Annotated in this window: 45 protein-coding genes and 1 tRNA gene (2 of these 46 cut by a window edge); 28 read left to right on the top strand and 18 right to left on the bottom strand. The window is 43.2% G+C overall.

Annotation, left to right across the window (positions count from 1 at the left end; all coding sequences use genetic code 11):
* The 3 genes from CLV82_RS06220 to CLV82_RS06210 all read left to right on the top strand — a co-directional run.
* A protein-coding gene (locus CLV82_RS06220) for a ribonuclease HII (RefSeq protein WP_133643412.1) crosses the window boundary here: on the top strand, window positions 1–2016 show its 3' portion. 447 nt of this gene lie to the left of the window's left edge; only the last 2016 of its 2463 coding nucleotides appear in the window; the start codon falls outside the window, past its left edge; the stop codon is at window positions 2014–2016.
* A gap of 104 nt (window positions 2017–2120) precedes the next feature.
* Window positions 2121–3443 carry an OmpA family protein gene (locus CLV82_RS06215; protein WP_133643411.1) on the top strand — a complete coding sequence of 441 codons (1323 nt, stop codon included), beginning with the start codon at window positions 2121–2123 and terminating at the stop codon, window positions 3441–3443.
* Between the two features lie 11 nt (window positions 3444–3454).
* Window positions 3455–4144, top strand: a complete 690-nt coding sequence (locus tag CLV82_RS06210) for a TapB family protein (RefSeq protein ID WP_133643410.1) — start codon at window positions 3455–3457, stop codon at window positions 4142–4144.
* Between the two features lie 4 nt (window positions 4145–4148).
* Here CLV82_RS06210 and lipB read toward each other — a convergent pair whose 3' ends face one another.
* Together lipB and CLV82_RS06200 are read right to left on the bottom strand one after the other, a co-directional pair.
* On the bottom strand, window positions 4149–4865 hold the full coding sequence (gene lipB, locus CLV82_RS06205) for a lipoyl(octanoyl) transferase LipB (RefSeq protein WP_133643409.1): 717 nt from the start codon (window positions 4863–4865) through the stop codon (window positions 4149–4151).
* 33 nt (window positions 4866–4898) lie between these two features.
* Window positions 4899–5057, bottom strand: a complete 159-nt coding sequence (locus tag CLV82_RS06200; RefSeq protein ID WP_133643408.1) for a YqaE/Pmp3 family membrane protein — start codon at window positions 5055–5057, stop codon at window positions 4899–4901.
* A 173-nt stretch (window positions 5058–5230) separates the two neighbouring features.
* Here CLV82_RS06200 and lysS point away from each other — a divergent pair, with 173 nt between their 5' ends.
* The 3 genes from lysS to CLV82_RS06185 all read left to right on the top strand — a co-directional run bounded on the left by lysS (window position 5231) and on the right by CLV82_RS06185 (window position 9919).
* The gene (gene lysS / locus CLV82_RS06195; RefSeq protein WP_133643407.1) at window positions 5231–6919 is read left to right on the top strand and encodes a lysine--tRNA ligase; all 1689 of its coding nucleotides are present in this window, start codon (window positions 5231–5233) and stop codon (window positions 6917–6919) included.
* A gap of 107 nt (window positions 6920–7026) precedes the next feature.
* Entirely contained in the window at window positions 7027–8430 is a 1404-nt protein-coding gene (locus tag CLV82_RS06190; protein WP_133643406.1) for a PKD domain-containing protein, read from the top strand.
* Between the two features lie 58 nt (window positions 8431–8488).
* Complete coding sequence (locus tag CLV82_RS06185; protein ID WP_133643405.1) at window positions 8489–9919, top strand: SLC13 family permease; 1431 nt, start codon at window positions 8489–8491, stop codon at window positions 9917–9919.
* Window positions 9920–9987: 68 nt separating this feature from the next.
* Here CLV82_RS06185 and CLV82_RS06180 read toward each other — a convergent pair whose 3' ends face one another.
* Window positions 9988–10488, bottom strand: coding sequence for a hypothetical protein (locus tag CLV82_RS06180; RefSeq protein ID WP_133643404.1), 501 nt, complete (start codon window positions 10486–10488; stop codon window positions 9988–9990).
* 291 nt (window positions 10489–10779) lie between these two features.
* On the opposite strand from CLV82_RS06180, the gene CLV82_RS14700 reads away from it, so the two are divergent.
* Entirely contained in the window at window positions 10780–10956 is a 177-nt protein-coding gene (locus CLV82_RS14700; RefSeq protein WP_166636674.1) for a hypothetical protein, read from the top strand.
* Window positions 10957–11041: 85 nt separating this feature from the next.
* Here CLV82_RS14700 and hemL read toward each other — a convergent pair whose 3' ends face one another.
* The 4 genes from hemL to CLV82_RS06160 are packed head-to-tail and all read right to left on the bottom strand — an operon-like array spanning window position 11042 to window position 14411.
* A complete protein-coding gene (gene hemL, locus CLV82_RS06175) occupies window positions 11042–12328 on the bottom strand; it encodes a glutamate-1-semialdehyde 2,1-aminomutase (protein WP_133643403.1) in 1287 nt (428 codons plus the stop codon).
* Window position 12329: 1 nt separating this feature from the next.
* The gene (locus CLV82_RS06170) at window positions 12330–13169 is read right to left on the bottom strand and encodes a glucosaminidase domain-containing protein (RefSeq protein WP_133643402.1); all 840 of its coding nucleotides are present in this window, start codon (window positions 13167–13169) and stop codon (window positions 12330–12332) included.
* Window positions 13160–14083 carry a 1-aminocyclopropane-1-carboxylate deaminase/D-cysteine desulfhydrase gene (locus CLV82_RS06165; protein ID WP_133643401.1) on the bottom strand — a complete coding sequence of 308 codons (924 nt, stop codon included), beginning with the start codon at window positions 14081–14083 and terminating at the stop codon, window positions 13160–13162. Before CLV82_RS06165 ends, CLV82_RS06170 begins: the two co-directional genes overlap by 10 nt.
* A 4-nt stretch (window positions 14084–14087) precedes the next feature.
* Window positions 14088–14411 carry a hypothetical protein gene (locus CLV82_RS06160; RefSeq protein WP_133643400.1) on the bottom strand — a complete coding sequence of 108 codons (324 nt, stop codon included), beginning with the start codon at window positions 14409–14411 and terminating at the stop codon, window positions 14088–14090.
* Between the two features lie 180 nt (window positions 14412–14591).
* Between CLV82_RS06160 and CLV82_RS14695 the strand changes: the two genes are divergently transcribed.
* From CLV82_RS14695 to CLV82_RS06150, 3 genes are all read left to right on the top strand, one after another.
* Window positions 14592–14750 carry a DUF5522 domain-containing protein gene (locus CLV82_RS14695; RefSeq protein WP_166636673.1) on the top strand — a complete coding sequence of 53 codons (159 nt, stop codon included), beginning with the start codon at window positions 14592–14594 and terminating at the stop codon, window positions 14748–14750.
* 62 nt (window positions 14751–14812) lie between these two features.
* Window positions 14813–15400 (top strand): DUF4136 domain-containing protein, encoded by a 588-nt coding sequence (locus tag CLV82_RS06155; RefSeq protein WP_133643399.1) that lies wholly within the window; start codon window positions 14813–14815, stop codon window positions 15398–15400.
* A gap of 59 nt (window positions 15401–15459) precedes the next feature.
* Window positions 15460–17211 carry an aromatic amino acid hydroxylase gene (locus CLV82_RS06150; RefSeq protein ID WP_133643398.1) on the top strand — a complete coding sequence of 584 codons (1752 nt, stop codon included), beginning with the start codon at window positions 15460–15462 and terminating at the stop codon, window positions 17209–17211.
* Window positions 17212–17235: 24 nt separating this feature from the next.
* On the opposite strand, the gene CLV82_RS06145 is transcribed toward CLV82_RS06150, so the two are convergent.
* Together CLV82_RS06145 and alaS are read right to left on the bottom strand one after the other, a co-directional pair.
* Window positions 17236–18171 (bottom strand): GSCFA domain-containing protein, encoded by a 936-nt coding sequence (locus tag CLV82_RS06145; protein WP_133643397.1) that lies wholly within the window; start codon window positions 18169–18171, stop codon window positions 17236–17238.
* A gap of 1 nt (window position 18172) precedes the next feature.
* Window positions 18173–20788 (bottom strand): alanine--tRNA ligase, encoded by a 2616-nt coding sequence (alaS, locus tag CLV82_RS06140; protein ID WP_133643396.1) that lies wholly within the window; start codon window positions 20786–20788, stop codon window positions 18173–18175.
* Between the two features lie 103 nt (window positions 20789–20891).
* Here alaS and CLV82_RS06135 point away from each other — a divergent pair, with 103 nt between their 5' ends.
* The 6 genes from CLV82_RS06135 to CLV82_RS06110 all read left to right on the top strand — a co-directional run bounded on the left by CLV82_RS06135 (window position 20892) and on the right by CLV82_RS06110 (window position 24518).
* The gene (locus CLV82_RS06135) at window positions 20892–21869 is read left to right on the top strand and encodes a M23 family metallopeptidase (protein WP_133643395.1); all 978 of its coding nucleotides are present in this window, start codon (window positions 20892–20894) and stop codon (window positions 21867–21869) included.
* Window positions 21869–22198: a MerR family transcriptional regulator gene (locus CLV82_RS06130; protein WP_133643394.1), complete on the top strand. Its 330-nt coding sequence runs from the start codon at window positions 21869–21871 to the stop codon at window positions 22196–22198. Before CLV82_RS06135 ends, CLV82_RS06130 begins: the two co-directional genes overlap by 1 nt.
* A 10-nt stretch (window positions 22199–22208) precedes the next feature.
* Complete coding sequence (locus tag CLV82_RS06125) at window positions 22209–22808, top strand: LemA family protein (protein WP_133643393.1); 600 nt, start codon at window positions 22209–22211, stop codon at window positions 22806–22808.
* Window positions 22809–23249, top strand: coding sequence for a TPM domain-containing protein (locus CLV82_RS06120; protein ID WP_133643392.1), 441 nt, complete (start codon window positions 22809–22811; stop codon window positions 23247–23249).
* Window positions 23230–24027, top strand: a complete 798-nt coding sequence (locus CLV82_RS06115) for a TPM domain-containing protein (protein ID WP_133643391.1) — start codon at window positions 23230–23232, stop codon at window positions 24025–24027. The genes CLV82_RS06120 and CLV82_RS06115 overlap by 20 nt, the downstream gene beginning before the upstream one ends.
* A gap of 137 nt (window positions 24028–24164) precedes the next feature.
* Window positions 24165–24518, top strand: a complete 354-nt coding sequence (locus tag CLV82_RS06110) for a four helix bundle protein (protein WP_133643390.1) — start codon at window positions 24165–24167, stop codon at window positions 24516–24518.
* Window positions 24519–24627: 109 nt separating this feature from the next.
* Here the strand turns inward: CLV82_RS06110 and der are convergent, their stop codons facing one another.
* The 4 genes from der to CLV82_RS06090 form a co-directional block, all read right to left on the bottom strand.
* Entirely contained in the window at window positions 24628–25929 is a 1302-nt protein-coding gene (gene der, locus CLV82_RS06105; protein WP_133643389.1) for a ribosome biogenesis GTPase Der, read from the bottom strand.
* Between the two features lie 120 nt (window positions 25930–26049).
* Window positions 26050–26760, bottom strand: a complete 711-nt coding sequence (locus tag CLV82_RS06100) for an acetyltransferase (RefSeq protein ID WP_133643388.1) — start codon at window positions 26758–26760, stop codon at window positions 26050–26052.
* Window positions 26761–27017: 257 nt separating this feature from the next.
* The gene (gene era, locus CLV82_RS06095; protein ID WP_133643387.1) at window positions 27018–27905 is read right to left on the bottom strand and encodes a GTPase Era; all 888 of its coding nucleotides are present in this window, start codon (window positions 27903–27905) and stop codon (window positions 27018–27020) included.
* The gene (locus tag CLV82_RS06090; protein ID WP_133643386.1) at window positions 27877–29259 is read right to left on the bottom strand and encodes an alanine/glycine:cation symporter family protein; all 1383 of its coding nucleotides are present in this window, start codon (window positions 29257–29259) and stop codon (window positions 27877–27879) included. The genes era and CLV82_RS06090 overlap by 29 nt, the downstream gene beginning before the upstream one ends.
* A gap of 126 nt (window positions 29260–29385) precedes the next feature.
* Here CLV82_RS06090 and CLV82_RS06085 point away from each other — a divergent pair.
* The 12 genes from CLV82_RS06085 to CLV82_RS06030 all read left to right on the top strand — a co-directional run bounded on the left by CLV82_RS06085 (window position 29386) and on the right by CLV82_RS06030 (window position 44697).
* Window positions 29386–29458 (top strand) — tRNA-Met (locus CLV82_RS06085).
* A gap of 191 nt (window positions 29459–29649) precedes the next feature.
* Window positions 29650–31401 carry a tyrosine-type recombinase/integrase gene (locus CLV82_RS06080; RefSeq protein ID WP_166636672.1) on the top strand — a complete coding sequence of 584 codons (1752 nt, stop codon included), beginning with the start codon at window positions 29650–29652 and terminating at the stop codon, window positions 31399–31401.
* Entirely contained in the window at window positions 31398–32159 is a 762-nt protein-coding gene (locus CLV82_RS06075) for a hypothetical protein (RefSeq protein ID WP_133643384.1), read from the top strand. The genes CLV82_RS06080 and CLV82_RS06075 overlap by 4 nt, the downstream gene beginning before the upstream one ends.
* A 93-nt stretch (window positions 32160–32252) precedes the next feature.
* On the top strand, window positions 32253–33263 hold the full coding sequence (locus CLV82_RS06070) for a hypothetical protein (protein ID WP_133643383.1): 1011 nt from the start codon (window positions 32253–32255) through the stop codon (window positions 33261–33263).
* 159 nt (window positions 33264–33422) lie between these two features.
* The gene (locus tag CLV82_RS06065) at window positions 33423–34061 is read left to right on the top strand and encodes a hypothetical protein (protein WP_133643382.1); all 639 of its coding nucleotides are present in this window, start codon (window positions 33423–33425) and stop codon (window positions 34059–34061) included.
* Between the two features lie 155 nt (window positions 34062–34216).
* Window positions 34217–34891 carry a DUF2441 domain-containing protein gene (locus CLV82_RS06060; RefSeq protein ID WP_133643381.1) on the top strand — a complete coding sequence of 225 codons (675 nt, stop codon included), beginning with the start codon at window positions 34217–34219 and terminating at the stop codon, window positions 34889–34891.
* Between the two features lie 166 nt (window positions 34892–35057).
* Window positions 35058–35285, top strand: coding sequence for an HTH-like domain-containing protein (locus CLV82_RS06055; RefSeq protein ID WP_166636671.1), 228 nt, complete (start codon window positions 35058–35060; stop codon window positions 35283–35285).
* 537 nt (window positions 35286–35822) lie between these two features.
* Complete coding sequence (locus tag CLV82_RS06050) at window positions 35823–36848, top strand: HNH endonuclease domain-containing protein (RefSeq protein WP_133643380.1); 1026 nt, start codon at window positions 35823–35825, stop codon at window positions 36846–36848.
* Window positions 36848–37213: an HIT family protein gene (locus CLV82_RS06045; RefSeq protein WP_133643379.1), complete on the top strand. Its 366-nt coding sequence runs from the start codon at window positions 36848–36850 to the stop codon at window positions 37211–37213. The genes CLV82_RS06050 and CLV82_RS06045 overlap by 1 nt, the downstream gene beginning before the upstream one ends.
* A gap of 76 nt (window positions 37214–37289) precedes the next feature.
* Window positions 37290–37883, top strand: coding sequence for a hypothetical protein (locus CLV82_RS06040; protein ID WP_133643378.1), 594 nt, complete (start codon window positions 37290–37292; stop codon window positions 37881–37883).
* Between the two features lie 202 nt (window positions 37884–38085).
* Window positions 38086–40458: a DNA/RNA helicase domain-containing protein gene (locus tag CLV82_RS06035; RefSeq protein WP_133643377.1), complete on the top strand. Its 2373-nt coding sequence runs from the start codon at window positions 38086–38088 to the stop codon at window positions 40456–40458.
* Window positions 40459–40869: 411 nt separating this feature from the next.
* Window positions 40870–44697, top strand: coding sequence for an ATP-dependent DNA helicase (locus CLV82_RS06030; protein ID WP_133643376.1), 3828 nt, complete (start codon window positions 40870–40872; stop codon window positions 44695–44697).
* Between the two features lie 6 nt (window positions 44698–44703).
* On the opposite strand, the gene CLV82_RS06025 is transcribed toward CLV82_RS06030, so the two are convergent.
* From CLV82_RS06025 to CLV82_RS06005, 5 genes are all read right to left on the bottom strand, one after another.
* Window positions 44704–45396, bottom strand: coding sequence for a macro domain-containing protein (locus CLV82_RS06025; protein WP_133643375.1), 693 nt, complete (start codon window positions 45394–45396; stop codon window positions 44704–44706).
* On the bottom strand, window positions 45386–50083 hold the full coding sequence (locus CLV82_RS06020; protein ID WP_133643374.1) for a DarT ssDNA thymidine ADP-ribosyltransferase family protein: 4698 nt from the start codon (window positions 50081–50083) through the stop codon (window positions 45386–45388). Before CLV82_RS06020 ends, CLV82_RS06025 begins: the two co-directional genes overlap by 11 nt.
* Entirely contained in the window at window positions 50070–53603 is a 3534-nt protein-coding gene (locus tag CLV82_RS06015; protein ID WP_133643373.1) for a DEAD/DEAH box helicase, read from the bottom strand. The genes CLV82_RS06020 and CLV82_RS06015 overlap by 14 nt, the downstream gene beginning before the upstream one ends.
* Window positions 53604–53641: 38 nt before the next feature.
* On the bottom strand, window positions 53642–55723 hold the full coding sequence (locus tag CLV82_RS06010) for a 3'-5' exonuclease (RefSeq protein ID WP_133643372.1): 2082 nt from the start codon (window positions 55721–55723) through the stop codon (window positions 53642–53644).
* A 221-nt stretch (window positions 55724–55944) separates the two neighbouring features.
* Window positions 55945–57671: the final stretch of an Eco57I restriction-modification methylase domain-containing protein gene (locus tag CLV82_RS06005; RefSeq protein ID WP_166636670.1), read on the bottom strand. Its footprint extends 2197 nt past the window's final position; only the last 1727 of its 3924 coding nucleotides appear in the window; its start codon lies beyond the right edge, outside the window; its stop codon occupies window positions 55945–55947.

Below are 57671 nucleotides of genomic sequence, written 5' to 3'. Positions count from 1 at the left end.
TTTAAAATGAGTAATTCGATCGCTCTATTAAAGCAAAATGTTGAAACCGAAGGTCCCGGAGTCTCAGAAACACTTCGCACCCTGTATGAAACCGCCAATCCCGGAAAGAGTGCGAATATTTTCCTGAACCTGGACCCCGAAATCTCATTATTTCAAAATACCTCTTTTAAAGCCCAGGGGGCAGACTTAGCTTACTTCTCAGACTGGATAGCCCTGGATGCCGAGATCACCAGTCATGGCCTGCGGCTCAACGGGGTGGGGATCATGCCCGATTCGACCAATACCCTGGTCCCTCTTTTTCGGAATACAGGCACCCTGGCCACCAGGACCCCTGATATCGCTCCTGAAAACAGCCTCGCCATGGTCAGCTATATATTCCGGAATATAAAGGTGTTTGATAAAAACCTTGTTGTTGTTCAGGATTCGACCGCTGCTGATAAATCGGTGTTCGAAACCGTGGAAGAATTGGGGATCGTATATATGGAAGGATCCAAAGCTGTGATGCTCCACACCTACGGCCCCCAGGATCTGAACGAGCTGTTGGGAACAATAGGCGGCACAGCGGAAAACAGTATGGGCAGCGAGATCTTTGCACTGCAGGAAAACGATATACTGACCGAAGCTTTTAGTCCGCTGCTCGAAAATTTCAAACCCGGTTTTTACACTGTTTTAGAGAATACCTTCGTTTTTGCCAGGGATCGCAGTACTATCCAGGATATCATAGCCTCTTTTACCCGCAAGGCCACCTACAGGAATAGCCCCGGCTACCAAACGGTACGAACTTCTCTTGCCGATGAAAGCAACATCCTGCTGATAGCTTCACAGCAAGGCTTAGAAATTCTTTCTGAAGATGGCTTCAGGATTCCGTCGCCTATGTTATCACTAAATACAGGAAAGGAAGATTATATTTTCGCGATGCAGGTGATCGCAGAAAACAATTTCTTCCACACCACCCTGCTTGCGCAACAGGAACAGGGTGTTGGCGTGGCAGACAATACATGGAAAAAAACAAAATACAGCCTGCAGTCCAAAGCACTGACCGCCCCTCAATTTGTGACCAACCATCGCAGCGGGAAGAAAGAGGTCGTGATCCAGGATGAAGCTTTTCGCCTGTACCTCATCGATCCGAACAAAGGGATCCTCTGGACCAAACAGCTCGATGGGCCCATACAGGGAGAGATCCACCAGGTAGACCTTTATAAGAACGGCCGACTACAGCTGGCCTTTACCACTGACCACCAGTTCATCATCCTGGACAGGAATGGTAAAGAAGTTGCCCCCTTCACCTTTTCGTACCCGGGTGGCAACCTGAACCCACTGGCGGTATTTGACTATAACCGCAACCGGAATTACAGGTTCGTGGTCACGCAGGGAGAGACTGTGAAAATGTATAATTCCAAAGGGAAGATCGTCAAAGGTTTTACCTATACCAAGGCGGAAAGTCCCGTTCTGCAAGCACCTAAGCATTTCCGGATCTCAGGGAAGGATTACCTGGTCTTTCTCCTGGAGAACGGGCAGCTGAAGATCCTTAACCGGGTAGGTAAAACAAGGGTACCCGTTAAGAGGAAAATCGACTTCTCGGATAACGAAGTGTTTGTATACAGGAATAATTTCGCGGTGACCGAAAAGAACGGGAACCTGGTCCTCATCGATGGGAATGGGAAGATCAGCCAGAGAAACCTGAACCTTCCTGCCGATCACGGTTGGGCTGCACGGGAAAATATCCTTACTTATACCAATGAAAACCTCATCCAGATAGGTGGAAAAGAGATTCCGCTAGACTACGGGGTCTATACCAAACCGAGGATATTCCGATTTGGAAAACAGAACTTTATTGCCCTGGCCGACCTGCAATCCAGGCAGGTATTCCTGATGGATGACCAGGGGAATTACATTCCCGGTTTCCCGGTCTACGGGAACACGGTCCCGGATATGGCAGACTGGGATAACAATGGCAGACCGGACCTGGTGACTATTGAAGAAGACCTGGATGTCACCATATTCAGCCAGGGTTGATAACGGTAAGCCATCAGGATATAATTGCAGGAATGCAAAACAAACAATAACTTAAAATAAACAGGACTTTTTAAGTATCTTTAATAGACTTAAAAATTAATGCCATGAATGCCAGAAGCCGCTTACCTATGATGGCGCTTCTGCTGATGGTGTTTCTATGTATCCCCCGGCTGGAAGCCCAGTTGCTTAAAAAATTAGGCAAGAAAGCAGAACGAGCTGCCGAACGAACTGTTGAAAGGCGTGTAGAACGCGAAACAGAAAAGAAAACCGATGCTGCACTAGACAGTATCCTTGAACCCGGCTCAGGCCGTAACGCACCTTCCAAGGAAAATGTGCCCGTAGCGGGTAACGACCCACCCCCTCCCCGGCAAACAGGAACGGGAAATGAAAACCCGGGAATGAATAATCCAGAAAATTCGGGGGCCATCGAGATCTACAGCAAATTCGACTTCGTCCCAGGGGATACCCCGATCTTTTATGATGATTTTTCCAAAGATTTTATCGGGGACTTCCCTTCCAAATGGAACACCAACGGCAGCGGGGAGGTTGTCACCTTATCCAATGCTACCGGGAAATGGCTCGCCATGGTCCCCGGCTATTCTACCTATTACATTCCCGATGTTCCTGCACTGCCTGAAGAATATACTATAGAATTCGACGTCATGGCAACAGGTCTCGATCAGAAAACATCTTCAACGGCCATTATGCGAGTGATGCTGTCCGACGATCCTCTCTTCAAATCCGGGAACTATGCCGCTGCGGACATCCCCTTCTGCCAGTACCATCCAGTAGGATTTCATGTAAGAAATTCCAGGGGGGACATCAATAATAACATCCAGGGTGATATCCGTAAGGCTGTGATGAACCAACCCCACATTTCTATTGCCGTGAATAAGGAAAGGTTCCGGCTGTGGGTCAATGAAAGTAAATATATCGACATTCCGAGGATGATCCCTGTTGATCAGAACCTGAGCACCTTAAAATTCGAAGTCATCAATTTCAAGGATGGCAAGGAACGTATTTTTATCAAGGATCTGAAAGTAGCTGAGGGAGGTGTTGACCTCAGGAGGAAACTCCTTTCAGAGGGTGCTGTATCCACAAATGGCATCATGTTCGTTTCGGGCTCTGCGGAAATACAGCCACAATCCATGGGTATCATACGGCAGGTCTCACAGGTATTGCAGGAGGATAATACCATGAACCTGCTCATCATCGGGCATACCGATTCTGACGGGGCTGACGCTGCTAACCTGGCCTTATCCAAGCAACGTGCAGATGCCGTCAGGGATATACTCGTGGAAGTCTACGGTGTAGCTCCAGCCCGCCTGGCCACGGAAGGAAAAGGAGAATCGGAGCCGGTCGCCTCTAATGATACCCCGGACGGGAAGGCACAGAACAGGCGAGTTGAATTTAAAAAACAATCATAAAATAATGTAATATGAAAAACTTACTCTTAATGCTTATTGCCCTGGCAGTGACCAGTGTTCACAGCTATTCACAGGATTGCAGCAAATACTACCCTCTGCAGGAAGGTTCCCGACTGGAATACACCAATTACGATAAAAAAGATAAGCCGGACGGCACAGTGACCTACGAGGTCATCAGTTCAGAAAACACTTCTGATGGTACCACCGCCTTAATGCAGATGTCTCTCAGGGACCAGGATGGAGAAGAGGTAATGCAGTCCGAGTACGAGATACGCTGTAAGGACGACATAGTGCAGATCGACTTCAAATCTCTTATGAACCAGCAGATGATGGAACAATTCAAGGAGATGGAAGTTGAACTCAGCGGTACTGATATTGAATTACCGAATAACCTCAGCGTTGGTCAATCCCTGGATGACGCGGACCTGAACATGAAAATGAATATGGGTGCCATGAATATGAATATGAACGTGCAGACCATCAACCGGAAGGTGGAGAAGAAAGAAACCGTTACCACCCCTGCAGGTACCTTTGATTGTTTCGTGATCTACAGTGAGACCAAGACCAAAATGATGATGGCCAACCAGACATTCCCCTCGCGGACCTGGTTTGCCGAAGGGGTTGGCATGATCAAACAGGAAAGTTACAATAAGAAAGGAAATACTATCGGGAAGATGGAGTTAACCGCATATTCCAATTAAAAATTCAGGTTGCAGGCTGATCCTGGACTAATTCTGCCTCGAACAGCGCCTTGAAATGGAAGAGTAGTTTTTCTTTGACTTCCTCCAGCGGCACTTCGGCCCGACCGAGTTCTGCGTTCAGCGAAGTGACGGCTTTATCCTTGATCCCGCAGGGAATCATCAGGTCAAAATATCCCAGGTTGGCATTCACGTTCAGGGCGAAGCCGTGCATGGTGACCCACCTGCTGGCCCTTACCCCCATGGCACAGATCTTCCGGGCAAAGGGAGTGCCTACATCCAGCCAGACCCCGGTTTCTCCCTCTGACCGAGTGGCCTTTAAACCGTATTCTGCAAGGGTCCTGATCACCATTTCTTCCAGGTAACGCAGGTACTTATGGATGTCGGTAAAAAAATTGTCGAGGTCGAGGATAGGATAGCCAACGATCTGCCCCGGGCCATGATACGTGATATCTCCCCCGCGGTTGATCTTGTAGAATTTGGCATTATGCTGTTGCAGTTGCTCTTCATCGACCAGGAGGTTAGACATATCCCCGCTTTTCCCCAGCGTAAAGACGTGAGGATGTTCTACGAGAAGAAAATAGTTAGGGGTGGGGTGGGTTGTATTATTCCGCCTGTTTGAAATTTTAAGATCAACGATCTTTTTAAACAGCAGCTCCTGGTAGTCCCAGGTCTCTTTATAATCTTTTTGGCCTAACTCTTCAACTGTAATACGCTTGTTCATACCGGCTTTTCTTCAGCTGGCGCAAAGGTACAATTATCCGTTGGGATTATTGAGGATGACCAAGGCAGCGATCACCCCGGGTACCCAGCCACAAAGCGTAAGCAGAAAAACGATAAGGATAGATCCACACCCCCGGCCTATTACGGATAGCGGTGGAAAAAGGATAGCGAGCAGTACGCGCCAGAAACTCATAAGTAGTGATTTAATTCTCCGTGGAGAGATTGATTGATGACAGCTATTTGACGAACAAACCCGGCATTTGTTACACCGGGGATCAAATCTTTCTGTCTATGGCATAAACATTACAACTGTAGCGTTGAAAGATTTGGGCTAAGTCCCTATATTTGCACACTTAATTCGCGTTTATGCAATTGTCCGAACAAGAAGTAATCAGGAGGGAAAAATTATCCAAATTAAGGGAGGCCGGGATCAACCCATACCCTGCAGCCTTATACCCGGTAGACCATACGTCTGAAAGCATCCGGAAGCAGTACGAAGAAGGGAAACATGTAACCGTCGCGGGCAGGTTGATGTCCAGGCGGATACAGGGAAAAGCTTCCTTTGCCGAACTGCAGGATAGTACGGGCCGGATACAGGTATATTTTAACCGGGACGAGATCTGTACCGGGGAGGACAAGAGCAAGTACAACGACATTTACAAGAAACTACTCGATATCGGTGATATCATCGGGGTGGAAGGAGAATTATTCACCACCCAGGTCGGTGAAAAAACTATTCTTGTCAAAGATTTTACTTTGCTGAGCAAGGCCCTGCGACCCCTTCCCCTGCCAAAGAAAGATGCAGAGGGCAATGTGTACGATAAGTTCAACGACCCGGAACAACGCTATCGCCAGCGGTATGTAGACCTGGCGGTCAACCCTTCCGTGAAGGATACTTTTATCAAGAGGACGAAGATCACCAACAGTATACGCGACTTCTTTAACCAACGAGGCTACCTGGAGGTAGAAACTCCGATTCTACAGCCTATCCCGGGGGGTGCAGCGGCCAGGCCTTTCCTGACACACCACAATGCGCTGAACATCCCATTATACCTGAGGATCGCCAACGAATTATACCTGAAGAGGCTGATCGTCGGTGGTTTTGACGGAGTCTATGAATTCTCCAAGGATTTCCGGAATGAAGGGATGGACAGGACCCATAACCCCGAATTCACGGTAATGGAACTGTATGTAGCCTATAAGGATTACCTGTGGATGATGGAAACCACGGAACAACTGCTGGAGAAAGTCGCCACCGATGCCACTGGAGGTACCAGGATCACCGTGGGTGATAAAGAGATCGAATTTAAAGCGCCTTATCCTAGGGTTCCTATCCTGGAAGCCATCAAGCAACACACCGGGTACGATGTGGCCGGGTTGGACGAGGTGGCTCTCCGCGAGGTCGCTGAAAAACTGGGTGTGGAAGTAGATGACAGCATGGGGATCGGGAAGCTTATTGACGAGATCTTCGGGGAACACTGCGAAAAACATTACATCCAGCCCACCTTTATTACCGATTACCCTAAAGAGATGAGTCCGCTCACCAAGGAACACCGGGATAATCCTGCCCTAACCGAGCGCTTTGAACTGATGGTTAACGGAAAGGAGCTGGCCAACGCTTATTCCGAGCTGAATGATCCTATAGACCAGCGTAAGCGGTTCGAGGAGCAGTTAAAGCTGTCAGAAAAAGGAGATGATGAAGCAATGTTCATAGACCAGGACTTCCTGCGTGCCCTGGAATACGGGATGCCTCCTACTTCCGGGATCGGGATCGGGATCGACCGACTTGTGATGTTGCTGACCAATAATGCTTCCATTCAGGAAGTGTTGTTCTTCCCGCAAATGCGCCCTGAGAAAAAGCCTGTAGAGCTCAGTGACAATGAAAAAGCTATCCTGGATATCCTTAAACCCGAGGGCAGAATGGCCCTGGACGCTTTAAAGGAAAAAGCCGGACTTAGCAATAAGGCATGGGACAAGGGACTTAAAGGCCTTAATAAGCATGGTCTCACCAAGGTTTCCAAGGAAGAGGATACCCTGGTGGTCAGCCTGCAGTAGGGAGTTACCGGAGTTGCCGGGTTTCATGTTTACCACTTGTCGAAAATCTGAAATATAATCATGGGCTTTAGCGTTTTATAGTAATAGATCCCAAATCTACTACTGTTATGAAACGCTACTCATTGCTCCTGGCAACGGTTCTGCTGTTGTTTTCCTGCAGCATGGACAATAAGCCGGAACTGCTTCCCGAGACCCTCGACGCAGGGGATACTGTGGTTCGCGCCTGTTTCCAGGTTTCACAAAACAGTGTCATGGCTGGCGCCTCCCTCACGATCACTAACTGTTCCGAGGGCGCTAAATCCTACCTGTATGATTTTGGCAACGGTAATACCAGCTCCGATGATCAACCCACTATTTATTACGAGGAAGCCGGTACTTACGAATTAAGCCTTACCGTATCCGGTGAGGGTGACACATCAGACACTTTCAGTATCACCATACAGGTGATAGGTCCGAATTTCATTTACCCGGAGATACCACAGGGATATACTGCTAACCCGGTAGACCTTGGACTGGATGCTCACAGCGGGGAACTATACGCAATTACGGTGCTCAAGGACGAAAGCGGCCTGGAAGGACGGAAATTCTTCTACCATTCCCTAGGTGCCAGCATGATGGAAGGCGCCAAATACCTGGGTGACCAGACCTATGACGGGAATAATGCTTTCAGCTGGTTCCTCCCGGGCGGCGCTCGTGGGTTTCACTTTTCCCGCACCCTTAACGGCTTCTATGGTTCCAGGGAAGTCAGTTTTGATGGGGAATGGAACGTATCCGGCCAACTGAATTCTGCAGAGCAGATAAGTTACGGCTACCTGCAGGATAATGGGAACCTTTTATTCTACGGATCTATAAAGGAGGGAGTCACTAATAAGGCTGCCATAGACATGAGAAACGGCATGGGCGATTCTTTTAAACAGGTATTGCACCAGGTTGGGGAACACGACTCGCACATAGGAAGTATGATCAAGACAGAAAATGGGTATGCTGCGTTTGGAGGCAGTTTTATTAAAAATGACAACAAGCCCTATATAACCGAATACAGACCAACCCTGATCTTCCTTGATGAAGCTTTAGAAATGATCAGTTACAAGATCTTTGATAATTCCATGCTTACGGGGAGGATATACAGTACAGCAGACCTCAACGGGTCCTTCAACATGCTGCATTTACCCAATGGCAATTTCGTACTCTACGGCCTGGGCGAACTCCTGGTTACAGACAATTCGGGCACCATTATCCGCTCGCATTTCTATGAGAACACTCTTAATAACCAAGGGCTGATTGGTTTCAGGGATTCCTTCGTGATCTCCAGCGACCGTTTCCTGCGAAAGTTCAATGCCATGGGGGAGCAGCTATCCGCCTTGCAGTACCCGGGCAAACAGGTACCGGCCTTCATAGCAAAGGATGAAAAATTGTATATGATCGCTAAGTATGCCACTCCCGAGGGTGAAAAGTTGCTGTACGGCGCCCTGGACCAGGAGTTGAATGTTATCGCATGGGAACCGGGCTAGGTCAATATTAATTTTATTAACTAAGGGAAAAAAACTAGTTTAGGACCAAACTTTGGTTATGGCCCTCAGCAAAAAAATAGGTCTCCTGTTGGGGCCTGCCCTTTTCTTCCTGATCCTCATGCTTCCTTTTGACCTGGTCTCTGAATCCGGGGACAGGGTAATCGCGGTAGCGATCTGGATGATCACCTGGTGGATAACGGAATCGGTTTCCATCTCGGTCACTGCCTTACTGCCCCTCTTCCTTTTTCCATTACTCAAGATCATGCCGATCGGGGAAGTCGGCGCTAATTACGGCAGCCCTATCATTTTCTTATTCTTCGGGGGATTTGTCCTGGCACTGGCACTGGAAAAAGTGAACCTGCACAAACGTATTGCCTTAAACATTATCAGGATCACCGGCACCACACCCAACAGGGTGGTTCTCGGATTTATGATCGCAACCGCAGCCCTGAGTATGTGGATCAGTAACACTGCCAGTACGGTGGTCATGTTGCCCATTGCCCTGTCTGTTATAAAACTCCTGATCAATGATGCCGACGGTTTTACCAAGGATGACCAGAATTTTGCCTTGAGCGTTATGTTGGGGATCGCCTTTTCTGCAAATGCCGGCGGAATTGCCACGGTTATAGGCACCCCGCCCAATTCGGTCCTGATCGGGCTACTGGAAAACGAATACAATATCGAGATATCCTTCCTGAAATGGATGACCCTGGGGCTGCCCTTCTCCCTGGTACTACTGACCATTTGCTACCTGGTACTGGTTAAATGGATGTTCCCGAACAAGCAGCTGAAATTTGATGCTTCCCGGGAAGTTATACAGGTGGAATTGGAAAAATTGGGCCGAACCAGCGGGAGAGAGAAAATGGTGCTGACTATTTTTGGCGTCACGGTCTTTCTGTGGATCTTCCGGACTGTCATCAATGGAATCTTCCCCTGGCTCGACCTTTCAGATACCCTGATCAGTATGCTGGGTGCCATCTCGCTATTTGCCATTCCCTACAACTATAAAAAAGGAGATTTTATACTGGGGTGGCAGGATACTGAAAAACTGGCGTGGGGAATCCTGATCCTCTTTGGCGGGGGTCTTGCCCTGGCCAACGGGATGTCTGTCAGCGGGATCGTGGATATGGTATCAGCCGCAATTGCCACCAGCAACGTCAGTATCCTGGTGACCGCGGCCATGTTAATATTCCTGATGCTTTTTATGACCGAGCTGATGAGCAACGTCGCCCTGGTAGCCGTACTGGCCCCGGTTGTGGCAGGTATTGCCATAGGTCTGAATATCCCTATGTTACACCTGTTGATACCCGTAACTATAGCCAGTAGCTGTGCCTTTATGCTGCCTATGGCCACCCCGCCGAACGCTATCGTATTTGCCAGCGGTTATATACAGGTACACCAGATGGCCCGGGTGGGTATCATCCTCAACCTGATCGCGGTAGTTTTACTGATCATGCTGTTTGAATGGGTACTCCCCATCATGTTCTGATATAAAAAAACCTCCCAGGGGGAGGTTTGCTAATTCAAGTTGAGAACAATTTGGGGTTGTTATTTTAATCAGAGCGAAGACAATTTTTTCTCCGCTGCTTCACCTGACAGGCATTTTATTCCCCTGACAGTGATCTTTATCGGTTCGTTGTAGGCTGCGTAAGGATCGAAACCTGTTGGCAGGAACAGGCTGGTGTCAATTTCCGGGTCCAGGTCTGACTCTTCATCCTCTATATAAGATACACTCATAGGATCTACAGGGGCACTGTAGGGGTCAAAGTTTTCGGGAAGGTATTCCCTGGTATCAAAACCCAGGTCAATTTCGTTTTCTTCTTCAATAAAATTGATCTCGCTCAGATCCGGCTCAAGGAATTCTGCTACAGAAAGTCCCCTTTCCAGCCCCCATGGGTTCTCGTTGTCCCTCCCGTTATCCACGAGGGCCTGGTTTGTAATAAGGAAAGAGGTTGTTTCGACAAGATCATCAGTTTCTGATGTGTGATTGATCGGGTGATGCGGTGTGGTATCACTGCCCAGCAGTAAAAGGCCACTGAATAATAGGATGAGGTTCATTTTTTGATTGTTTAATGATGAATGGTTTTTATATTTAATAAGACTGGAAAGAAACAGGATTGTTACAATTTTAGGTTTAGTTTAACAACCTAAGTACTCTAGTATCAACACATAACACCTCGGAACAGCCGATTTTACCGATGAATTGCAACTCCTGGACCACCGGAAAATTACTGCTTCGACTTTCACCACAACTTTACGGGAATTGACAGCAAAATACCCGGAGTTCACAACATCCTGCCAGGGTATGTGACTTAAGAGCCTATCTTAGTTATATTAAAACCCCAAATTATGTCCTACAAAATCAAAAGCCTGCTCTACTTTGTTTGCTTTTTAGCAGCCATTGGCATCTATGAACTGACATCTCCTGAACCTACTCGGGAAGACGTTGTTGTGGATGCGGTAAAAGATGGTAAATCTAAAGAACTCACACCAGAGGCAGTAGTCCAACTGGAATTTGTACAATGATTTAAGGAACTCCAATTTGGTTCTTAAAGGCAAGGGCGCGGAAATTCCGCGCCCTTGTTATTTATAGGTAAAAGAGGTTTGACTCCTAGAGACTCTTTATAGTCTCTGAAAATGCCGTGAGCACCCGGTCCATGTCATCCATAGTTAGTGCATCATTAAGAAAATAGCTTTCAAAGGCACTGGGTGGAAGATAAACTCCCCTATCCAGCATGCCGTGAAAATATTTATTGAACATGTCGTGATCACCTGCCGCCGAACTGGCAAAATCGGTCACTTCCTGTTCAGAAAAATGCAGGGAGATCATAGAACCAAAGCGGTTAACCTGGTAAGGTATTCCCTTCTGCTCAAGAACAGGGATCATTCCTTCGTGGAGATAAGCAGTTTTCTTTTCAAGGCTATCAAATATTCCGGGGTTGTCGTTCAAGGCTGTGAGCATAGCATAACCTGCACTCATCGCCAATGGGTTCCCACTTAAGGTCCCGGCCTGGTATACCGGTCCTTCCGGCGCAAGGTGACTCATGATCTCTTCCCTGGCGGCAAAGGCACCTACCGGCAGCCCGCCCCCGATGACCTTCCCGAAGGTCGCGATGTCTGCCCGAACACCAAGTACTTCCTGGGCACCACCTTTAGCAAGACGGAATCCCGTCATCACCTCGTCAAATATCAGCAGTATCCCCTCCTTGTCACAGAGGGTGCGAAGGCCCTGGATAAAATCCTCTTTGGGAGGGATACAACCCATATTCCCGGCCACCGGCTCCAGGATGATCGCTGCAATCTCGCCCGGGTTTGCATCCACCAGCTGCTTAACCTGGTCCAGGTTGTTATAAGCGGCTAACAGGGTGTCTTTGGCAGTCCCCTGGGTGACCCCGGGACTGTTAGGTGTACCAAAGGTTACCGCACCACTCCCCGCCTGTATAAGGAAAGCATCAGCATGGCCGTGGTAACAGCCTGCAAACTTTATGATCTTCTCTCTCTTTGTAAAACCCCGGGCAAGGCGGACAGCACTCATACATGCTTCTGTCCCACTGTTTACAAAACGGATCTTATCTATCCCCGGAACCATGGAGACCGCAAGTTTTGCGATCCTGGTTTCCAGTTCTGTCGGCATCCCGAAGGAAGTACCTTTTTTAGCACTCTCGATCACGGCATCAAGGACAGGTTGGTAGGCATGGCCAAGGATAAGTGGCCCCCAGGAAGCGATAAAATCAATATACTCATTCCCATCTTCGTCATAGAAATAAGCCCCTTTGGCCTCTTTCACAAAGACCGGGGTTCCGCCAACTGCCTTAAATGCTCTTACCGGTGAATTCACACCACCGGGTATATACTGCTGTGCCTCTTTAAAGAGCGCACTGCTTCTTTGGTATCTCATATTACTGTCTGCTGTTTTCAGTCCGGATCTTGAGTACCTGTCCAATAGCCAGGTTGTGATCCTTCAGGTTGTTAAGTTCCATCAGGTCTAGAACCGATATAAAATATTTCCTGGAAAGCGAGTACAGGGTATCTCCTTTCTGCACGGTGTGCTGGGTGTAGAATACGGCCTTTGGCTCGCGCTTTACACTATACCCTTCCTGCAACACCTCCCGGTCATACTTGTACAACTGGTATCTTTCAATGAAGTCGATCAGTTTCTGGGGATAGCGCCTGTCTGTAGCGTAACCAGCGGCCCGAAGTCCGTGAGCCCATCCTTTATAGTCATCCCGCCGAAGGTCGAACAGGGAAGCGTAGCGGGCACGGGTTGACAGGAATATACTGTGATCCCTGAAGGAATACATAGGATGGTTGTATTTCCGGAAACACTCTCCTTTCTCATCGTCATCATGCGACTCATAGGCCCCGTTCCAGCCGGTATGGCATTTAATCCCGAAATGGTTATTCGTTTTACGGGTGAGTTCTCCCTGTCCATAACCACTTTCCAAAATTCCTTGGGCCAGGGTAATACTGGCCGGGATCCCGTAGGCTTTCATCTCGAACTGTGCAATCTCGGAGAAAGTGTCTATATAATCCTGTATATCGGTAATCTGTATGGTCACAAACTTACCATCATCCTCCGGCATAGGGTATATATCCTTCTCCCCGGGAGGGGTATTCTCAGCCCTGGTATGCTCCACGACAGTCCTTTCGGGTTTCTTATAGGTCGTACGCTTTTTGCTGCCACAGCCGGCCAAAAAGACAAGTAAAACCACGGCTGTCACCAATGATCTTATAGGCATAGTGTTGGTAGATTCTTTTTCATCAATTTTTCATTCATCCCTGCAATTCCCTGCAATCCTCCTGTATGTATGGCCAGTATCCTGCTGCCCGGGGAGAAATGCCCCCGCCTGGCCTTGTCGAGAATTCCGTATATCATTTTCCCGGTATAAACCGGGTCTAACGGAATTCCTGTCTTTTCCCTGAAGTCATTGATAAAATGGATAAGCTCTTCAGTTACTTTAGCATACCCGCCAAAGTGGTAATTTTCTTCCAGGGACCAGTTTTGATTCCGGGCAAAGTTACAAATATCTTTCTTCAAAAAAGAACCTTTAAGTGCGGGAAAGCCTATGACCTGCTGGTGTTTATGTGCACTGTTGATCAGTCCTGCGAGGGTACCTCCTGTCCCGGCACTGCAGCAGATATAATTGTATTCCCGGTCAGATCCTGCCAGTATTTCTTCACAACCCTTTACGGCCAGGATATTCGTTCCCCCTTCGGGAAGCATGTAAAAATCCCCAAAGTGTTGTTGTAAGGATGCCAGGAATCCGGGTTCGTCCTTCTGTCGGTATTCCTTCCTGCTAATGAAGTGCAGGGTCATCCCGTTCCCGGATGCTATTGAAAGTGTAGGATTAAGGGCTTCCTGCCCGGCAAGTTCCTCACCCCTGATGACCCCCACCGTTTTGAAGTTCTGTTCTTTGCCCACCCGTGCCGTAGCGGCAATATGGTTAGAATAGGCTCCGCCGAAGGTCAGGAGGGTATCACATCCCCTGCTCCTCGCCTCCAGCAGGTTGTATTTTAATTTGCGGTATTTATTGCCGGAGATAATGGGATGGATCAGATCTTCCCTCCGGATATCGAGGATCACCCCGGCATCCGCCAATACAGGAAGTTCTACCCGTTGTGTAGTGACCTGGATAGGAAGGTTAAGGCTCATGGCCTCAAAGATATTTAATAAATGCGAAGGGTTTACGGTTCTGAAGGTAGTCCAGCTTGCTTTCCTGTTCGTATGCTTCCCTTTCAAAACTCAGGTTCTTATAGGCTTTGTATGCATCCCTGTATATGAGCATCCTGACCAGCCATTCAGTGAAGTATAAAATATAGAAGGGAAGAATCAGTAATTCCTGCTGCTGTCTCAGGTGGATCCTTTCATGGTTGATCAGCACCGCATCTTTCCGCAAGGCATCGGCCTTGAGGATGATCAGTGGCCATAAGGACAGGCCAACATAATTCTTAAGAAAGATTGGGCGGAAAACCACTATCATAAACGGAGTCTTATTTTATAAAACTAAAGTTACAGGTATAATTCCAAAACCACTGCATATCCGTGTTTTAGAGCAAAAAATTACGTTAAATCGTTAATTCTGACCTACCTTCACGCTAATTGGGACACGTATCTTCAAATTATTAATTCATTAATTTTGTAAAAACAAAACGGATCCCCCATGAAGAAATTTATTCCTGCCGAGGAAGGAGATTACTACCTGACCAAGGAAGGATACAGGGTTTTCACTGCACAGTATCTTCTCAAGAGAGGCTATTGTTGTGAAAGCGGCTGCAGGCACTGTCCTTATGGCTATGACGCTAAAACCAACAGTTACTGAAACTGGGGCTTTCGGCATGGTATTTGTGACTTTTTCAATTACGTTGTTCTAAAAAAAATACTATGAAAAGATTCAAACTACTTGGGCTACCGGTACTGCTATTACTTGTGGCCAGCGCATGTGTCTCGGTTCGTGTCGCTACCGATTACGATACCCGGGCCGATTTTAATACTTACAAAAGTTATGCCTTTTATAAAACAGGGATAGACCAGGCAGAGATCTCCGACCTTGATAAGAAGCGTATTCTCAGGGCGATTGAAGCCGAGATGGATTCCCGCGGGTTTGTCAAATCCCAGGATCCCGATCTCCTGGTAAGCATTTTCACCCGGGAAAAAGAACGGGTAGATGTCTACAACAACCGCTTTGGCGCAGGCTGGGGCTGGGGTTGGGGCTGGGGTTGGGGCTGGAACGCCTGGAACCCTTATGGCTTCGGATGGCCGGGCTGGGGAGGCTATAACGTTTCCACCACGACAGAAGGTTCTCTCTTTATAGACCTGATCGATGCCAGGACCAAAGACCTGGTATGGCAGGGCCGCGGTGCAGGTTCCCTGAACTATTCAGGAAATATTGAAAAGAAAGAAGCACGGATCAAAGAATTCGTACGTGAAATACTGGCTGAGTACCCGCCAAACAGGGCAGGTGCCAAATAAACTTCGACCGCCCTTTTCGGGCGGTTTTTTGTATATTTACGGTAGAAAATTTTGAACGAATGTCTTACGAGAGTAATCCTATACTGGACAAGTTACCCAAGCATTTAAAGCAATATATAAAGCCACAGCATTACGATTCCTATACAGCTATAGACCAGGCGGTCTGGCGGTATGTTATGCGTAAGAACGTGGACTACCTCAGCAAGGTTGCTCATTCCTCGTATCTCGAAGGCCTGAAGAAAACTGGTATCAGCATTGATCATATTCCCAATATGTACGGGATGAACCGTATCCTGAAGGAAATAGGCTGGGCTGCCGTTGCAGTAGATGGCTTTATACCGCCCTCGGCCTTCATGGAATTCCAGGCTTACAACGTGCTGGTGATTGCCTCGGATATCAGGCAGCTCAACCACATAGAATACACCCCTGCCCCGGACATTATCCACGAAGGAGCCGGGCATGCCCCTATCATTGCAAACCCGGAGTACTCGGAATACCTCAGGCGTTTCGGGGAAATAGGCAGTAAGGCCATCTCCAGTGCAAGGGATTATGAACTCTACGAGGCTGTCCGCCATTTATCCATCATCAAGGAGGCTGAAGACACCCCCGAGGACGAAATAGAAAAAGCCGAGAAACATATAGAATACCTGCAGGAGAATATGGGCGAACCCAGCGAAATGGCCCTTATCCGTAACCTCCACTGGTGGACCGTAGAATACGGCCTGATCGGCAGCCTGGATCAGCCTAAGATCTATGGCGCAGGATTACTCTCCTCTATCGGTGAAAGCGCTTGGTGCATGACTGATAAGGTGAAAAAGATCCCCTATTCCATCGAAGCCGCACAGACATCGTTCGATATTACCAAACCCCAGCCACAGTTGTTCGTAACGCCCGACTTTGCGTACCTCAGCCAGGTGCTGGAGGAATTTGCCAATACCATGGCCCTCAGGAAAGGCGGACTGGAAGGCGTTGAGAAGCTCATCCATTCCGATGCCCTGGGCACCATTGAACTAAGTACCGGGTTACAGATATCCGGGGTATTCAAGGAGGTGATCGCCCATGAAGGAAAGCCGGTATATGTACAAGCCGTGGGTCCTGCCGCACTGGCATTCCGGGATCGCGAACTGGTGGGGCACAGTACCCGTCATCACAGTACCGGATTCGGAACCCCCATCGGCAAATTAAAAGGGATCAACCTGCCCATAGAAGATATGAGCCCGGTAGACCTGAAAGCCTATAATATATACGAAGGAGAGACGGTGAATCTCGAATTCGAAGGAGGAGTGACCATTGAGGGTGAGATCGTGACAGGCACCAGGAACCTGAAGGGTGAGATCATCCTGATCACCTTCCGAAATTGTAAGGTTACCCACGAAGACAAAGTGATCTTCGCTTCTAATGAAAACCTGTACAGCATGGCAGTTGGAGAGCGAATCATTTCTGCTTACAACGGTCCGGCAGACCTGCAGAGTTTTGATCTCATCACCCACGAGATCTCCCAGACCCCGCCTAAGGACAACCGTTCCCCCGAACGCAAGAGGCTCGCATCCTTCTACGAGCAGATCCGTCATTTCCGGGAAGGGAAGAACACTACAGTATCAAGGAATAAGGTTTTCAAGGAAATAGTTAAGCACTATCCTAACGACTGGTTACTGTCTGTGGAACTATACGAACTGGCCGTTGAGAGCAACAACCACGAGTTTGCGCAGGAAATTGCAGCACACCTGAACCGGGTCAAGGAAGAGAATCCCCACCTGGGGCACCTGATCGATGACGGCCTGGCATTGGTAGACCAGACCCTGGTCCCCTGAGCACAGGGAATCTGCCATAATGATCTAGAATTCCATAAAGGGATATGATCTCTTAAGATCGGTAATCTTCTGTTCCAGGGATTGCAGGAAACTGCGATGTGCCTGGGAATTGGGATTATACGGTCTGTGTGCCTTTCCTCTCCGGACGGCTTCTACCTGCTCCATTACGGGGTAAGCCCCGGCAGCAACTGATGAGGCTTTAAAACGTTCCCAGATGTAATTGATCGCGATCTCGTTGGGATGTACCATATCAGGCCCGTAGAAACGGTAATCCCTCAATTCATCCATCATCAGTTCATAAGAAGGGAAGTAAGTCGCTCCTTTCAAGGTATGTACCGCAGCGATCAAATGAGCTTTACTGCGTTGGTTCTCGGTGAACCCGTCCCTGAGGTGCCTTACAGGGGAAACCGTGTATACGATTTGCAACCCCGGATTCACCTTGCGCACCAGTTGGGCCAGTTGCTCCAGGTAACCAGCGATCACGGGCTGAGTCAATAGTTCTTTCCGGAATTCGCGCTGAGGCACCTTATGGCAGTTCGCTACCAGTTTCCCCGTTCTTTTATAGCGGTAGACCCATGCCGTGCCAAGGGTGATCAGTAAATGCGTGGCTTTCTTTATGTAGGCGGCTGTCTCGTCCAGGGCACCGTTCAGGTTGCGCAACAGCGTATCCTTGTCGGTATGACTGAGGTCTGAATGCACCGCGAAACAATGCCAGCGTTCGTTAAGAAAAAAAAGATCATCCCCGGTGAAATGATCCTTCTCCAGGGATCGCCTGACAATTTCGTAAATGGCCTGGGGCTGGTAGATGATACCAAACGGGTTCAGCAGGGACCGGAATTGGTAATACCCGAGTTTACCCCCTATATGCTCGGCAAAACAGGATCCGAGGACCAGTACCTTTGAGCTGTAATCTATAGGATGGGCCGAATTGCTTATCGGTACCCTGGTAAGAAGTTCCATATCAGTCTATATACTGCTTAGCCGCTTCCAGGGCCTCAGCAATTCCATCGGGATTCTTCCCCCCGGCAGTGGCAAAGAAAGGCTGCCCGCCTCCTCCACCCTGGATATATTTACCCAGTTCCCGGACAATAGTACCCGCATTCAGCTCTTTGCTCGCCACCAGTGGCTTGGAAATATAGCAGGAGAGTACTGCCTTCCCATTCTGCTCAGAAGCGAGCAGGAGAAACAGGTCGTCATACTGCTGACCCATCTCGAAGGCCAGGTCTTTGATCGCCCCCGCATCCAGGTCCACCTTACGGGCCAGGAAATGGGTGCCGTTTACCTCGGCCAGCTCCCCGAGTAATTCGGATCGCAATTGTTTGGCCTTATCCTTCTGCAGGCCTTCCAGTTCTTTTTTCAGGCGCGAATTCTCATCCTGTAAGGAGACTACAGCCTTCACAGGATCTTTGGCATTCTTAAGCGCTTCTTTGACCGCCTGCAGCTCCTCGCCGGTTTTCCTGTAATATTCTTTTACGGCTTGGGAGGTGATTGCCTCTATTCGCCGGATACCTGCCGCGATACCACCTTCCGAGGTGATCTTGAACTGCCAAATCTCGGCCGTGTTCTGTACGTGGGTACCTCCACAGAGTTCCATGGAATCCCCGAAGCGCACTGTTCTTACCGCATCCCCGTATTTTTCACCAAAAAGCGCTATGGCTCCTTCTTGCAGGGCCTTTTCCATAGGGATGGCACGCTGCTCCTTTAACGGCAGTTGCTCCTCTATTCTTTCGTTCACAAAGGCTTCTACTCGGGCGATCTCTTCTTCGGTCATTTTCGCGAAATGGGAGAAATCAAATCGCAGGCCTTTGGCGTGTACTGCCGAGCCTTTCTGCTCCACGTGGCTACCCAGCACCTCTCGCAATGCCTGGTGCAGCAAGTGGGTGGCGGTATGGTTCCTCGCCGTCAGCCTGCGCTTCTGCAGGTCTACGCTGGCATGGTAAGTGGCTTGCAGGTCTGCCGGCAGTTCACTGGCAATATGCACGATCTCGTTGTTCTCTTTGCGGGTATCGGCGATCCGTATCTTATCACCTTTAGCACTTGTCAGCACCCCCTGGTCCCCCACCTGTCCTCCACCTTCGGCATAGAACGGGGTCAGGTTAAAGACCATCTGGTAATGGTCTCCTTCCTTCTTGGAACTCAGTTTACGGTATTTTACCAGCTTAACGTCGGCCTCGAGGGTATCGTACCCCACAAATTCCTGTTCCTTATCATCACTGAGGACGGTCCAGTCCCCTTTTGTAACTACAGAAGCTTTCTTAGACCTGCTCTTCTGTTCCTGCATGGCTTCATCAAATCCTTCCGCATCGAGGGAATACCCTTTTTCTTCCAGGATAAGCGCGGTAAGGTCGATGGGGAAACCGAAGGTATCGTAAAGTTCAAAAGCTTTCCGGCCATCCATGACCTTCCCCTTCATTCCGGCGATCATATTATCCAGCAACTGCAACCCTTGCTCCAGCGTCCTGAGGAAGGCATGTTCCTCTTCCTTTACCACGTTGGTCACCAGCTGTTCCTGTTCTTTCAGTTCGGGGTAGGCCTCGCCCATCTGGGAGGTAAGTTTGCCTACCAGTTTGTACATGAATGCCTCCTGGGTATCCAGGTAGGTAAAGCCGTAACGGATGGCACGGCGGAGTATCCTGCGGATGACGTACCCGGCACCGGTATTGCTGGGCAATTGCCCATCGGCAATGGCGAATGATACCGCGCGGATGTGGTCTGCAATAACCCTGATGGCGATATCTACCTGCTCATCTTTCCCGTAGGTCTTGTTGGTGATCTTACTGATCTCGGCGATCAGTGGAGTAAAGACATCCGTATCGTAGTTGGATTGTTTCCCCTGGAGCACCATACATAGACGCTCAAAGCCCATCCCGGTGTCCACGTGTTTCTCGGGCAATGGTTCCAGCCTGCCATCTGCTTTCCGGTTGTACTGTATAAATACGAGGTTCCAGATCTCTACCACCAGCGGGTGATCCTGGTTCACCAGTGATGCCCCGGACACCTTCTGTCTTTCTTCGTCACTCCTGAGATCCACATGGATCTCCGAGCAAGGACCGCAGGGTCCCTGGTCTCCCATTTCCCAGAAATTGTCCTTCTTATCCCCCATCAGGATACGGTCTTCGGGGACAATAGTTTTCCACAGGTCAAAAGCCTCCTGGTCCAGGGTAAGTTTATCGTCATCGTCGCTTCCTTCGAACACGGAGATATAGAGCCTGTCCTTATCTATCTTGTACACCTCGGTCAGTAATTCCCAGGCCCACTCGATCGCTTCCTTCTTGAAGTAATCCCCAAAGCTCCAGTTGCCAAGCATCTCGAACATGGTGTGGTGGTAGGTATCCTTCCCCACCTCTTCCAGGTCGTTGTGCTTTCCACTCACCCTGAGGCATTTCTGCGTATCCGTCACCCTCCTGTCCGCAGGGGTATTTATCCCCAGGAAAAACTCCTTGAACTGGTTCATCCCGGCGTTGGTAAACATCAGTGTGGGATCGTCCTTGATGACCATCGGGGCCGATGGAACGATCTTATGTTTTTTGTCCCGGAAAAAATTTAAAAAGGTAGAACGGATATCCTTAGAGTTCATATAAAAAGGCAAGGTTTTACTAATTTTAGCGCTTTGTGCGAAACAATTTTTATATTTGTTAGACGCACCCCGCAGAGGCACAAAAATAGGATAAAATCCATACATGTCTAAGGTTAAATATTATTACGATCCCGATACGCTTTCCTATCGGAAGATAGAACCCAAAAAATCCAGAAAATACCGGAATATCTTCCTGTTTTTACTCGCTTCCGCGATCTTCGGATTCCTGGGACTGATGATCCTGCTCAACACTGACCTGTTCAACACGCCGAGGGAACTGTCGCTGGCCAGGGAAGTGAAGAATTACGAGCTGCAGTTTGAGCTCATCAACAGGAAGCTGGAGCAGATGGAGCAAGTACTCGCCAACATCGAGGACAGGGATAATAATATCTACAGGCTTTATTTTGAAGCCAACCCCATTCCGCCGGAACAACGCAGGGCAGGTTTTGGTGGAGTGAACCGGTACAAATCCCTCGAGGGATTCAATAATTCGGAAATGATCATTGCCACGGCCAAGCGGGTGGATATCATCCAGAAACAGATGGCCATCCAATCCAAGTCTTTGGACGAGGTCACCAAGCTGGCAGCAGAAAAAGAAAAGTTACTGGCCGCTATCCCGGCCATACAGCCCATACGGAACGAGGAGCTAACCCGGATGGCTTCAGGTTACGGGTGGCGCTCTGACCCGTTTACAAAGGCAAGGAAAATGCACTGGGGGATGGACTTTACAGCACCCAAGGGTACGCCCATCTACGCTTCCGGCGACGGCAAAGTGATCAGGGCAGACAATAATTCCTCGGGATATGGTAAACATATCCGGATAGATCACGGCTATGGCTATATGACCCTCTATGGGCACCTCAGCCGTTATAACGTAAAAAAGTGGCAACGCGTTAAGCGGGGCGACCTGATCGGGTTTGTCGGCAGTACCGGGAGGTCCGAAGCCCCCCACCTTCATTACGAGGTATGGAAGGATGATGAGCGGATCAACCCCATCAACTTCTATTACGGCAGTTTAACCGCCGAGGAGTTCGAGAACATGTTGAAATTTGCCAACCAAGAAAACCAATCCCTGGATTAATGCACATAGAACTGCCTGAAAAACGATATTACGGCATAGGCGAAGTTGCAAAGGCCTTTGACGTGAACACTTCCCTGATCCGATTCTGGGAGAAGGAGTTTGACGTGCTTAAACCAAAGAAGAATGCCAAGGGGAACCGGAAATTCACTCCCCAGGACATCAAGAACCTGCAGCTGATCTACCACCTGGTCAAGGAGCGGGGATTTACGCTGGAAGGCGCTAAGACCCATTTAAGGGAAGAACGAAAAAAAACCTTGTCCAATTTCGAGATCATACAGAAACTGGAACGGATCAAGGCCGAATTAGAAAAAATTAAAAACCAACTTTAATATACCAACCATGAAAAAATGGATCATCCCGGTAATTATCATTGCCGTAATCGCTATAGGGCTCTACCAGTGGGCCGTCGGGTTCAACAACACCGCAGTAAAATACGAAGAGAATGCAAAGACCAAATGGTCTAACGTTGAGAGTGCTTACCAGCGCAGGAACGACCTCATCGGGAATTTGGTTAAGACCGTACAGGGTGCTGCCGACTTTGAAAGAGGAACGCTGACCGACGTGATTGAGGCCAGGGCAAAAGCCACCTCCACCACCATCGACGCAGACAACCTGACCCCGGAGAAACTGGCGGCTTTCCAACAGGCACAGACCGGCTTATCATCTGCCTTATCACGACTCCTGGTAACCGTGGAGCGCTATCCCGAACTGAAGGCGAACCAGAATTTCCTGGAACTGCAATCACAGCTGGAGGGAACTGAAAACCGCATCAATGTCGCTCGCGACCGTTTTAACGAGGAAGTAAACGTATACAATATCCACATCCGGAAATTCCCGAATTCGATCCTGGCCGGTATATTCGACTTTGACAAGATGGCGCGCTACCAGGCCGATCCCGGTTCTGAAAACGCACCGGATGTAGACTTTGATTTTGAATAGATGAAAGACGAGGTAGAGGAGTTTCTTAGCACAGAAGACGAGGAAGCCATTGTACAGGCTATCCTGGAGGCAGAACAGAACACCTCCGGCGAGATCCGGGTGCACCTGGAACCTCATACCTCGAAAGATCATTTTGAGCGGGCAAAGGAAGTTTTCCACTACCTGAAAATGGACAATACCCGGGAGAGGAACGGGGTACTGATCTATGTAGCCATCAGGGACCACAAGTTCGTGATCCTGGGCGATAAAGGCATAGACGACAAAGTGCCCAAGGGTTTCTGGGACAGCACCCGCGACATATTGCAGGCTCATTTTAAAAATAAAGAATTCCGACAAGGTCTTGTACAAGGCATACTGCGCGCCGGGCAGGAATTAAAAACCCATTTTCCGTGGCGACCGGAAAACCGAAACGAACTATCCAATGAGGTTTCCAAAGGTTAGCCTGTTAATACTTATTCTTTGCAGCTGGTTCACGACATCAGCCCAGTTCAAGATCCCGGAAAAGCCGGACAAGGAGACCAGTGTCTATGATTACGTAGACCTGCTGAACCCGGGGCAGGAAAAAGCCCTGGAGGAAAAGCTCATCCGTTATTCGGATACCACTTCTACCCAGATCGTGATAGCCATCATCGGCAGTACCGAAGGCGAGAACATCAATTACCTCGGCGCCCAATGGGGCCAGGCCTGGGGAATCGGGCAGGCCGATGAGGATAACGGGGTTTTGGTACTCCTGGCGAGGGATGACCGCCGGATCGCCATCAATACAGGGTACGGCACGGAAGCCACGCTTACCGATGCCCTCTCCAAAAGGATCATAGAGAACATCATTATCCCCGAGTTTAAACGAGGCGACTACTACGCCGGGCTGGACAGGGGATCTGACGCAATTTTCGCAGTCTTACAGGGCGAATTCACAGGTACTCCACAACCCCGTGGCGGCAAAGGTTTCCCGCTGGGCAGCATACTGCCATTCCTCATTTTTGTAGTCATTATCATCATCCTCGCCAACCGCAAGAACCGTGGCGGCGGCCCCGGAAGCAAAGGCCGATCCGGCTTCGACATCTGGGATATGATTATCCTGAGCAATATGGGCCGGGGTGGTTACCGTGGTGGCAGTTCCGGCGGAGGATTCGGCAGCGGAGGAGGTTTTGGCGGCGGCTTCGGAGGAGGCTTCGGCGGCGGTGGCTTTGGGGGTGGAGGTGCAAGCGGCGGCTGGTAGCCGCCGCTTGCCGTCACGCGGTCACACCGTCATACCGTCATACCGTCATACCGTCTCACTGAAATTTTGTTATTTAGAAAGCGGAGTGCAAATTAAAGGTAATGAGTCGGATTATCTTATCATGAAATTTAATATTCATGATACATACACAACTGGATGTCTGGAAAAAGAGTATAGAGCTGGTAAAAGAAGTATACCTGTGTAGTAAGCGATTACCGAAGGAAGAGCAATTTGAATTAGCATCGCAGATGCGGAGAGCTGCTATTTCTATACCTGCAAATATTGCCGAAGGAGCCACCAGAAGATCTACAAAAGACTATCTGCGATTTATAAGAATATCTTACTCCTCCTTAGCCGAACTAGACACTTATTTTGTTTTAGTGCAAGAACTTAATTACATCAGGAAAGAGGATCTCCCCATTCAGTTACTCATTTCGGTCAGGAAAATGCTATACCGATTGCAAGATAGCCTAAGTAAGCAACTAGTGTAATTGGGACGATAGCTTCAAGTATTGACTCATTTATAGAGACGTCGCTTGCTACAGGTTTTCCGGTGTGACGGCGTGACGGTGTGACGGCATCCCGGAAAAAATAGCCACGCTATTTTTTCCTCATAAATATAGTAACCGGCACTCCCGTAAAATCGAACTGCTCTCTGAGTTTATTCTCCAGGAAGCGTTTGTATGGTTCCCGAACATATTGCGGGAGGTTACAGAAGAACGCGAACTGCGGGTAATGGGTGGGTAACTGGGTGCAGAATTTAATTTTCACGTATTTACCCTTGTAGGCCGGTGGTGGAGTGCGCTCGATGATGGGCAGCATCACATCGTTCAGTTTACGGGTAGGGATACGTTTGCTGCGGTTTTTAAATACTTCGACCGCGGTTTCCATCGCCTTGTAGAGACGTTGCTTGGTAAGCGCAGAAATGAAGAGGATAGGTACATCGGTAAAAGGCTCTATCCGTTGTTTGATCATCTTGGTATATTCCTTTACGGAGTGGGTGTCCTTATCCACCAGGTCCCATTTATTCACCAGGATGACTATCCCTTTGTTATTGCGTTGGGCCAGCCAGAAGATGTTCTCTACCTGTCCGTCAAAACCACGGGTGGCATCCAGGAGCAGGAGGCAGACATCACTGTATTCTATAGAGCGTACCGCCCTCATGACCGAATAGAATTCGAGGTCTTCCCTTACTTTAGCCTTTCGGCGGATCCCGGCGGTATCCACCAGGTAGAAATCGAACCCGAACTGGTTGTACTTGGTATCAATACTATCGCGGGTAGTACCGGCGATATCGGTTACAATATTGCGCTCCTCCCCTATCAGGGCGTTGACGAAGCTCGACTTCCCTGCGTTAGGTCTTCCGACCACCGCGAAGCGGGGCAGGTCGTCTGCAGGAAGTTCCCCTTCGGGCAGTACCTCTACCAGGGCATCAAGTAGTTCCCCGGTACCGCTTCCATTGATACTGGAGATGGTATAGTATTCACCGAGTCCAAGGGAATAGAACTCCACCGCGTCCTCACTTCGCTTGGCATTATCAACTTTGTTGACCACCAGGAATACGGGCTTGTCTACCTTGCGCAGTAACTTGGCCACATCTTCATCCATCCCGGTAACCCCGGTTTCAACATCCACCATAAAGAGAATGGCATCAGCCTCGTCGATAGCCAGGTTCACCTGCTGGTCAATGGCTTCCTCGAAGACATCATCACTACCAACCACGTACCCACCGGTATCGATCAGCGAGAACTCCTTCCCGTTCCAGTCGCTTTTCCCATAGTGGCGATCACGGGTCACCCCACTGGTCGCATCTACGATAGCTTCCCTGCGCTGCAGCATGCGGTTAAAGAAAGTCGACTTCCCTACATTAGGTCGTCCTACAATGGCAACAATGGCACCCATATTATTCAATTAGGCTGCAAAGGTAGTATTTAAGAAGGAGAAAAATGGGAGAAATAGCACTCTTAAGGTGTCCGATAGCATTTTCGAGGCCTGGCAACCAGCGCAAAAGGAAGAGGGGTATCAGTAATCGTTAAAGAACAAGGGATAGGAATTCGATTTCTTGCTTCCTGCCAGGTAAGGCTCCCCGATGACCCTGCCGCGGATGATCCTTGCAGGCGAGCCATAGGCCACCACCTGGCCCGGCATACTGTGCACAAGCAGTGAACCTGCACCTATAACGGTGTGGTCCCCTATGCTGATACTTTCGATCACGTTGGTCCCCAGCCCGATGACCGAGAATTGCCCCAGTTCCAGGTTTCCACCGGTACAGACCATAGGAGCCAGGCTGGAATACTCTTTCATATGACCGTCGTGATCCAGGGATGAATTGGTGTTCAGGATACAGAAATCCCCGATAATGGAATTTGCGTTGACCGTAGTACCGGGCATGATCACGGTTCCGCGACCGATAACCACTCCCCGGCCGATGATCGTCCTGGGGTGAATGGCTGTAATGAAATTGAAACCCGGTAAAATAGCGGTTATCTTATCCACCATGATCTTCCGGATCCAGTTGTCCCCGATAGCTACTATCCCGCCTTTAATATTGAACTTGTCTTTTAGATAAGGAAGATCGTTCTCAGAACCCAGGATCTCGTACCCATTGAATTTCCTGCCCTTCTTCTTGAAGGAATCAACAAACCCCACGACATTGTATTTGCCCTGTTGTTCAATGCAGTCCAGCACTACACTGCCATGGCCGGATGCTCCGAAAATGACGACATTTTTCATGGGTTCGGGGGAATTTAAAACCATTCACCGATAAAATTCGCACTTTATCGATACCCAAATGTACTACAATCCTTTCATCTCAACTGCCAAAAACCGGCGCTTTATCAGGAGAAAAGGTGTCTCGATTAGGGGGAGAAGGTGTAATAAAACCGGGGTTAGCAGAGCCAGGAAGAAGATAAAATATTCAGGCAGAGAAGCTTATTGAAACCAGCAAAAACTGATCGCACACCCCCCGGGGAAGAAAAAAAAATTAAAAATTATTTTTTGTTGTACCCAAAGCGGCGCAACTGTCTCGGATCGCTCCGCCAGTTCTTGTTCACCTTTACATAGAGTTCTATGTGTACTTGTTTATCGAAGAATTTTTCCAGGTCTTTACGGGCATCGATACCTACACCTTTCAGGGCATTCCCTTTGTGGCCGATAATGATCCCCTTCTGGGATTCGCGCTCCACCATGATCACGGAGCGGATGCGGATAATATTTTCTTCCTCGAAGAACTCTTCGGTCTCGATCTCCACCGCGTAGGGGATCTCTTTCTTGTATTGCTGCAGTATCTTTTCCCGGATGATCTCGTTTACGAAGAAGCGCTCGGGCTTATCGGTCAGCTGGTCTTTCGGGTAGTAAGGCGGGGCTTCAGGTAGGAGCTCAATGATCCGGTTGAACACCTCGGCCACGTTAAAGCCACGCAGGGCAGAGATCGGGATGATCTCGGCATTGGGCAATTGCTCTTTCCAGTGGTCGACCTGGGCTTCCAGGGTTTCCTGGTTAGATTTGTCGATCTTGTTGATCAGCAGCAGGATAGGGATATCGGTATTCTGCAGTTTCTCGAAGAACTTTTCATCTTTCAGAGATTGTTCCCCGATCTCCACGATATATAGGAGGACGTCGGCATCTTCAAAAGCGCTTTTAACGAAATCCATCATGGACTGCTGCAGTTCGTAGGCCGGTTTGATGATCCCGGGGGTATCGGAAAGGATCACCTGGAAATCATCCCCGTTGACAATCCCGAGGATACGGTGCCGTGTGGTCTGGGCTTTGGAAGTGATGATAGACAGTTTCTCGCCTACAAAGGCATTCATCAGAGTTGATTTCCCCACGTTGGGGTTTCCTATGATATTAACGAATCCTGCTTTGTGCTCTGCCATCTTTGAGATTTTTAAAATAACGGTTCATTTCCTTGTTTACACGGGGCGCCAGGTAGAGCACCGCGATCATGTTGGGGATACACATCAGGGCGTAGGCCAGGTCGATCAGGTTGATCACCAGGTCTACAGATGCGACCGCCGCAAAGGTAATGGTAGCTATATAATATACGTTAAAATACTTGCCGATCTTTGCATTGGTAAGGAAAGACAGGCATTTGGTACCATAATACGAATAAGTGAACAAGGTAGAGAGCGCAAAAGCGGCAACTATTAACATTAATAATACATCCCCGTAGCCGAAGAGCGATTTTTCGAAAGCGATAAGGGTCATCAGTATGCCATTGCTTTCAGCTTCCAGGTAGGCCCCGCTCAGGATAATGACGACGGCCGTCAGTGTACAAACTACGATAGTATCGATGAATGGGCCCAGCATAGCAACCAGACCTTCTTGAATGGGCTCCTTGGTGCGCGACTGCCCGTGGTACATGGGAGCACTACCCAGCCCGGCTTCATTGGAGAACACCGCCCGTCTTACCCCCAGGATCACCATCCCCCAAAAGCCACCGGCCACCATGGTCTTAAAGTTAAAAGCTTCAGAGACGATCAGTTCCAGGGACGGAAGGATCTGCCCGGCATTAAAGAACATCACCACGAAGACCGAGATAAAGTAGAGCACCACCATAAAGGGCACGATGGCGGTGGCCACTTTTGCGATCTTTTTGAGACCGCCGAAGATCACTAAAGATGTAATGATCGAGAGTACGATCCCGATGGTGAGTTTCCAGTTGAATTCGCCCATGGTGAACAGGTTGGCATCCGGCTCCACCACGTTCATAAAGGTCTGGGTGAACTGGTTCACTGTAAAGACTCCAAGGAAACCCACCAATCCTGCCACGCAGAAGAACTGCGCCAGGGGTTTGGCTTTGGGTCCGATCCCTTTGGTGATATAGTACATGGGGCCACCCTGCAGGTTCCCGGCGCTGTCCTGGTCCCGGTACATGATAGCCAGGGAGCAGGAATAGAATTTGATACACATCCCGACCACCGCGGTCACCCAGATCCAGAAGATCACCCCGGGTCCGCCCATATAGATAGCGATGGCCACCCCGGAGATATTCCCCAGTCCCACGGTTGCCGCCACGGCCGAGGACAGGGCCTGGTAGTGGCTCACTTCGCCCGGATCATTGGGATCGTCGTACTTCCCTGCGGTGATGCTGATGGCATGGCGGAAGTAGCGGTAGGGCATGGCGCGGGAGTAGATAACGAGAAAAAGACCTCCCCCGATCACGAGGAAGAGCATGATCCATTCAGCATAGGGAATCAGGCCTGATAAAAAGTTATTGATGGTCTCCATAGGTACGGTTTGGCAAGTTCCGAAGGTATGGATTTTATGTTTTTTTTGAAGGAAACGGGCTTCTAAAAATATTTATCCAAAGGCTTTGATTAGTCTAAAAAACCATTGTATATTTGCAGTCCACATCGCGGGGTAGAGCAGTAGGTAGCTCGTCGGGCTCATAACCCGAAGGTCGCTGGTTCGAGTCCAGTCCCCGCTACTAAGAAAACCGGTTACGAAAGTATCCGGTTTTTTTGTGGGATAAACTTAAAAAATCAGCATTTAAATAATTGTCTTACAGTTATTTATATCAAAATTACAGACATTCGAGGCGCTGAGAAAAAAGTTGAAAACCTGTTCATAAGAGGGTAGAAAATTGCCTAAATGTGTGCTCATAATTCTTTTTTGAAGATGACACTTACCGTACTTTTACAGGCAGTACACGAAAATGGACACGTTTTTAACATGAAAAAGGCTTACAGCGAACCCAAAATCTACACCGGGGGAGTGAAATTAGAAGACTGGGATATGCTCCCCGATGAGATCCGCAAGAAGGCCTTGGAGAAATACTGGCATGTCTACTTCTCCTTCCGGCATCCGGAAACCGGAAAAATGGTACGCCAGAAAAATCAGAAAGCCCACGCCAACACCTTTAAAACTAAGGAAGAGCGGATGGCTGTGCTGGAACCGCTCAAACGAAATCTACTGTTCTTACTCAAAAATGGTTTTGATCCCTACCAGGATAACACCCATTTAATACGAAAGATACTGGGCGAGGACTACCTGCCGAAATCCATCGCAAATCGTGTCCCACAACCCTACTTTTCGGGCCACTACCCCGAAGGTAGAAAAGCAGCGAAAAAAGTTGACAAGGCTCCGGAGCCTGTTGTTTTACAGACCCTCCCGGCCAACAACTTTTGGAACAGCACATCAACTACAGATTCGATCGCTGAAGAATCCGTCTCTGAAAACGTGCACTCGGAAGAACGATCTGTCGCCCTGGATCAACGAAAAATCAACGAAATATCAACGCCAAATCAACAAAATCAGGGCGATCAACAAAAAATCAACGAGAAATCAACAAACGCGACCGGATCAACAAAAAATCAACAACAAATCAACAAACCGGATACTGAGGTTCAACCAGGCGGGAAAAACCCAACAGATAGTCTTGTCAACGGCCATACCGACATCAACATTATCAGCAACAACGAGCAACAGTATGCTGTTGGGCGATCAGAACCGGAAGATGGAGTAGTCACTATTGAAGAGGCAATAAGCCTGGCAATGTCGTTAAAAGAAAAGATGTTGGGGGCCGATTCCTTTGTAAAATTTAAAAACAGGATTCGGAAGTTTGAATACTGGCTGGGTGAGAATGGTTATGCCTGGCAACCTGTTACAGCAATTAATAAAAAGGTGGTGGTAAAATACCTGAACCAGGTATTAATGGACACCAGTCCCCGGAGTCGCAACAACGCCAGAACTGATCTTAGTACTGTTTTCCAGACCATGGTGGACAATGATCTTATCGAATACAACTTTATTCAGGACATCAATAAACTGAAAGCGCTTCCAACCCGGAATAAGACTTACACCCCGGAGCAGGAACAACAGCTGTTGAAATACATAAAGGAGAATGAGCCCACTTTATATGTATTGGTGTTATTCATTATCTATCCCCTACTTCGCCCTATTGAAGTTTGCCGCTTAAAAATTGAGGACATTGATATAAAGCACAAGCGGGTTCAGCTAAAGGCAAAAAATAAAAAAGTGAAAATTAAGATCCTGCCAGACATTCTTCTGGAAGAACTTCCGGATCTCTCAAAATATCCAAAAGACTCCTATCTGATTACTCCCTGGGGTATTGGCCATGCCTGGGGGACCAAAGAGAGTGATAAGCGCAATTACTTTACAGGCAAATACAAAAAGGTAAAAGATCATTTTGGTTTAGGACCCGAGTACGGTTTGTATTCCTGGCGGCATACAAGCATTACCAATTTATATAAGGAAATGGCCAAGACCATGACTCCGTTTGAAGTAAAAAGTAAACTCCTGCTGATTACCGGTCATAGCAGCATGCAGGCGCTGGAATCCTACCTGCGTAGTATTGATGCCCAACTGCCACAGGACTATTCTCATCTCTTTAAAAAACCAGGTATATGAAGTATTTTGGAGTGCTAAGCAGAAAAGAATACTACCGCCGCTCCCCTGCCCGGCAAAAAACGTTGTTGGTAAAGCAACATTTGTTTGAAACCAGATTTCGGATCCGCCTTCAACGAAATGGGACCATTCCGCTTGTAAAAGAACAAGCGGAAGAAATTTTGGTACCTAGGCAAGAAGTGGTGCTCGACTTTTACAACTTCCTGCAACAACAGTATGCAACAGAAATTGATCATACCTACCTGGAGTTCTTTCACCAGTTTAATGAGGAGATCTTTGGACTAGACCAAGAATCTCAAAAATTGCAGGCCTTGATCCATTACAAGCAGCTATTCAGGGCCATCAACAACGGCGATTTTCAGTTTTTTAGAGAAAGTGCTGGACCATGTGGTATCCCCCAGGTGGAAAACAGCAGCAAGCTGGAGACGTTGCAACAGCAACAACAGGCGTTGCAACAGAACCTATCTAATTCGGATTTGTTCCTCTGGTATCTATTTGGAGACAAGGAAGTATTTTCTATTGAAAAAATAAATGAAAGCCCTGATTTACATGAATTTGTAGAATTTGAAAGGCATCTGAAGGTGATAATAATGCTGAATTTTAACTATAATTTCGAGCCACACCTGTCCTTTGATAACACTGCAACACTTACAACAACAACGCAACAAGAATTGTTGCAGACGCAACAGACTGAAGACAAAGGAAAGTTTACGGATGAGATGGCGAGAAGGTATTTGGTGGAGAGGGTGTTTGGAAAATAATTACGTATTGTAGTATTTATCCATAGTAGGTGTAGGATAAAATTACTATTTTGTTTCTCGGATATATGCAGTTGCCAAACATAAAATAGAACTATGGGACAAGAGATTAGTCTGTTTAATGATTATCGTACTAAAGAAAACATTCTATCAAATCATTGTGGTGTAGTTCTAAAGCTACTTTACGAAGAAAATCCAAGAAGTTTTGAAGAAGCGATATCAAACCTGACTTCTCAAGATTTTATGATAAGTCCTTCTTTTAAACAACAGATTAAGAAAAAAGATAGTACGCCTGATATTGTTATAGAACAGAAATCGTTTACTATTTTTTTTGAAACTAAAACGTTTGATTGGTTCTACAAAAATCAAATTGATAGACACTTAAAAGGTTTCAAAAATGACACTACATACAATGTACTTTTCCTCTTATGTAATTTTGAGATTGACAACCCTGAAGAAAAATTTCAGAGCCAAATAAGTGAAGCATATGATCGTTATGGGATCACACTTTGCCCGATTTCTTTTGAAACATTGATTGGAGTACTTGAAACAGTCGAGACCACTGAAAATTTCAAAGCATTTTTAGATGAGTTTAGGTCCTTTCTAGAACGCAACAATTATCTGCCTACGTGGAAATACATGTTAGACATAGTTAACTGCGCTAGCACAATTCATGAAGTCCATAATCATGATGTCTACATGTGTCCTGACACTGGTGGTAAGTATAAACATAGAAGAGCCCTATTTTTTGGAGGTTATAAATCTAAAAATGTAAAATTCATTCATGAGATTAAAGCATTGGTTGTTATTGAGCAAGGTGGACGAACGGGAAGGGTTGTTTGGAAAAACTTTAATGACGCTCCAAGTGAAGATTTAATACAAGAAGCAAAAAATAGATTGAATCAATTTGACTACCGAAAATCAGAAATACAAGAAAGAGACCTACAAGTCTTTTTATTACAGAATCCGGTAGAAGTAAATTTTAGAAAAAGTTCTGATGGCGGACTTTATTCAAGCAAAAAATACTTTCGCTTTATAGCAAAAGAGCATGGTGCAAAAAACTCAATGGAGTTGGCAGAAAAATTAGCAGGTGAAACATGGAAATAAAAAATACGTTTGGCAACATTGGCTACGGAAAATGCGTATTGACTGCTTAAAAACGAAGACATCATAATCAATCAAACCTACGGTAGACAAACAAGAAAATGGCTTTCCCGTCGAGCACTAACCATAGCCAGGGCCGTTGGCATTAATATTAAGCCGAGAATGAAAAAGAAAACAAAAAATGAATTAAAGATTATCATTTTAACAGCAATAATAACTTCTATTCTGACTGTGTTAGGTTCTTATTTTTTAATGTACAGTCAACTATCGTATGAACAAGATTATTGGAAAGAAAGGATAAAAACAGAAAAGCTTATCGAATTAGTAGATAAGCAAACAATATTAATGAATGAAATAAATGAAGGGATTTTGACCAATCAAACTCTAGTTAAACACTACAAGCTTTTATCCGCTAAATATATGTCTAAACTAAGCCTTTCTTATAACAGAGGAAAAGGTTTAACCGAAGATTTTCAACAAAATTTTGAGAATAAATCCCTAGAACTTCACAAACAGATTATGACATTAGCATCTAAAATACAAGAATCTGAACTTTACTTTCAAGGAGAAGTGGATTCTTTATTAAATCCTCTTTCAGAAGCTTTAAATAAAAACTATCAAACTAATCTTTTTACAGGTTCTGACATTCACAACCAAGATATAAATTCAATAGAAATGTACTTTGACCGAGATTTTGAAACTCTAAAAGTTTTAAAAGAAAAAAGAATGGAATTGATTAAAGCAATGAGAGATGAGATAGGTGAAAACTCAAAATTTATTTATGAAAAAAAATTAAAATAATACTAACGCCAACCACGGCTAAAAGTAATTGCTTGTTCTTACTTCTGAAAATCCTCGCGGATTTTCAGTTTGGTGTGTACTTGCAAAAGTTAGTGCTAAATCACGCAACTACTCATAGTCGAGTCCCTTAGGTGCTAGTTTCATAAAAATACATAATGGAATATTATCACATTCAGAAACTGAATAGAATAGATAAAGAGTGGACCTTGAATCAAATTATTCAAACTGATTTAAATTCACATAATCCATTCTTTGGAGATATTTTAGTTGGCTTAAATGATAATTTCAATAGACGAATCAGAAACCAGGATATCTTATCCGTGGCGAGTAAAAAACTAAGTGAAGAAAACTGTGACCAAAAATTCGCTGATTTTAGTAATTATGATCAAACAAAACATTTTCAATTTCTTGATCACTGCAGAGAATTTGAAGACTTGACAGATAAATTGTCAAAGGTTAATCTTCAATATTTAAAGTGGATTAGAGAAGAAATATTTGAAAAAACTCGAGTCGAATTTGACCCAAATCTACCTTCAAGAAAAAAAGGAATTTGGCTTACAAATAAAAATAATCTTAAAAAATGGTGGGATATTTTAAATTCTGACCAATGTAGAATCTATAAAGTTCAAATAGAAAAAGGGAAGATTTTTACAACTGATGAACACTATTGTGAACTTCAGAATTTTTCAATCGAGGAGTTCAAAAATAATGCTAAAAAATACTGGAAGGGGGACCTGACAAATGAACCTATTGTAGAGATCCTATTCGAAGGGGAATTTAAAGTATTAAAATCTTATGAAGATATATCGGAACTAGAAACCAGCACTTAACAACGGGTCATAAGCAATAGCCAGTCCTCTCCCTCTTATCGCATTTTCTTCTATATTTAAAATCTGAACCTGTATAGGCGCGGTGTACGAAATCCGCTACTGCGCATACCCGTACACGTTGGGCATAATTTGTCCAAAAATCAAAACTGAATAAAAAAATATAAAAATGACTTTAAACGAATTAGGAACAAAACTCAGTGAAATGTATCACAACGCACCGAAAGGAGATGCGGTCGCTATGATACACTTGTTTGGAATTAAATACGCAAACGAAATCAAACAAAGTAATTACTCGAAGAAAGATATTATTGAACAATCTAGAATTTCAAAATCATATTTGACTGAATTGACCAAAGGAGTAAAATTGGCTGAGTATGTTCTTCCTAAAAACTAAAAAAATCAAACTATGACAAAAGCAAGCTCTTTACCATACTATCCAAGATTTATATTTAACTGTTCAGACGACAACTGTTTTTCGTCAGCCGACTTGGATTCATTAGAGCATATAAAGTAGAATGGAAGTGAATACGAAGTTAGTCGTTTTAAGCAAGGACAAAATTTAGATATAACTTGGGCAGATGATGCGGGAAATACGACCGTAAATACATATACCGTTTCTGGAATTGAAATTCACCAAATCAAACGAGATATAGATGAGCCAACTTATGGAATGAATCATAATGATTGCCAAGGAGTTCACGGAGCTAAAAAAAAATGGCTTATGGAAATTTATATTTTCCTTGATTTAGTGGAATAAAAACTATGCCCAACAATGTGTAACCGCAATTACGGCGGATTCGACTACGTCCGTATCCCTGCCTGCCGGCAGACAGTCACTCGGAATTGCTAACGTCAATACTAGACCGAAAAATAACGCATATTAACCCATTACTGACAGTTATTCGGGACCGCTGAAGTACAATAGAAATCTATGACTGAATTTCAATTAAATGACCCCAGTTTAGAATCTCAATGGAGAGCTTTAATTCTTTTTGGTAAAAATTCGGCCACATACAAATTTGCGTTTGCGAAAAGCCTGTTGGAATTAATAGATGAAGAGAGGACAACAATAACCCTGTCTGATCTCGCAATACCATTTTCTAAGAACATTACCGAGCACTTAAAGCAATGTGATAAACAAGGAAATTCTAATTCAAGTAGATTTCTGAATTACTGCAGAGATTTTAATAACGGAATAATTGATGAATCACAGCTTCTAATTCAGACAGAAAAACTAGGTTTTGTTAATGTTGTTGATGCATTTCAAAATATAAATGGTGGACCAGTGCCAAACTTGTTTTACGAAAAGGATTTCTCTAAGGGAAAAAAGAGAATTATTATAACTGATAATTTACTTAAATTGCAGGAAAGCTTCCACTTTCAAAACTTCGAACAAGAAACTGAGGCAAGATGGCAGTTGGTAGAAACTGCATGGAATCTTCAAATAAATCCGCAATTATTAGAAGTTAAGTATGATGAAGAGTCTTCTTTATTTTTTCTTGAAAATAATTTCATGAGAAGAATAAATATTACTTCAGTGCGAGATTCATTAAATGGCTATCAAAAAGGTAAATGCTTCTATAGCTTTCGAGACATTTCAGTAAATAACTGTAACAACGACATTTGCGAAGTGGATCATTTCTTACCCCATATAAATAAGAAAAGTCATTTTAAATCGGGAACAAACATTAATGGTGTTTGGAATCTGGTACTTGCTGATCCAGCCATTAACAAAGAGAAAAGTGCAAAAATACCTAATATCAAGTTCCTTAGTAGATTGTATAACAGAAATGAGTTTTATATCATGTCCAAACACCCCTTGGCCGAAACAATTATTAACCAAACAGGAAGAACTAAGGAGGCTAGAAGGGCTTTTCTTCAAAAACAATATGACCTCGCTAAGGAAAATTCTATTATATCCTGGTCGCCTAGTATAGAACTTAAAGGAACTTTTTAATGAGCGTATTTTCAAACATACCTGATCATAAAATTCTTTATAAAGGACATCACTTCTTTTTGATTTATGATTCATATCCGGTCTCTCCAGGGCATATTCTTATCATTTCCAATAAAGAAAAAGTCGATTATTTCGCTCTGAATAAAGAAGAACAAAAAGAATTAACTTCCTTAGTGGAGATAGCAAAAGATATTATTGAGGAGGGAAAGGAACCTGATGGGTACAATATTGGAATGAATTGCGGTGAAGCAGCCGGTCAAACTGTAATGCATTTCCATTGTCATGTAATTCCAAGATATAGAGGAGATATGGATAACCCGCGAGGCGGTATAAGACATTGTATAAGAGGAAAAGGATATTATTGAAATTAAAAACAAATAATTTGACCATATAATTATATCGTAAAAATGACAATCTCATTCAAAAAGCCATATTTAAAAAATGGACTACAACATTAAAATAATTGAACTTCTAGAAACCGAAGATGAAGAAGCCATTTTTAATCAAGTCAAGGAATGGGATATACTTTTTGATTTTACAGATGATTATGGTAATAACCTTATTCATTTAGCAGTAAGAAGAAATTTATTGAGTTTGGTAGAGAAGTTACTTAAGGCTGATGAATTAAATTCTAATAAAATAGATGGTTTCAAGTGGGATCGGATTATAAATGACCTTAACGAGAAAGAAAAAACACCCCTGGATTACAGCGTGAGGAAGGAAATGGAAGACTTGATTCAAAGCTATGGAGGCAAAACTGGTTCCGAGGTTCAAGCCTATGAAAATGATTATTATTCGGGCGATATTTGGAAAATGCAAACTGGCTGTTTTGTAAATGATCATATGTTCAACGCCATAATGTGTAATAATTTCATTGAATTTAAAGAACTCTACGAACTGGATGTTGCCAAAGGAGGATTATTACTTCCTAGATTATATAGTAAAAATAAAAATGGACAAAACTTTTTGGAATTGGCAGAACAATTAGATCGAACAGAAATAATTGAATACTTAAAAACCAAAACCAGAGGTTAAATTCTGATATAATTAATCCTCTAATATGCATTAGGAAACTTAAGATATTTATTTAGCCTCTGCTTATATTTTCACCTTTCCAATATTCATACAATATTCTTGTTATGAGGAGTGAATTCTAATTGAAGTATATCTGTATAAATTCTCATCCCCTCTATATAAACATGTTGACTTTAACCGTATAAAAGCATTTCCACATATTTTGAATCCAATTATAAACGTTTCAGCGGGTATTATAATCCGGGGGAAAAAAGTCTTAATCGCTAAAAGAAATATACACAAGCACCTAGGTGGCCTCTGGGAATTTCCAGGCGGTAAAGTTCAAAGAGGTGAATCCGCTGAAGATACACTGATTAGAGAGTTACAGGAAGAGTTAGATGTGCGTGTAACAATTCAATCTTTCTTTTCTGAACATGTTCATGAATATCCTGAGAAAACAATTCGGCTTCTTTCGTATTTGATAACTGATATAGATGGAGATATAGTTAATAAAGAACATGAGGAATTAAAATGGGTTCAACTTGAAAATCTCCTCGATTATCAACTTGCAGAAGCGGATATAACTATTGCCCAGAAACTGATAAATCAAAATAGGCAGAGTACCCGTTCATATTATTCTAATACCATTTCAGGATTTTTGTCGGACCATAAAGAACGGATTCTTGGACGATTGGTGAGTCTTCATAATAACACTCAGCTAATTGACCAACAGAGAAATGCATGGCAACAGCAAATTGATATTCTAAAGCAGGCTCTTATTGGATTAGAGGGATTTTTATTCTTCGAATTTGCCATACCCCGAATGGGGAAACGAGTGGATAACATCCTTATTATTAACGAGCTTATTTTTGTTCTTGAATTCAAAGTTGGCGATTCACTATTTAAGCAACATGCTAAAAATCAAGTAATTGATTATGCTTTAGATTTGAAAAATTTTCACCAAGGAAGCCATCATGCTCGATTAATGCCTGTCCTTATTTCTACCAAAGCTGAAAACAATTTTACACAATCTTATAAATTAGCAGAGAAGTTAGAGCATCCTATATGTACAAATTCTACATCTCTTCGGAAACATCTTCAGGAAGTTCTTAATCAAAGCAATGGAATAATATTGAATGGTTGGGATTGGGAACAAGCAATATATAAGCCTACACCTACTATAGTAGAAGCAGCACAGGCTTTATATAAGGGCCATAAGGTGCAGGAAATTTCAAGGTCCGATGCCGGAGCCATCAATCTCACTAAAACCGCAAACTGCTTAAACAGCATCATAGTAAATAGCAAATGCAGTGGGAGTAAGTCGATTTGCTTTGTCACAGGAGTTCCTGGTGCAGGTAAAACTTTAGCAGGATTGAATATCGCTAACGAGCGAATGAAAATTGATGAAGAAGAGCATGCTGTTTTTCTTTCAGGAAACGGTCCCCTGGTACAAGTCCTCCGAGAGGCCTTGGCTAGGGATGTAGTAGAAACATCAAAGTATTCTGGGAACCGTATTTCCAAAAAAGATACAAGTAGAAAAACCAATGCTTTCATTCAGAATATTCATCATTTCCGAGATGAATACCTAAAACAACCATTAGCACCCACTGAGAGGGTTGTGGTCTTTGATGAAGCTCAAAGAGCCTGGAATAAGGATCAAGCTGCTTCATTCATGAAGCGGAAAAAAGGAATAGATAATTTCGACCAATCGGAACCAGAATTTTTAATTGATGTCATGGATCGCCATGAATCTTGGTGCAACATCATCTGCCTTATAGGAGGCGGACAAGAGATCAACACCGGGGAAGCAGGTCTCGAAGAATGGATTAATGCTCTTAGATTGAAATTCCCTGATTGGAATGTTTATTATTCTGAAAAAATCATAGAAAATAAAAACTATCTTCAAGATGCCGTTCTAAAACAATGGCTCAAAGAAACCGCGAAACCAAAAACCGACTTACACCTGGCGGTATCAATTCGATCTTTTCGTTCTGAGAAATTATCAGCATTTATTGAAGCCTTATTAGATCTAGAAATAGCTCAAAGTAAGAAGCTCTATCAAGAAATTAAAGATCAATATCCTATTTACTTAACACGCGATCTAGGTAGCGCAAAAGAATGGATAAGAGGAAAATCCAAGGGCACAGAACGCTATGGACTTCTCGCATCATCGGGAGCTCGACGATTAAGGGCAATAGGCATTGATGTTAAGAACAAAGTGGATGCCCCAAATTGGTTTTTAAATGAACAAGAGGATATTAGATCTTCATACTTCCTTGAAGAGGTCGCCACTGAATTCGATATTCAAGGGTTAGAGATAGACTGGAGCATTGTAACATGGGGGGCTGATTTATATAAAGATCAGGGGAAATGGGTGTATCAAAAATTTAGCGGCACAGCCTGGAGGCAAATGAAAAAAGTAAACGATAAAAAATATCTTCTAAATACTTATCGAGTACTATTAACACGAGCGAGGCAGGGAATGGTTCTCTATATCCCTGAAGGCTCAACTATTGATAATACTCGGCCAATTAGATTCTATGATCAAACCTACCTATATCTTCTGTCTCTAGGTATAAAAAAACTTGAATCCTGATTCAACTTATTGTGCGACTACAGAATCTTGGTATTCTTCTCTCACTCCCTAACACCAATCCCAGGATTCAATAGAAAAGCGTTCCGCCCACAGGGTTGATTACGCAATCCGAAGAGAATTACCCCACCTTTCATTATTCCGAGGTAGAGTTCCTAAAATCAAAGACCGACATTAAAACGGCATTCACGCCACGGGTTGTGTGAAACCGCCGGGCTACTATTTGCTATTGGGAAGGATCCGGATGGGGCGTTTTTGGGATATGGTAATGATTAGAAACTAATGTTAGTCATATAACTTATAGAAGATAACTTTTCACAAAATCCATACTTGAGTTTTTTTTCGCTATTTTAACTCCCCATTTAAATTCCTAAGTAAATTAAATAGTTCGAAAAAGGTTATACCACTCATCCCATGTGTTGGTCAATATCTTTTTTAAAAGTATTATATAACTTATCGCTCTCCGAAGATCCCTTTCAAAATATATCTTTCATTATGACGCATAATCCACGTTACCCCTTAAAACATCTTTCCATTCGAGTTCCTTGGCATGACAACAAGTGGAATGGGACAATTTGCAATAACCCACAAGCCAACGGTGCCTGTTTGGTTCTAAAAAATTGTGCACTAAACAGAGATGATGAAAAAGAACAGCTTCTAGCTGGAAAATCAATTGAAAATTTAGAGGAGGAGAATTTTCCAGTTTGCATTGGGGAGCGTGCTACATTCATGGCTCCCTTCTCTTTTACAAGAACTTTAAAGCATCCTTATGCAAAAAGTTCTCCAGAATCACATGGACACCTCAAACCAACTACCGTAAATTTCCCAGCTTATTCGGGCGCTGCTGTACCTTACCATTGGCTCCTTAAAGGAAACGCAATGGAAAAGGCGGAGGTATTTGATTTAAACTTTGATCTGAATAGAGAACCCAGACTGAGTTGGGCTAAGAATGGCAACGACAATTGGGTGCAGGAAACTGAAAATCAAAGAGCTTTACTTAATTGCTTTTTTGAGCATCTCGAAGAGGATACCTCCTTGGTGTTTTTCTATACCAAACAAATGCCGTTTGTGGAAGAGTCAGGAAGGGTATTAGCGGGAGTGGGTAGAATCAATAAAATAATACCCTCCGGACAATACGAAGGCAGCAACAAACGCTTCGGTGCTTCATATTGGGAGCATATGATAATGCATTCCATCAGAGAGCACCATAAAGACGGCTTCTTGCTACCGTATCACGAAGCCATCAATTACCAAAAGGAAAATCCGAGTTTCGATGTTGCCGACTTAGTCGTTATTGTGCCTGGTGATAAGCAGTTTGAATTTTCATATGCTTCAGAACATGTTAGCAATGATAGTGCTATACGAGTGCTGTTAGATTGTGTTAAATCTTTGGAGAAAGCTCAGGAATTAGGCATTGGTGAAAATAATTCCTTTTCTATTAAATGGATACATGATGAAATTGCGAAGTTGGAAAAACTCCGAGGTCATTATCCCGGAATGGGAGCTGCTTTATGCGCATTTGGAATTGAAAAAGGACATTTTGTAGCAGCAGAAATCATAAATAAGCTTAAGGATGAAAATGAAAATCCATGGAAATTATTTGAGAAAGTACTGGACTCCCCTGAAGGTATTTTATCTGATAGGATTAATGAATTAATTCCCTATATAGCTAAAAAACTATATAAGCGTTTAAAAGAAAAATCCAAACCAGTTCGAATTAAGTACTTGCACTTACTAAGCCGATTTGACCTAAGTATTGAACAAGCTAAAACACTTTTTGTACAAGAAGAAAGAGAGAAAATCGGGGTCAATAGGAAAGATGAAGAATATCTTAGAAACCCATATTTAATTTACGAAGATTTAAGGCAGACGCTAAACCCAGTTTCGCTTAATACAATTGATTTAGGATTATTTTTAAAGGTAGCCGAGAACAATTTATTACCTGATCAATTATTGCTTGAAGACCCATATGACCTCAATAGAATTAGGGCGCTTACAATTCAACAATTGGAATATGCTTCATTACAAGGCCACACCCTTCTGCCTCGCAAAGAACTGATAAAAAAAATTAGAGATCTGGCTATAACCCCTCCCTGCGAAATTAATAGTGATTATTATGAACTTGCCGAAGAAAGCTTTGACCTTGACATTGTAAACGAAGAGATGAAGAACGGGGAAGTGGCCTATCAACTTGCCCGTTACCGAGAAACCCGTACAATCATAAGTCAAAACGTAAGTGAAAGAATTCAGGCTAAACGACATTCCATAAAAGTAAATTGGAAAGAATTACTCAACAAAGCCTTAGCAGAACATACAGAAGGTGATCCGGATGAACAGGAGAAAAGGGCCAGAGAAGAAAAAGCGATCGCACTTCGTGAAATTGCAGAGAATCGGTTCTCGGTTCTTATAGGTCCTGCAGGAACCGGTAAAACTACATTATTAACGATTCTGGCCGGTCATGAAGAAATTGAATCCAACGGAGTTCTTTTTTTAGCTCCAACAGGAAAAGCACGGGTACGGATGGAAGAGGTAGCAAGGAACATTAAGGTTACTGCCAAAACATTAGCACAATTTCTAATTCCCTTTGGGCGCTACAACGGGGAAATTCAACAATATAAATTATCTGAGCAATATTGCGAAGGCACCTATCAGACTGTCATTTTAGATGAAGCCTCCATGCTTACTGAAGAAATGTTAGCTACAACTCTAGATTGTTTGAAAGGTGTTAAACGATTTATATTAGTGGGTGATCATAGACAGCTTCCTCCCATAGGTGCGGGTCGCCCCTTTCTAGATATTATTCATCATTTGAGACCTAATCAAATTGAATCGCAATTTCCACGAATAGGAAGAGGTTATGCAGAGCTAAATATAAAACGTCGTCAAGGAGGTGCAAAAAGGGAAGACATTCAACTTGCAGAATGGTTTAGTGGGGAACCACTTGAACCCGGAGCGGATAGTATTATCAATCATCTCATTAATACTCCAAATACAGAATATCTTAGAATTGAACACTGGGAAAATGAATCAGATTTCGAAAAGCTCTTTAATGCAATATTGGTAGATGAATTAAAAATGTCCTCAATAGAGGATGTTGAAACTTTCAACAAGTCTTTGGGATCCTCTGATGGACGCTATTTTAATTTTAGGGAAGCAGTTAAAAAAGTAGAATCCTGGCAAATTCTATCTCCGGTTCGAGAAAAAATTTATGGAGTACGTGCAATTAATAGAAAGATTCATAAACAGTTTCGCAAGGACAAGGTAGAATATGCAAGAACCAAATTCAGTAAAATTCCTTTACCAATTGGTCTCGAAGAAATTGTTTACGGGGATAAAGTTATTAACCTGGTCAATTCTAAACGAAATGCTGTTTGGCCATCGGTCAACTCCATAAATTATATTGCAAATGGCGAAATCGGCACAGTGATTGGGCAATTTAAAACTTCGAAAATGAAATTTCCGGGACGACCTAAAAATACTGAGATTGAATTCACAACTCAAAAGGGATTTAAATATACTTTTAAAGGTTATGAATTTGCAGAAGAAGGAAATAACCCCTTAGAACTGGCTTATGCCTTAACTGTACATAAAGCACAGGGTAGTGAATTCGGAAAGGTATTTATAGTCATTCCAAATCCTTGCTTTTTACTGTCAAGGGAAATGATATATACGGCCCTTACCCGGCAAAAAGATAAGGTAATACTGCTTTTGCAAGGGAATTCATTTGACATTAAAGAACTAGCCTCTCCAACAAAATCTGACGCTTTAAAACGGATGACCAACTTATTTGAAAAGCCTGAATTAGTAGAAATTGAAGGAGAATATTTAGAGAAAAACCTAATTCAACAAGCCACAGATGGGAAAATGTTACGATCAAAAAGTGAACTTCTTATCTATCAGAGGTTATTAGATAAAAAATTGAATCCACTTTACGAGAAAAAACTTGTGATTAAGGAAGTAGAAAAACTTCCTGATTTTACCATTGAAAATGATAATACAGGTGAGATTTACTACTGGGAGCATTGCGGAATGCTTTTTGACGCGGAATACAAAAAAAGGTGGGATGAGAAATATCAATGGTATATAGAGAATAACATCCTACCCTATGAGCAAGGTGGAGGGGAAAATGGAACCTTAATAGTTACTGAAGATAAACCATCTAAGGTAGAAGGAGGTGAAACTAAAGGCTCCATCTCTATGAAGGAAATAGATATAATAATTGAAAAAGTATTTGCCCGTTAAATAGCACTAATCAAATAAAGTAGTTTGAGAATTTTTTTCCTTCATTACAAAGGAGAAACACTTTTCCATGGTTTTAATGCCAATTCCCTTGAGTTTGATTAAATCCATCATCGACCGGATGGTAGTGTCCTCTAAGGCCTCCGTGATTAAGTTAATCTTATCCATTCGCAACTTAGTCTCAACCTTAATTTGGGCCTTGTCGAGCTGCTGCCAATTGGCCTTGAAATGCTCAAATAAATCATCGGGAATAGAGGGGTCAAATTCGTAGATTTCTACTTCAATATCACACATAGATAAATACCTCGTCATGACCTCCATGACCTCTTCCTTTTCCAACCCACCATTATGGGCACCCAATAACGGGAAAGCTATGGAGGTAATGCCCTGTTCGGCATAGGTATTCCGAAACTTCTCCAGGCCTTTTTCGAGATATTCTATTCTACTTGGAAATTTCCAGTGATTCTTGGTTGGGAAATTAAGTACCCAGGGTGCTCCTTCCTCTCCTCTGTAAATCCAGAGTTTACCGATGTCGATGTACTTATCCTTGCAATACTTTTTATAAATGTCAAACATCTCTGGGTACCTCAGCTTGTATACCAAGGCGATCCCTTTACCCATAACCCCCACACAATTTACGGTATTTACCAGGGTCTGCGCATTGGAATTGAAGATATTTCCTTTCTTAAAGTTAATGGACATTACAGTATTTGATTACCTCCCAGGGTTCTTTATTGGTTAACTCATCACTAAAACTGACAGAAAAACAGAGCTCGGATTTGAATTCGATCTCAATGTCTGGATAAAAAGTTATACGATTTCCTAATCTATTTGTAACAGTGCCTCCTCGTACTTTATAACGAGAATTGCTCAGATCAATTACAAAATTACCTTTTACTTTTCCATCTCCTAGGTAATCTGTATCAACTTGCAACTTATTTTCATTAATAGTATAGTATATCTCTCTATTCTGATTGTTGAAAATTTTATCCCTTCCATTAGCCACTCGTAACTTAGAGAGGATTTCATGATCATTTCTTAACAATTGTTTCAGTTGTTGTAAGTCTCCTTGCGTCTTTACAAGAATTTCGTAATTGGTTAGATTCGAAAAATTAAACTCATCGCGAACCAAAAATTCCTGCTGTGATTTATTTAAGTATGTTTTCCAATTATCATCTGAAGTATGTTCAATAGTGCTATAAACATCCTCAAAATCAAAGTGAAGTATCATTTTCTGAATTGTACCCATCTTGGCCCAATTGGTCTGCAAATTTCCATCGCTTATAAAACATTTATCTTTTATTTGACTCAATATTTCCTGAAGATCGAACTTGAAGAAAACTGGAATCGGGCATTTGGGCAAGTCCAAATCTTTAGCCTTTTCGAAACTATTAGTCTGAAAGTCTTTTCCTAAACATTCATTATAAAATTGAGTAGGAGTTTGGGGGCGAAAGTAAAAACGGGCATAATTATGGGCCTCATCCCTTCGTTTTACGACAGATCCTGCAGCATCACTAAAACCACCACCAGATGCCTTATTTCTACTTAAAATTTTTCGATTCTTAATAATTGCCAAGGCATTAGTAAGGTGCGTAAAATGATATACATTACCAGCCCAAGGACCACCCTGTTCCTTTAATTTTTCTACAAACCTAATTTCAATATTAGCCCTTAGGTACTCTTTGATAAACCTTGCCATTTCCGGGGGCACGGTGGGGTTGTTTTGTAGCCGGGAGAGGTGGAATTTAGCAATATGACGCTTCACAAAGGGCAGCTTTCCATCGAAGTCCATTTTTTCGGAAATCACTTCCCAGTTGACATATTGACTAAATCTTTCAATTTTATAAACATCATTAAGCACCTTAGGCGAAAGGAATCTCCAATCTAACAGGTTTTTAAATGCCTCAAGAATTTCAAAGGTCGGACTGAATTTATGGTGTCTCGACAATTCACCCCAATCGATAAAAGAGACATACCTTTTTAAGTTGTCCACATCATTAAAATCCAATTTCCAATTTTCTAGCAGCACTTCCCAATTCCAGTAAGAAGAATATTTTAAAAGATGATCGGCCTTTAAATTGGAGAAATCTAATTTAGGGTGTGAACTCAGGATCCCCCAACAATGTGAATTATCTTCGATTATGGCAGATAGCAACATCAGATTTTCATCATTCAAATCCAGATTAACATTCTTTAAAACAGCCTCCCAGGAAACCTCATCAGCATGATTCGTAGCAAATATTCTAAGTAGGTTTGTAGAGAGGTGAAGATTTCGGTTGACCGATAGTTGATGCCAATCCCAAGGTTTTGTTTCGAGGGCACAAACCGTCTCTGCGTTGATCCAGTTTTGAGAAGAAAAATACCCCCAATCTAAATCCCTATCATGCATTTCCAGAAGATCTGTATTATCAAATTCTAAATCGGGATGCTGGGATAAGGAAAACCAATTCCAAGGCTTATTTTTTAAGTCCCCCAGTAAAACCTTTTTATCCAATTTAACCGCAGGATTTCCTGATAGTTCATTCCAATTCCAAGACTTATTATCATATTTTTTAACAAACTCTAAGTCAAATTGGATGTCATCTCGTTGCGAGATCACATTAAAATCGATTTGATCGATATACTTACTAAATATCTTTGTATTATATTTTACTTTATTACCCTTTTTTGTGGTCAGAAAGTTTGATGCCGAAGAGGAAAGTATTTGCCAGTCCCAATGATCTTTAAATTTTTGGATAATGGTCTCATTCCAGGTGATATTAGAAACCTTGGACAAACCCTGAAAGTTCCAATACTGTTTAAATTCGATCAAATATCCCAGAACATACTCTATCCAATCATTAGTGCCATCAAATAGCTCGGTGTCTTTATAAAACAGTTTATTAATTACTTCATTTTCTGATAAAAGATCCCAATTGATATTATTCCTGTAGTGCGATAAGGTATTTTTATCCAGGGATATTCGATTTGTACTACTAATCAGATTCCAATCCCACCTGAAAATATCCTGCATCGCGATAGTCTTTCCAATATCTTCCCACAATAAATGTTTAGGGTAGTTTTCGGTAATGTATCTCCAGGCCTTATCGATAAATTCTTCGTTTTCCGATTGGGCAATAAGTGTTGCAATTTCCGGTAACTTATGAGCTTTGAGAAGATCTTCTTCAGTATAATAATTTTCGAGAATTACATTCCAGTACCACAAATGTGCAAACTCATACAAGGATTCCTCATTAAGGATATCTTTTATTAAGGCATTTTCCGTCACAACCTTCCAATCCCAATCAAAATCGCAATTTTCCAGCTGAAACTCTACATTTAATTTTGAGGTCAGAGGGGTTTTAACCCGTTCGTAAACACCCAATTCTAGAAGTACTTCATATATCTCCCACATCTGCTCATGCAAAAATGAAATCTTTGTATTAAACACTATTAGATCCCACTCAACGGCCTCATTTATCTCCTCAATCCATTCCTTTTGATGACACAATACATCTTCAATACTTATTGTAGAAGAAGCTGACTCAACCCAATGTTCCTTATAAATATCATCAAACCGCGATAGTGCCCAAGGCAAATGCCTTTTCCAATCCTTAGGAGACCATACCTGTATCACCTCATTAGGGTCAAGCTTGGCACCATAGGTCTCTAAAACCTGCTTTTCACTGACGAGATAAGCATTTTTTGAAATTCCTGAATAATTCCAATTTAAGGGTATGGTTCTAATCACCTCTACATCTTGCAAATGCTCTTCGAGAAATTGTATGGCTTCTGGATAATTCCATTTATCCTGGAAATAATCAATTATCTCGTAGTTCCATTCCTGATGTGTATTCATCTCGTAGCCGGGCACGGTGCTATCTCCCCAAAAAATCAAGTTTTTCCCATCCAGGAGCTTTAACTCCGCAAGGTTCATGTTGGACGGGTGTTGCCTATTTAATAAAGGATTATTATCCGCTTTAGGTATACGATTGATAAGCGCACCAAATTCGTCTCCTGATATGTGTAATTCCTCCGTAATAATTTGTTGTAGTACGAGTATCGATGGGAAATGTACTTTATGCTCTTCGGATAATGAAAATAAATCTTCCAGAGGCATATTTTGACCAATCTGTGTCCAATTCCATGGGCCATTTGGGTACAGAGCTAAGAATTCTGCAAGCCAGTTTGGCTTGTATCGTGTGATATATGCTGTGATATCTGGTAAATGGTCAAATTGTTCTGAGAGAAATTCCTTGTCCAACTGTCTGTAATACTGTGTGAAGGGGAAGTCTGACAAAGCTTTTAATTCCAGGTAGTAATCTTTAAATACTTCTACAGTGATACGCTCTGCTAAAACGGTTGCATCCCAATACAGTTCCGGTAAATGGGTTAAAATAAAATCCAGGGAAAGCCGTCCAGTAATAATTGGCCAATCGACTACATTGACACTTTCTTCTAATTGCTCATAGAGCACATCTTCGGGGGAATGTTGGGAAATTAGCTTAGATGAAACGCCAAGCTCCCCGAGCTTTCTTAATGTGGTTGCTTTCCAATCAAATTCCTCATCATAAGTTTCAAAGAAGACATCCCAATTGATGATCGATTCATATATCAAAAGCTCATCTAAACGATAGGCTTTATTGTTTTCTAAATAGGCTTTTAGGCCTAATTGCAATTTAACCTCCTTAGCTAATTCTTCATTGCCCTCATAATTAAACAAATCTGTAAGTGACGCTATAAAATGATCCTCAAAGTAGCATTTCAGGAGCTTTCCATCCATTTCAAAATTGATATCCACATCTTTTCTTAGTGCTCCATTCGATTCCTCGATAACATCGATAAAAATATTTTTCTGAAAATGGAAGCCCATATTGATAAGCCTATTAACATCATCATCATCGACGGCCTCCATGCGGGATGCTATAGGCCAGGGAGATTCAAATTCTTTTACTTCTTCTAACTGCAGCTCCAATCCGAGTTCTGCGAAGGAGACTATTATAGGTGGATCGGGTTGTTGCAACTCCATGAATCCGGGCACTCGAATGAGGCCATTATAAAAAAGGTGTTTTACCCCTTCCTGAACCGCTACCTCACCCCATTCGGATAGCAGAATACAATCCTCATCCCTACTAATTAAATGGACTTTTTGTAAAGCATCCAGGTAACTTTCAAAAATTCCCACTTCGGCATAGTCCTTTCTTACGCCTTCATCCAAATTCTCAGCTACAGCAAAACCTAAGATTTCCCCTAATTCTTTCCATTCCATTAGCCCACCCTGCTCATGAAGTAATCCAATAATTGCCTGTTCGTACTTGGTGAGCGCTTCAGTCTTCCGGTATTTCAACTTATAATTCTTAAGTCCTAATTTTACCAAGCCTTTATGGCATATCCTATCAACTATTTCCATTCCTCACCTTTTTTAGATCTCCCTTACTAAACGACCAAACCTCTCCCTGAGGATGTTTCAAGATGGTCTCATAAACATTTTTATAAATTTGTTTACTGCTGAAATGGTCTTTATTACCCACCACGATCAATAGTCTTTTTGCCCTGGACAAAGCTACATTGAGCCTATTGGGAGATTCTGCGAATCCCAGGCTGGTATTCTTTGCATAGCCCAAATCGGGGAACATTTCATAATCCGGTTCCTGACCCGGATGTTCTGCTAAACGATTACTACGGACCATCGAGACGATCACAATATTGCGTTCCATTCCCTGGAATCGATCTACTGGAGATACCCTAGCCTGAATATCCTGCGGCAAGTTTTTCTTTAGCAAATTAGCCTGAGCACCGTAAAAAGTAATAATTCCCAACTCCTTTTCTGCTTGTAAATGATCACCCCAATGGTCGACAAAATGCTTGTAACGCTCGTTTCCCTTTAATCTTTCAACAATCCATTTTATCGCTTCCACTTCTCCGGGATTAACACGACTGGTTCCTTGCTTTACTTCCGGAGTATTCACATCAAACCACATCACATGAGTATCTGCCTTATTGGTAATTCCATGGTAACGGCTTTGTATATTATCCAGGTTAGGATCGTCTACACAATTCATGTCCAGGCCACATTCGAGATCTTTTCCTCCTTCAAAATCGCCTTTGTAAAATTGTTTTATAGTCTCATTAATGGCCGGGTGCATACGGTATTGTGTATCGAAGGTTGTCTTGTAATTTTGATGAATTCCTTTGAACAAACGCTCAAAATGAGAAATCTCAAATGACCTGGAATTCCGTTTTATAAACCTCTGTAAGCGTTTAATTTTTTGACGCTGCTCCCCTTCCTGAGCTTTAGCTTTTAAATATTCCAGACTGTCAATAAACTCATTAGTGTCGATCATAGGTGGTAATTGGCGGTGATCACCAATCACGATTGCTTTTTTAGTAAACACAAAGGGTAACATAAGTTCCGGTGGTGAAGCTTTTGAAGCCTCATCTTGTATGGCCAAGTCAAATTCAACACTCAATCCATTCAAAGCCTTTATAGTATTCCAACTTCTATCAGACTTATAACTTTCTAATTTTTCTGCGTGGTAAACGTTGCAGTAATCCTGAAAAAAGCGGGTAAACCTTCCTTCTGAGTTAAGCTTTCCAATAGAACTACAGGTAGCTCCGACCACATTACAGTGCTTCAAATAGGCTTGGCTAAAAAATTCCCTAACCGTTTTATCTTTTTCTAAAAGGTGTTCCTTCCAAAGCTTTAAATAACCACTTTGAGCTTGCTCTTCACTTCGATCGCTAATTAATGTTACCCAATCGTCCACAATTAAAGTATCTTCATAAGCTGTAACATCTTTACCCCAGGCATTAATGGCTTCTAACGAAAATCGCCATCCTTCCCGGTCCAATTTATCTTCCGATCCAAAACGAATAGGTTTAATTAGCATATGTCTATCACTTCGAAGCTTATCCAAAGCATTATCCACCGCCAAATTAGTCTCTGAAGTCACTAATATTTTATATTTTTCTTGGTGGGCGCCCTGCAATCGAATGTGTTGCCAGATCAATTCGGCAATAGCGGTAGACTTCCCGGTACCCGGAGGTCCCTGGACCACAAAAAGATCCTCAGCCAATAGTGATTTGGCGATGGCCTCTTTCTGACTCTCATTGATAAAACTACTGAGTAAGTCGGCCTCCACCTCTCGGTACAAATTGCAATACTCCAAGGTCCTTTTAATTTCATCAACGTCATATTTCACCTCGGCTGAATCAATAAGTCCATCCTTAAGATTCGGATTTACTATAGATATTGAGGAATCGCTTTGAATAGCCTCAATAGCATCGTAAAGGCGTTTTATTTTATCTTTCTCTCCCTTTAGAGAGCCCGCAACGGTTAAAGTCTCCTCTAAAAGTATCTCCTCACTATCCACCTCTAATTCGATTTCGAGGTAGGGGTAATTTACATAGCGAATCATCCCAAAAGGAGCCTCAGACTCGTAATCTTTAACTAGCCCCCCCCTCAATTTCATGAACTTTCTTTCAGTGTATTCTTGAAAGGATTCTTCATCAAAGTGCAAGAAGTATTTTAAATATCCATTCCCGATCTCATTCCATTTGAGGCTACAATACTTCACATCAATTTTATCGTATTCATTTAGAATTTTTGCCTTAAGAATCTCTTGCTGGGCAGGATCAGCCAACATTCCAAAAACCTGTAATTGATTCTGGTCTTTATTTAGGACCGCTTTAATTTTAGAAGATTTTGACAATCGCCTTTCTAAGTCAACCAAAGGCGTACTTACTTCAAAGTACACCTTAAATTTATGGCCATTCTCATGCTGCTTTAGATTAATCCAGGAATACCTTTCAAGTGCTTCAATCTTTTTATCTAACTCTTCTGCCGATTGAAAGTCAAAAGAAAGCGTCTCTGAATTCAGACTTACCTGGTATGTTTCCGGCAGTGAAGCTTTAATATATTCAATATAGGAGTTGAACAACTGCTTCCCGGAGGTTCTAAATACTTGTTCATGGGTTACGGTGATATCCTCTTCCTTAAAAAATCGCCCTAGAACCCTTTTAAAATGTCTGATTTCGTCATTCAACTCCTCCTTTGCAATATCATTTTTAAATCTTCGGACAAATTTATTTCCTTGAGGGTCGGGTAATATCTGACTCTTATTATTGGAATTATCATTAGCATGGGGCTCTGACCTAAAAAACACCTTCTGGTGTTTTTTGGTCTTTAAGAAGTCATTGAAAGCATCTGGTTGTATTTCATAAGTGACTAAATGAATGGTGTTGTAATATGGGGTACTCTCCTTAATTACCTCGACAAAATCCTTGAAAAAATACTTGTTCTTGTAATAGATATCGTAAGAATCTACTTTCACAGCTCCCGGCTTTACTCCTGCATGTTTCCATATGAACTTCAGGGTATGTTCACACTGCCGCGCCATATATTCATCTTTCATTTCTAACTGAAAGACCGCCCCTATATCTGTAGCCCGGGTAACTTCAGGGTAGTCTTCAAGAACGCCGTCTATCTTTTCTATTTCTTCAATGGTGAGGTAAACCGGCTTATCGAGTTTTGCTCTCTCCTTAATTCCTACTTGATCGAATAATTCCTGTAAGTGATTATGGGTATAGTTTATGGTTGCTGAAAATCCGGGATTTAGCGAATAAGTAAAGTGATGTGCCCGTGCAAGGTTATCTAGGGTATCCTTGGCGTCATTAGTCCTGTTAAGCCTCCCAGATGTCGGGTAAAGCAGGTGATTTTCTTTGAAACGGACGTCCTCAAATGTTAAATCTTTGAAAACTCCCGTTAGCGCTTCATAAACAAGTCGTTTCTGATCTTCTTCCACAAACCTACAGTCTATGACCCCTTCTTCTTTAGTTTTTAACACCTTTATTCGAAAAGGGTTTTCGTACTGCTCGGTGAGAATGTTAAGGGCATCAATATACGATTGCCATACTTGGAATTCTTTCATGGGTTGGTGCTATCGGTAGGTTAGTCATATGTTAATCATTAGGTCAGCATCATTACTTTATCTCCCACTCCCGTAATTAGGAGATAGGAGGTGGCCCTTGAAAATGCTACATACGACAGAAGATATTCTGACTGAATAAAAGCCTTTTGCTCAGCTTCGGACCATGTAGAAAACTTATAGGGTTTATATGGAAAATGGTCTTTGCAAAAACCTGTAATGATCATGGTTTTGAACTCCATACCTTTTACTCCATGCATAGTTGAAACACCCACATGATTGTCCAAATCTGAGAGATTTTCCAAGTTTACCAACATCTTTACTGGAAGGCGGTTGTCGGACAAGTACTCATAGATCTCCATAGCTTCTTTTTTTGTTCGGGCGGTAATACATATTTCATGGAGGCCAATGCTTCCAAAACTTGCTTTAATATAATTCTTAATGTATTCTAACTCCTTTGATCTAGTATCACATGTTATATATTTCGGCTCTTCCCCAGAGAGTATACTGGTATCTCCCAGCGTTGTCGCCTTTTCTCCACTGAAATCGTCAACCTCTAGGCCGGCAATCATATTAGTTGCGAGGATTCGTATCTCTTCAGTTGTACGATAGTTAAACTTTAAACGCGTACTTCTTCCTCTAATACTTATACCCGATTTACTAAACGTAGTATTCTTCTGATATATATTCTGAAAAGGGTCACCTGCCAAAAAGAGATCATTGGGGCCTTCGTTTACCAAAACGCGTAATAGCCGTAATTCCAAGTTGCCGAAATCCTGCACTTCATCACAAACTATATGACTAAAGGGGCGATCTTCTGGCCATCTTTCCAGATGTCTGCAAAGCTGAAAGAAGACATCTGAACGGGTATAACGTTTAGAATATTTCTGATAAGCCTCATATTGCTGGAAAATTTTCCAAATTTTTCTTCTATCCTTATCATATAACTGAGCACCTCTCCCAACCCTTGGAACACCTAAATACTCTTCCTCTTTGGTGACATGATATTTTAATATCACTTCAGCATATTCTTTTTCCAGAAACCTTTGCTTCACTTTAATTTCCTGATTTCTTCTGAGGAAGAAAGACCAAGCATCCTTGCTATCGATGGGTTTAACCGATCTAGGAATTATTTCCAATTCCTTTGCAAGCTTAAATGCTAGTTTATCCAGATTATGGACTTCAAGTTTAGAAGCGGGAATGTTCTGCTCTGCAAAAAGCGCCTGGATATTCTTAATTAGGAATTTAGTGAAGGTGGTGAAGAGGATAGGTTTATCGCCTTCTTTTAATTGATCAGCTAAAAATTTCACTCTGTGCAAGGCTACCACGGTTTTCCCAGTACCTGCACTACCTGTAACCTTTTTGGAACCCGAAAAATTATTATAAGCCAAATAATGTTGCGTTGGGTGCAGATAAAAGCGAAACACATTAATATCCTTATTTAGGACTTCTATGAGTTTATCGTCTTCACTAATTACATGCAGCCCTGGTTGAACTTCGATAAGCTCTTCGGTTTTCTCTGGGAGCTGACTTGCCTTATATTCAATTTGCTTGATTAAAACTTTAACATCAATCTCTCCTTCTAGCAGAATTCCAAGGTTTTCAATGGCATCATCAGGAAGAACATCCCATAGCTTCATAAACTGTTCCTCACTTGTTATCTTCTGAACAGTTTCCACCCATTCTGAGGGCACCCCTATCGCTAAAAGTTGTTCGTGTGAGAAATTTTCAAAGATTCCAGCATACTCAACTTCCGGCTCCTGCACGATATTCTCATCTTCAAACTCTTCAATTTTACCGCTATAAATCTGAATTGCGCCTGTGTAAAGGTTTTTATCAATTCGCTTCCCCTTTGCCCAATCGTTGGTTTTATCATGCTGGCCTCCAGTATGTAAAAGAAAATATTGTCCCTCAAATTTTGCCATTATGATACGCCAGGCATCATTTGCACGAATGGAAAAAATATTATCTCCAGTAAATGACAACTTTTCAAAATTAGATGAGCTGGCCTGGGGATTTTCAATCCACTTATTGATAGCATTATCTACAAGTTCCTGCTCATTTTTTTTAAGTCCGCGGAATGTTTTTCTAAATCGATCTGTAGAAACTACTTTAAAATCCATGTATTAGTTATTATTAAAGGTTTGATTCGTCTCTACATCACCTATTATCGTCAAACTACTCCCTTTGGTAGCAGGATTTGCAAGCCACTCATCTATGGCCTTATCGATATCTTTTTGCTCAGACTTTGTACAATTACGATACGTTTTTCGGTAAGTATTGGTTAGTGCTACGTTGAATTTCACAGGATTCTGGTGGGTTTGGAGGTTAGCCAAAGTGGTTCTTATAAATTCAAAGTTGATTGGGCCTTATCCGTCTTCATTTTCTTATTATTAGATTTTTTCGAACTTATTTTTCGGTCACTGAAAATGGTACCCTCAGGTACAGGCTTCCCTTTCTGATGGTAGTACGCCTCGACATCTTTCTTTTTATGTAGGCCCTGAGCCACCTCCTCTTCGAATCGTTCATGATTCAGTAATAAGAGACGCTTTAGAACTTCCTTCCGGGCCTCCGGGTGAATGGTATAACGAACCCGATCATTTTCTGGTAGATAATCAACTTCGTAGAAATCATGGCGAAGTTGAATGGCTTTACCCCATTTTTCTGAATCTTCATGCCAGCCATACGAAACCAAAACAGCTTCATCCATTTCTTTGTGGAGCTCACGAAGTTTAAAAATGAGTGTAACTGCTTCTTTAAATGAAATTTCACCTTCTTTTTTAACCTTTATATTGTTGTATAGATTCAAGGTTTCTTTGCCGTATTTTTTTTCAAAGGTTTTAGCTTCTAACGGTTCTAGATCGTTGGTTAAATCTCTATTATGAAATTGATTATAAGTTTTAGTTAGACCTAATTTTAATAGAGTTAATACTTCTTGACGATTATTATAGTAAAGCTCCCCAATGTTTTCAAGGTGATTTAATCGACTTTTTTCTGGAAGAGGAAATGTTTCAAATACAGCTGTTGGATTTAGTCTTAATGTACTAGATCCCATCGTAGTAGTGTTTTTCCAAGCCCATTCTGACAAAAAGGTTGAATTTAAAACTGCGAAATACCTAGGGTTTTCGTATGAGAAAACGGTTAAATCTTGTGAAAAAACTTTGTTATTCTCTGAAAAAATAAAACTTGGATATTTAGTGGTTTTAGCAACCACCATCACAATATTATTACTTTCTATTGTCTCATATAATTTCGCCCCCCTCTCAGCATAAATCCACCATTTTTCACGATAAATTTTTCTTTTAACTAATGATCGTTGAGGCTTCACCAATTCTTGAACTATCTTAAAAGGTTCTTGATACTTAGATGCTTTCATCTCGTCCCAATCATGAAAGTTTATTATCCATCTTGAATGATTTTGAGCAATATTATTATTCAAGTCTCTGCCATTCAAATAGGGAAAAACGACCTGTGAGTTTTTATCGTCTGAATTCAACAGATTTAATGCTTTATGCACTTCAAGGACGAAACCATCTCCATTCACAACTGATCCGACAAAACTCTTATTAGAATTTGAAATTAATGCCTTTGGATCACCTAAAACCTTTTGATCATCGAGATATGAATTAATTAAGTTTGTTCTTCTGTTATTTAGAAAAATTAAATCGCTCCAAACACCTTTATAGACCGTTATTAATGAAACATCGACAGCAGCTAAACCTGGCCATTTCATTGACTTAACAGCAAAGTTTATTGTACCCCCATTCTTTAATATTTCAACCAAGCCTCCTTTTCTTGTATCACCTTGTGATATAGTGTTTGTAGAAATTAAGGCAAGGAATCCAGATGCCTTTTGAATAATAAAAATTCTTCTAAAGAAGTATGCAACCAAATCAAGACCACCTATAGCGGGATCAAAATATACTTTTATATAATTTAGAAAACCATCTCCAAAATGACCACTAATTCTCTTCCCTCCCAAAAATGGAGGATTTCCCAAAATACAATCAAAACCACCTCTCCCAAACACTTCAGGAAACTCTAAAAACCAATGGAAGAACTTCTTTTCTT

It is taken from the genome of Zeaxanthinibacter enoshimensis, from assembly GCF_004362865.1.
GTDB lineage: Bacteria > Bacteroidota > Bacteroidia > Flavobacteriales > Flavobacteriaceae > Zeaxanthinibacter > Zeaxanthinibacter enoshimensis.
Note: the sequence above shows the minus strand (reverse complement) of the source record. Positions and strands in the feature narration are given on the sequence as shown.

Coding starts and splice junctions, on each gene's coding strand:
- CLV82_RS06215 (WP_133643411.1), top strand. CDS start 2,121: ATGAATGCCAGAAGCCGCTTACCTATGATGGCGCTTCTGCTGATGGTG.
- CLV82_RS06210 (WP_133643410.1), top strand. CDS start 3,455: ATGAAAAACTTACTCTTAATGCTTATTGCCCTGGCAGTGACCAGTGTT.
- lipB (WP_133643409.1), bottom strand. CDS start 4,865: ATGAACAAGCGTATTACAGTTGAAGAGTTAGGCCAAAAAGATTATAAA.
- CLV82_RS06200 (WP_133643408.1), bottom strand. CDS start 5,057: ATGAGTTTCTGGCGCGTACTGCTCGCTATCCTTTTTCCACCGCTATCC.
- lysS (WP_133643407.1), top strand. CDS start 5,231: ATGCAATTGTCCGAACAAGAAGTAATCAGGAGGGAAAAATTATCCAAA.
- CLV82_RS06190 (WP_133643406.1), top strand. CDS start 7,027: ATGAAACGCTACTCATTGCTCCTGGCAACGGTTCTGCTGTTGTTTTCC.
- CLV82_RS06185 (WP_133643405.1), top strand. CDS start 8,489: ATGGCCCTCAGCAAAAAAATAGGTCTCCTGTTGGGGCCTGCCCTTTTC.
- CLV82_RS06180 (WP_133643404.1), bottom strand. CDS start 10,488: ATGAACCTCATCCTATTATTCAGTGGCCTTTTACTGCTGGGCAGTGAT.
- CLV82_RS14700 (WP_166636674.1), top strand. CDS start 10,780: ATGTCCTACAAAATCAAAAGCCTGCTCTACTTTGTTTGCTTTTTAGCA.
- hemL (WP_133643403.1), bottom strand. CDS start 12,328: ATGAGATACCAAAGAAGCAGTGCGCTCTTTAAAGAGGCACAGCAGTAT.
- CLV82_RS06170 (WP_133643402.1), bottom strand. CDS start 13,169: ATGCCTATAAGATCATTGGTGACAGCCGTGGTTTTACTTGTCTTTTTG.
- CLV82_RS06165 (WP_133643401.1), bottom strand. CDS start 14,083: ATGAGCCTTAACCTTCCTATCCAGGTCACTACACAACGGGTAGAACTT.
- CLV82_RS06160 (WP_133643400.1), bottom strand. CDS start 14,411: ATGATAGTGGTTTTCCGCCCAATCTTTCTTAAGAATTATGTTGGCCTG.
- CLV82_RS14695 (WP_166636673.1), top strand. CDS start 14,592: ATGAAGAAATTTATTCCTGCCGAGGAAGGAGATTACTACCTGACCAAG.
- CLV82_RS06155 (WP_133643399.1), top strand. CDS start 14,813: ATGAAAAGATTCAAACTACTTGGGCTACCGGTACTGCTATTACTTGTG.
- CLV82_RS06150 (WP_133643398.1), top strand. CDS start 15,460: ATGTCTTACGAGAGTAATCCTATACTGGACAAGTTACCCAAGCATTTA.
- CLV82_RS06145 (WP_133643397.1), bottom strand. CDS start 18,171: ATGGAACTTCTTACCAGGGTACCGATAAGCAATTCGGCCCATCCTATA.
- alaS (WP_133643396.1), bottom strand. CDS start 20,788: ATGAACTCTAAGGATATCCGTTCTACCTTTTTAAATTTTTTCCGGGAC.
- CLV82_RS06135 (WP_133643395.1), top strand. CDS start 20,892: ATGTCTAAGGTTAAATATTATTACGATCCCGATACGCTTTCCTATCGG.
- CLV82_RS06130 (WP_133643394.1), top strand. CDS start 21,869: ATGCACATAGAACTGCCTGAAAAACGATATTACGGCATAGGCGAAGTT.
- CLV82_RS06125 (WP_133643393.1), top strand. CDS start 22,209: ATGAAAAAATGGATCATCCCGGTAATTATCATTGCCGTAATCGCTATA.
- CLV82_RS06120 (WP_133643392.1), top strand. CDS start 22,809: ATGAAAGACGAGGTAGAGGAGTTTCTTAGCACAGAAGACGAGGAAGCC.
- CLV82_RS06115 (WP_133643391.1), top strand. CDS start 23,230: ATGAGGTTTCCAAAGGTTAGCCTGTTAATACTTATTCTTTGCAGCTGG.
- CLV82_RS06110 (WP_133643390.1), top strand. CDS start 24,165: ATGATACATACACAACTGGATGTCTGGAAAAAGAGTATAGAGCTGGTA.
- der (WP_133643389.1), bottom strand. CDS start 25,929: ATGGGTGCCATTGTTGCCATTGTAGGACGACCTAATGTAGGGAAGTCG.
- CLV82_RS06100 (WP_133643388.1), bottom strand. CDS start 26,760: ATGAAAAATGTCGTCATTTTCGGAGCATCCGGCCATGGCAGTGTAGTG.
- era (WP_133643387.1), bottom strand. CDS start 27,905: ATGGCAGAGCACAAAGCAGGATTCGTTAATATCATAGGAAACCCCAAC.
- CLV82_RS06090 (WP_133643386.1), bottom strand. CDS start 29,259: ATGGAGACCATCAATAACTTTTTATCAGGCCTGATTCCCTATGCTGAA.
- CLV82_RS06080 (WP_166636672.1), top strand. CDS start 29,650: ATGACACTTACCGTACTTTTACAGGCAGTACACGAAAATGGACACGTT.
- CLV82_RS06075 (WP_133643384.1), top strand. CDS start 31,398: ATGAAGTATTTTGGAGTGCTAAGCAGAAAAGAATACTACCGCCGCTCC.
- CLV82_RS06070 (WP_133643383.1), top strand. CDS start 32,253: ATGGGACAAGAGATTAGTCTGTTTAATGATTATCGTACTAAAGAAAAC.
- CLV82_RS06065 (WP_133643382.1), top strand. CDS start 33,423: ATGAAAAAGAAAACAAAAAATGAATTAAAGATTATCATTTTAACAGCA.
- CLV82_RS06060 (WP_133643381.1), top strand. CDS start 34,217: ATGGAATATTATCACATTCAGAAACTGAATAGAATAGATAAAGAGTGG.
- CLV82_RS06055 (WP_166636671.1), top strand. CDS start 35,058: ATGACTTTAAACGAATTAGGAACAAAACTCAGTGAAATGTATCACAAC.
- CLV82_RS06050 (WP_133643380.1), top strand. CDS start 35,823: ATGACTGAATTTCAATTAAATGACCCCAGTTTAGAATCTCAATGGAGA.
- CLV82_RS06045 (WP_133643379.1), top strand. CDS start 36,848: ATGAGCGTATTTTCAAACATACCTGATCATAAAATTCTTTATAAAGGA.
- CLV82_RS06040 (WP_133643378.1), top strand. CDS start 37,290: ATGGACTACAACATTAAAATAATTGAACTTCTAGAAACCGAAGATGAA.
- CLV82_RS06030 (WP_133643376.1), top strand. CDS start 40,870: ATGTGTTGGTCAATATCTTTTTTAAAAGTATTATATAACTTATCGCTC.
- CLV82_RS06025 (WP_133643375.1), bottom strand. CDS start 45,396: ATGTCCATTAACTTTAAGAAAGGAAATATCTTCAATTCCAATGCGCAG.
- CLV82_RS06020 (WP_133643374.1), bottom strand. CDS start 50,083: ATGGAAATAGTTGATAGGATATGCCATAAAGGCTTGGTAAAATTAGGA.
- CLV82_RS06015 (WP_133643373.1), bottom strand. CDS start 53,603: ATGAAAGAATTCCAAGTATGGCAATCGTATATTGATGCCCTTAACATT.
- CLV82_RS06010 (WP_133643372.1), bottom strand. CDS start 55,723: ATGGATTTTAAAGTAGTTTCTACAGATCGATTTAGAAAAACATTCCGC.